The organism is Gillisella vitis, assembly GCF_021559775.1.
In the GTDB taxonomy this organism is placed as follows: Bacteria; Pseudomonadota; Alphaproteobacteria; order Rhizobiales; family Rhizobiaceae; genus Allorhizobium; species Allorhizobium ampelinum.
Genome location: NZ_CP056051.1, coordinates 173,014 through 230,684, shown reverse-complemented (window position 1 = coordinate 230,684; position 57,671 = coordinate 173,014). Strand labels below are relative to the sequence as shown.

41 protein-coding genes, 17 pseudogenes and 1 other annotated feature (2 of these 59 only partly in view) are annotated in these 57,671 nt (G+C 54.0%); of the genes and pseudogenes, 41 read left to right on the top strand and 17 right to left on the bottom strand.

Going from position 1 to position 57,671, the window contains the following annotated elements:
* The 9 genes from AVCG78_RS27055 to AVCG78_RS27015 all read left to right on the top strand — a co-directional run.
* Positions 1-165 carry the 3' portion of an ABC transporter ATP-binding protein gene (locus tag AVCG78_RS27055; protein ID WP_012649078.1) on the top strand. It extends 879 nt beyond the left edge of the window, so 165 of the gene's 1,044 nt are visible here — the last part of the coding sequence; the start codon falls outside the window, past its left edge; it ends in the stop codon at positions 163-165.
* Complete coding sequence (locus AVCG78_RS27050) at positions 162-1,019, top strand: ABC transporter permease (protein ID WP_012649077.1); 858 nt, start codon at positions 162-164, stop codon at positions 1,017-1,019. The genes AVCG78_RS27055 and AVCG78_RS27050 overlap by 4 nt, the downstream gene beginning before the upstream one ends.
* Positions 1,016-1,813 carry an ABC transporter permease gene (locus AVCG78_RS27045; protein WP_012649076.1) on the top strand — a complete coding sequence of 266 codons (798 nt, stop codon included), beginning with the start codon at positions 1,016-1,018 and terminating at the stop codon, positions 1,811-1,813. The genes AVCG78_RS27050 and AVCG78_RS27045 overlap by 4 nt, the downstream gene beginning before the upstream one ends.
* Positions 1,814-1,824: 11 nt before the next feature.
* Positions 1,825-2,952, top strand: a complete 1,128-nt coding sequence (locus AVCG78_RS27040; protein WP_041699620.1) for an NAD(P)/FAD-dependent oxidoreductase — start codon at positions 1,825-1,827, stop codon at positions 2,950-2,952.
* A complete protein-coding gene (locus AVCG78_RS27035) occupies positions 2,933-3,238 on the top strand; it encodes a (2Fe-2S)-binding protein (protein ID WP_041699529.1) in 306 nt (101 codons plus the stop codon). Before AVCG78_RS27040 ends, AVCG78_RS27035 begins: the two co-directional genes overlap by 20 nt.
* Positions 3,235-4,629: an NAD(P)/FAD-dependent oxidoreductase gene (locus AVCG78_RS27030; protein ID WP_012649074.1), complete on the top strand. Its 1,395-nt coding sequence runs from the start codon at positions 3,235-3,237 to the stop codon at positions 4,627-4,629. Before AVCG78_RS27035 ends, AVCG78_RS27030 begins: the two co-directional genes overlap by 4 nt.
* Positions 4,630-4,852: 223 nt before the next feature.
* Positions 4,853-5,545, top strand: coding sequence for an autoinducer-binding transcriptional regulator TraR (traR, locus tag AVCG78_RS27025; RefSeq protein WP_012649073.1), 693 nt, complete (start codon positions 4,853-4,855; stop codon positions 5,543-5,545).
* 1,152 nt (positions 5,546-6,697) lie between these two features.
* On the top strand, positions 6,698-6,871 hold the full coding sequence (locus tag AVCG78_RS27020) for a hypothetical protein (protein WP_156583134.1): 174 nt from the start codon (positions 6,698-6,700) through the stop codon (positions 6,869-6,871).
* Between the two features lie 818 nt (positions 6,872-7,689).
* On the top strand, positions 7,690-7,950 hold the full coding sequence (locus AVCG78_RS27015; RefSeq protein ID WP_234665194.1) for an NAD/NADP octopine/nopaline dehydrogenase family protein: 261 nt from the start codon (positions 7,690-7,692) through the stop codon (positions 7,948-7,950).
* A 517-nt stretch (positions 7,951-8,467) separates the two neighbouring features.
* Here AVCG78_RS27015 and ipt read toward each other — a convergent pair.
* Complete coding sequence (gene ipt, locus AVCG78_RS27010; protein ID WP_012649069.1) at positions 8,468-9,178, bottom strand: adenylate dimethylallyltransferase Ipt; 711 nt, start codon at positions 9,176-9,178, stop codon at positions 8,468-8,470.
* Between the two features lie 1,166 nt (positions 9,179-10,344).
* On the opposite strand from ipt, the gene AVCG78_RS27005 reads away from it, so the two are divergent.
* Both AVCG78_RS27005 and AVCG78_RS27000 read left to right on the top strand, forming a co-directional pair.
* Entirely contained in the window at positions 10,345-10,956 is a 612-nt protein-coding gene (locus AVCG78_RS27005) for a transposase (RefSeq protein ID WP_012649068.1), read from the top strand.
* Positions 10,922-11,985, top strand: a protein-coding gene (locus tag AVCG78_RS27000) for an IS630 family transposase (RefSeq protein WP_174083776.1) whose coding sequence is annotated in 2 segments (ribosomal slippage) — positions 10,922-11,413 and positions 11,416-11,985 — 1,062 coding nt in all. Because the reading frame shifts where the segments join, the coding sequence is not laid out codon by codon here. The genes AVCG78_RS27005 and AVCG78_RS27000 overlap by 35 nt, the downstream gene beginning before the upstream one ends.
* Before the next feature lie 16 nt (positions 11,986-12,001).
* Here the strand turns inward: AVCG78_RS27000 and AVCG78_RS26995 are convergent.
* Positions 12,002-12,247 (bottom strand): hypothetical protein, encoded by a 246-nt coding sequence (locus AVCG78_RS26995; protein WP_139191521.1) that lies wholly within the window; start codon positions 12,245-12,247, stop codon positions 12,002-12,004.
* Between the two features lie 1,054 nt (positions 12,248-13,301).
* Positions 13,302-15,296 carry an FAD-dependent oxidoreductase gene (locus AVCG78_RS26990; protein ID WP_324611384.1) on the bottom strand — a complete coding sequence of 665 codons (1,995 nt, stop codon included), beginning with the start codon at positions 15,294-15,296 and terminating at the stop codon, positions 13,302-13,304.
* 507 nt (positions 15,297-15,803) lie between these two features.
* On the opposite strand from AVCG78_RS26990, the gene iaaH reads away from it, so the two are divergent.
* Both iaaH and AVCG78_RS26980 read left to right on the top strand, forming a co-directional pair.
* Complete coding sequence (gene iaaH, locus AVCG78_RS26985; RefSeq protein ID WP_012649066.1) at positions 15,804-17,192, top strand: indoleacetamide hydrolase; 1,389 nt, start codon at positions 15,804-15,806, stop codon at positions 17,190-17,192.
* 831 nt (positions 17,193-18,023) lie between these two features.
* Positions 18,024-18,616, top strand: a pseudogene (locus AVCG78_RS26980) (transposase); the annotation flags it as partial.
* Here AVCG78_RS26980 and AVCG78_RS26975 read toward each other — a convergent pair.
* A pseudogene (locus tag AVCG78_RS26975) lies at positions 18,614-19,177 on the bottom strand (IS5 family transposase); the annotation flags it as partial. The pseudogenes AVCG78_RS26980 and AVCG78_RS26975 sit on opposite strands and share 3 nt — an antisense overlap.
* Before the next feature lie 53 nt (positions 19,178-19,230).
* Between AVCG78_RS26975 and AVCG78_RS26970 the strand changes: the two are divergent.
* Together AVCG78_RS26970 and AVCG78_RS26965 are read left to right on the top strand one after the other, a co-directional pair.
* Positions 19,231-19,373, top strand: a pseudogene (locus AVCG78_RS26970) (IS5/IS1182 family transposase); the annotation flags it as partial.
* Positions 19,374-19,429: 56 nt separating this feature from the next.
* Positions 19,430-20,650: an IS256 family transposase gene (locus AVCG78_RS26965; RefSeq protein ID WP_012649065.1), complete on the top strand. Its 1,221-nt coding sequence runs from the start codon at positions 19,430-19,432 to the stop codon at positions 20,648-20,650.
* Between the two features lie 49 nt (positions 20,651-20,699).
* On the opposite strand, the pseudogene AVCG78_RS26960 reads toward AVCG78_RS26965, so the two are convergent.
* Positions 20,700-20,963: pseudogene (locus AVCG78_RS26960) on the bottom strand (transposase); the annotation flags it as partial.
* A gap of 254 nt (positions 20,964-21,217) precedes the next feature.
* Between AVCG78_RS26960 and AVCG78_RS26955 the strand changes: the two are divergent.
* Positions 21,218-22,660 (top strand): IS4 family transposase, encoded by a 1,443-nt coding sequence (locus tag AVCG78_RS26955; RefSeq protein ID WP_234618232.1) that lies wholly within the window; start codon positions 21,218-21,220, stop codon positions 22,658-22,660.
* Positions 22,661-22,860: 200 nt separating this feature from the next.
* On the opposite strand, the gene AVCG78_RS26950 is transcribed toward AVCG78_RS26955, so the two are convergent.
* The 3 genes and pseudogenes from AVCG78_RS26950 to AVCG78_RS26940 form a co-directional block, all read right to left on the bottom strand.
* Positions 22,861-23,484 carry an HAD family hydrolase gene (locus tag AVCG78_RS26950; RefSeq protein WP_012649062.1) on the bottom strand — a complete coding sequence of 208 codons (624 nt, stop codon included), beginning with the start codon at positions 23,482-23,484 and terminating at the stop codon, positions 22,861-22,863.
* 323 nt (positions 23,485-23,807) lie between these two features.
* Positions 23,808-24,125: pseudogene (locus AVCG78_RS26945) on the bottom strand (IS630 family transposase); the annotation flags it as partial.
* Between the two features lie 51 nt (positions 24,126-24,176).
* Positions 24,177-24,317 (bottom strand): annotated as a pseudogene (locus tag AVCG78_RS26940) (IS6 family transposase); the annotation flags it as partial.
* Between the two features lie 3 nt (positions 24,318-24,320).
* On the opposite strand from AVCG78_RS26940, the pseudogene AVCG78_RS26935 reads away from it, so the two are divergent.
* Positions 24,321-24,548, top strand: a pseudogene (locus AVCG78_RS26935) (hypothetical protein); the annotation flags it as partial.
* Between the two features lie 63 nt (positions 24,549-24,611).
* Here the strand turns inward: AVCG78_RS26935 and ligD are convergent.
* From ligD to AVCG78_RS26920, 3 pseudogenes are all read right to left on the bottom strand, one after another.
* Positions 24,612-25,709, bottom strand: a pseudogene (gene ligD / locus AVCG78_RS26930) (DNA ligase D); the annotation flags it as partial.
* Positions 25,710-25,771: 62 nt separating this feature from the next.
* Positions 25,772-26,955: pseudogene (locus AVCG78_RS26925) on the bottom strand (IS110 family RNA-guided transposase).
* Positions 26,956-27,277: 322 nt separating this feature from the next.
* Positions 27,278-27,799: pseudogene (locus AVCG78_RS26920) on the bottom strand (recombinase family protein); the annotation flags it as partial.
* Between the two features lie 400 nt (positions 27,800-28,199).
* Here AVCG78_RS26920 and vis point away from each other — a divergent pair.
* Positions 28,200-29,282 (top strand): vitopine synthase, encoded by a 1,083-nt coding sequence (gene vis, locus AVCG78_RS26915; RefSeq protein ID WP_012649057.1) that lies wholly within the window; start codon positions 28,200-28,202, stop codon positions 29,280-29,282.
* Positions 29,283-29,821: 539 nt separating this feature from the next.
* Here vis and AVCG78_RS26910 read toward each other — a convergent pair.
* Positions 29,822-30,442 carry a RolB family protein gene (locus tag AVCG78_RS26910; protein ID WP_012649056.1) on the bottom strand — a complete coding sequence of 207 codons (621 nt, stop codon included), beginning with the start codon at positions 30,440-30,442 and terminating at the stop codon, positions 29,822-29,824.
* Between the two features lie 1,135 nt (positions 30,443-31,577).
* Here AVCG78_RS26910 and AVCG78_RS26905 point away from each other — a divergent pair.
* The 10 genes and pseudogenes from AVCG78_RS26905 to AVCG78_RS26860 form a co-directional block, all read left to right on the top strand.
* A pseudogene (locus AVCG78_RS26905) lies at positions 31,578-32,329 on the top strand (IS3 family transposase); the annotation flags it as partial.
* Positions 31,862-31,978 (top strand) — a sequence feature (AL1L pseudoknot). It overlaps the preceding pseudogene by 117 nt.
* Positions 32,330-32,965: 636 nt before the next feature.
* Positions 32,966-33,640 (top strand): annotated as a pseudogene (locus AVCG78_RS26900) (reverse transcriptase domain-containing protein); the annotation flags it as partial.
* A gap of 161 nt (positions 33,641-33,801) precedes the next feature.
* Positions 33,802-34,098 (top strand): hypothetical protein, encoded by a 297-nt coding sequence (locus tag AVCG78_RS26895; protein WP_049777436.1) that lies wholly within the window; start codon positions 33,802-33,804, stop codon positions 34,096-34,098.
* Entirely contained in the window at positions 34,067-35,029 is a 963-nt protein-coding gene (locus tag AVCG78_RS26890) for a site-specific integrase (protein WP_234665195.1), read from the top strand. Before AVCG78_RS26895 ends, AVCG78_RS26890 begins: the two co-directional genes overlap by 32 nt.
* Complete coding sequence (locus AVCG78_RS26885; protein ID WP_012649051.1) at positions 35,029-36,006, top strand: tyrosine-type recombinase/integrase; 978 nt, start codon at positions 35,029-35,031, stop codon at positions 36,004-36,006. The genes AVCG78_RS26890 and AVCG78_RS26885 overlap by 1 nt, the downstream gene beginning before the upstream one ends.
* Positions 35,996-36,736, top strand: a complete 741-nt coding sequence (locus AVCG78_RS26880; RefSeq protein ID WP_012649050.1) for a tyrosine-type recombinase/integrase — start codon at positions 35,996-35,998, stop codon at positions 36,734-36,736. The genes AVCG78_RS26885 and AVCG78_RS26880 overlap by 11 nt, the downstream gene beginning before the upstream one ends.
* A gap of 41 nt (positions 36,737-36,777) precedes the next feature.
* Positions 36,778-37,841 (top strand): IS630 family transposase gene (locus tag AVCG78_RS26875; RefSeq protein WP_174083776.1). Its coding sequence is split into 2 segments (ribosomal slippage): positions 36,778-37,269 and positions 37,272-37,841, totalling 1,062 coding nucleotides; the frame shifts between segments, so codons are not numbered across the junction.
* A gap of 3 nt (positions 37,842-37,844) precedes the next feature.
* Positions 37,845-38,174 (top strand): tyrosine-type recombinase/integrase, encoded by a 330-nt coding sequence (locus AVCG78_RS26870; protein WP_012649049.1) that lies wholly within the window; start codon positions 37,845-37,847, stop codon positions 38,172-38,174.
* 89 nt (positions 38,175-38,263) lie between these two features.
* A pseudogene (locus AVCG78_RS26865) lies at positions 38,264-39,133 on the top strand (group II intron maturase-specific domain-containing protein); the annotation flags it as partial.
* 72 nt (positions 39,134-39,205) lie between these two features.
* Positions 39,206-39,688, top strand: a pseudogene (locus AVCG78_RS26860) (DDE-type integrase/transposase/recombinase); the annotation flags it as partial.
* Positions 39,689-40,013: 325 nt separating this feature from the next.
* On the opposite strand, the gene AVCG78_RS27435 reads toward AVCG78_RS26860, so the two are convergent.
* Both AVCG78_RS27435 and AVCG78_RS26850 read right to left on the bottom strand, forming a co-directional pair.
* Entirely contained in the window at positions 40,014-41,036 is a 1,023-nt protein-coding gene (locus AVCG78_RS27435) for an IS110 family transposase (protein ID WP_012649046.1), read from the bottom strand.
* The gene (locus AVCG78_RS26850) at positions 41,033-42,262 is read right to left on the bottom strand and encodes a site-specific integrase (RefSeq protein ID WP_012649045.1); all 1,230 of its coding nucleotides are present in this window, start codon (positions 42,260-42,262) and stop codon (positions 41,033-41,035) included. Before AVCG78_RS26850 ends, AVCG78_RS27435 begins: the two co-directional genes overlap by 4 nt.
* A 335-nt stretch (positions 42,263-42,597) precedes the next feature.
* Here AVCG78_RS26850 and AVCG78_RS26845 point away from each other — a divergent pair, with 335 nt between their 5' ends.
* Entirely contained in the window at positions 42,598-43,806 is a 1,209-nt protein-coding gene (locus tag AVCG78_RS26845; RefSeq protein WP_012649044.1) for a cytochrome P450, read from the top strand.
* A gap of 191 nt (positions 43,807-43,997) precedes the next feature.
* Entirely contained in the window at positions 43,998-46,541 is a 2,544-nt protein-coding gene (locus tag AVCG78_RS26840; RefSeq protein ID WP_012649043.1) for a two-component system VirA-like sensor kinase, read from the top strand.
* A gap of 268 nt (positions 46,542-46,809) precedes the next feature.
* Here AVCG78_RS26840 and tnpC read toward each other — a convergent pair whose 3' ends face one another.
* The 3 genes from tnpC to tnpA (AVCG78_RS26825) all read right to left on the bottom strand — a co-directional run bounded on the left by tnpC (position 46,810) and on the right by tnpA (AVCG78_RS26825) (position 49,272).
* A complete protein-coding gene (tnpC, locus tag AVCG78_RS26835; protein WP_012649036.1) occupies positions 46,810-48,471 on the bottom strand; it encodes an IS66 family transposase in 1,662 nt (553 codons plus the stop codon).
* 61 nt (positions 48,472-48,532) lie between these two features.
* Positions 48,533-48,886 (bottom strand): IS66 family insertion sequence element accessory protein TnpB, encoded by a 354-nt coding sequence (gene tnpB / locus AVCG78_RS26830; RefSeq protein WP_012649035.1) that lies wholly within the window; start codon positions 48,884-48,886, stop codon positions 48,533-48,535.
* Positions 48,883-49,272: an IS66-like element accessory protein TnpA gene (tnpA, locus tag AVCG78_RS26825; protein ID WP_234618200.1), complete on the bottom strand. Its 390-nt coding sequence runs from the start codon at positions 49,270-49,272 to the stop codon at positions 48,883-48,885. Before tnpA (AVCG78_RS26825) ends, tnpB (AVCG78_RS26830) begins: the two co-directional genes overlap by 4 nt.
* On the opposite strand from tnpA (AVCG78_RS26825), the pseudogene AVCG78_RS26820 reads away from it, so the two are divergent.
* The 11 genes and pseudogenes from AVCG78_RS26820 to AVCG78_RS27275 all read left to right on the top strand — a co-directional run.
* Positions 49,246-49,892: pseudogene (locus AVCG78_RS26820) on the top strand (IS630 family transposase); the annotation flags it as partial. The gene tnpA (AVCG78_RS26825) and the pseudogene AVCG78_RS26820 overlap by 27 nt on opposite strands.
* A 392-nt stretch (positions 49,893-50,284) precedes the next feature.
* Entirely contained in the window at positions 50,285-50,674 is a 390-nt protein-coding gene (locus AVCG78_RS26815; protein WP_041699590.1) for an IS5/IS1182 family transposase, read from the top strand.
* Positions 50,653-51,066, top strand: a pseudogene (locus AVCG78_RS26810) (transposase); the annotation flags it as partial. The gene AVCG78_RS26815 and the pseudogene AVCG78_RS26810, both read left to right, overlap by 22 nt.
* Positions 51,067-51,580: 514 nt before the next feature.
* Positions 51,581-51,772: a type IV secretion system effector chaperone VirE1 gene (gene virE1, locus AVCG78_RS26805; protein ID WP_012649042.1), complete on the top strand. Its 192-nt coding sequence runs from the start codon at positions 51,581-51,583 to the stop codon at positions 51,770-51,772.
* Between the two features lie 10 nt (positions 51,773-51,782).
* Positions 51,783-53,456 (top strand): type IV secretion system single-stranded DNA binding effector VirE2, encoded by a 1,674-nt coding sequence (locus AVCG78_RS26800; RefSeq protein WP_234665192.1) that lies wholly within the window; start codon positions 51,783-51,785, stop codon positions 53,454-53,456.
* A 66-nt stretch (positions 53,457-53,522) separates the two neighbouring features.
* Complete coding sequence (locus AVCG78_RS26795; RefSeq protein ID WP_012649040.1) at positions 53,523-55,544, top strand: virA/G regulated protein; 2,022 nt, start codon at positions 53,523-53,525, stop codon at positions 55,542-55,544.
* Positions 55,545-55,745: 201 nt separating this feature from the next.
* Positions 55,746-55,946: a transposase gene (locus AVCG78_RS27430; RefSeq protein WP_080517075.1), complete on the top strand. Its 201-nt coding sequence runs from the start codon at positions 55,746-55,748 to the stop codon at positions 55,944-55,946.
* Between the two features lie 89 nt (positions 55,947-56,035).
* Positions 56,036-56,398, top strand: coding sequence for an IS66-like element accessory protein TnpA (gene tnpA, locus AVCG78_RS26790; protein WP_012649039.1), 363 nt, complete (start codon positions 56,036-56,038; stop codon positions 56,396-56,398).
* Entirely contained in the window at positions 56,395-56,742 is a 348-nt protein-coding gene (gene tnpB / locus AVCG78_RS26785) for an IS66 family insertion sequence element accessory protein TnpB (protein WP_041699516.1), read from the top strand. Before tnpA (AVCG78_RS26790) ends, tnpB (AVCG78_RS26785) begins: the two co-directional genes overlap by 4 nt.
* A 70-nt stretch (positions 56,743-56,812) precedes the next feature.
* Positions 56,813-57,517, top strand: a pseudogene (locus AVCG78_RS26780) (IS66 family transposase); the annotation flags it as partial.
* 89 nt (positions 57,518-57,606) lie between these two features.
* Positions 57,607-57,671 carry the start of a hypothetical protein gene (locus tag AVCG78_RS27275; protein ID WP_012649037.1) on the top strand. Its footprint extends 241 nt past the window's final position, so the window shows 65 of its 306 coding nt (coding positions 1-65); its start codon is at positions 57,607-57,609; its stop codon lies off the right edge, out of view.

Sequence of the window (57,671 nt, the reverse complement as noted above, 5' to 3'; positions counted from 1 at the left end):
TTCCAGGGCGACCACTGGCTCCTCCAGATCGATACGGCCGCAGGTCGCGCGATTGTCGTCAGTCCAAATAATGGCACTTTCATTCCTCTCGAAAACGCCGAGGTCTGTCTCACCGTCAAGCCGGAAGACCTGATCGTCAGTAAAGCGGCGGGGGAGCGGATATGAGCGTCCGCCGCGAAGCTTACATTTTAACGACGCCGGCAGCGCTACTTTTTCTTGGTATCGTTGCCGTACCTCTCGTCATGACGGTCATCCTTTCCCTCAATGAATGGAGCTCGACCGAGGGCATCATTCCGGTTCTGGTGACCAAAAACTACAGGGAAATATTCTCCGACAGCTACTTTGCGGAGATTTTCTTCCGAACTCTCCGGATATCCCTCCTGGTGACGTTGACCAGCATTCTCATCGGTGTGCCGGAGGCGTACATTCTCCGACGCATGCGTGAACCCTGGCGCTCCATGATGATTCTGGTCGTCATCGGGCCGCTGTTGGTTTCCGTCGTGGCTCGAACGCTTGGCTGGGCGCTGATCCTAGCTGGTAACGGTATCCTTTCACAAAGTCTGCAAAAGCTGGGGCTCGTCAACGCGCCTGTCTCGCTGATGTTCACGGAAACGGGGGTCGTCATAGCGCTGACACACGTTCTCGTGCCGTTTATGGTCCTCGCCGTATGGGCCTCGCTCGGGCGCATGGATCCGTCGACCGAGCGGGCGGCCTCGTCACTTGGGGCCGGACCGGCGACTATTTTCAGGCGTATTGTTCTACCCCAAGCAATGCCCGGTATTTTATCAGGCAGTATCGTCGTCTTCACGCTTTCCGCCAGCGCCTTTGCAACGCCTGCGATTATCGGGGGCAGGCGGCTCAAGGTGGCTGCAACGCTCGCCTATGACGAGTTCCTGAATACGCTGAACTGGCCGCTTGGTGCCGCGATCGCCGTCCTATTGCTGATCGGCATCGTGTTCCTTGTCATCGGATGGAATCGTCTCGTGGAACGTCGCTACTCACAGGTATTTTCGTCATGAAAAATGGGCCCATCGCACTTCTGTTCAACACCCTCTTTGTAATTTTCCTTCTGGCACCGATGGTGCTCGTTTGCCTGATCGCGTTTACGCCGGAGAACTATCTCGCATTGCCAACCAACGGTTTCTCATTGCGTTGGTTTCAACGGCTAACCGAACGACCGGAGTTCTTCGAGTCGTTTAAAACGAGCGTCGGAATTGCACTTGCATCAACTGTCATAGCACTGCTGTTCGCTGTCCCGGCTGGCCTCGCGATCGCCCGCTATCGTTTCCTCGGTCGCGCAGCCTTGAATGCGCTGTTTCTGTCACCGTTGATGCTCCCGCATGTGGTTCTTGGTATTGCCTTTCTTCGCTTCCTGACCGAAATCGGCATTTCCGGTACCACGACAGGCCTAATCATCGGGCACATCGTGATCGTGTTCCCGTTCGCAATGCGTATGATCCTTGCAAGCGCCTCGGGGATGGATATGCGGATCGAAGACGCGGCCGCTTCCCTCGGCGCCGGTCGACTGACGATATACAAGCGGATCATTCTGCCGCTGATCGTACCGGGAATTGCAAGTGGCTTTGCATTATCGTTCATTCAAAGTTTTGACGAAACCACGATGACCATCTTCGTCGCATCGCCGACGACAACCACGTTGCCGGTCCAGATGTTCAACTACATTCAGGATAATATCGACCCACTCATCTGCGCCGTCTCCGCGCTGCTTATTCTTTTCACCGTTATCCTCATGGTGATCTTGGATCGGTTGTACGGACTTGAGCGCCTCTTCGTTGGTGAGGGTCAGGCGTGATATCTGCAGCCATGAATTCTAATCGCGACGAGAGTGACGTCGTCGTCATCGGCGGGGGCGTCGTAGGGATGACCCTCGCTTATGGTCTGAGCCAGCGAAACCAGTCCGTCATAGTTCTTGATGAGGGCGATGATGCCTTTCGGGCCTCGCGCGGCAACTTTGCCTTAATTTGGGTTCATGGCAAAGGTCTGGAGAACCCCGCTTATGCCCGATGGAGCGCAACGTCTGCAAACCTTTGGGAGAGCTTTGCAAGTGAGCTTTCGGACGAGGCAGAGATGCCTCTTTTTTACTCCCGGCCTGGCGGTTTCATCGTGTGTCTTAGCGAAGACGAGCTTGAGCAACGGGCCTTTGCTCTTCGGAGGTTGCACAATATCGCTCCTGATACCGCTAGCTTCGAAATCCTCGACCATGCTCAGATGAAAAAGATGATGCCGGGCATCGGCCCGGACGTGGTAGGTGGCACTTACAGCGCCGCAGACGGACACATCAATGCGCTCCGGCTGCTCGGAGCGCTTCACAAGGTAGCGAACCAGCGTGGTGTCTCGTACCGGGCTGGTGAGCATGTCGCGACAATCACGCCCTCGAGCAGTGGATTCCGTGTCCGTAGCGCAAGCGGCGAGGTCTCGTGCAACAAGATTGTCCTCGCCGCGGGGCTTGGCAATAAAGATCTTGCGCCGATGGTCGGACTTACCGCCCCGGTCGCACCTGAACGGGGACAGATCATCGTCACCGAAAAGCTCGAACATTTTCTCGACTATCCGACCGGGTCCGTCCGTCAGACGAACGAAGGGGGAGTTTTGATTGGAGACTCGAAGGAAGATGCAGGATTCGACAAGAGCACTGACAGCAGAACGCTGGCAACGATCGCCAAACGCGCTGTTCAAACGTTTCCGCGGTTGGCATCGGCTCAGATCGTTCGAACCTGGGGTGCTTTGCGAGTGATGAGTCCTGATGGATATCCGATCTACGATGAGTCGATAACCTGTCCAGGCGCTTACGTCGTCACCTGTCATAGCGGCATAACATTGGCGGCCGCTCACACCCGAATTATAGCCGAAGCGATTGCCGCTGGCGATTGGCCGGCGGTTCTCGACCCCTTTAGCGCACGGAGACTTGCCCATGTTCCGGCATCTGAGTGAAGCAAAGGTGACCGTCTGCCTCACCGTCGACGGCCATTTGGTTGCCGCCTCACCTGACGATACAGTCGCCACGGCGCTGCTTATTGCAGGCGTAACCCCTTTTCGGAAGACCCCGGTAAGCGGCGCGCCCAGGGCGCCTTACTGCGGCATGGGCGTGTGTTTCGACTGTCTCGTTACGATCGATGGTGAAGCAAACCGACAGGCATGTCTGACGCCTGTTCGCGAAGGAATGACGGTTACGACCGGCGTTCCCGGCCCAAGCCACAAACGGAATACGCGCGCATGACCCGGGAACTCATTGATATTGTCATCATCGGTGCTGGCCCGGCCGGTATGTCTGCCGCAGTCGAGGCTCGCAATGCCGGACTATCCGTAACTTTGATCGACGAAGGCATTGGAGCCGGTGGCCAGATATATCGATCTGTCTTGAACGAGCGTCCGGACCTGGGGACCATCCTGGGCCCTGATTACCTAGCTGGCCGGCAACTGGCCGAAGATTTCCACGCATGCGGGGCAACCTATTTGCCCCGCACAACAGCATTCATGATCGAGCAAACAAGCGAGCAACTTTCTATTGGCATATCCGCCGCCGGTCGAGCACGCTTCATCGGAGCGCGGTTCGTAATTATCGCAACTGGTGCGCTGGAGCGCCCATTTCCAATCAAGGGATGGACACTGCCTGGCGTCATGACCGCAGGCGCTGCTCAGACGATGTTGAAGGCAAGCGGGACTGTCCCTGGCGGCAGCACGTGCCTCGCAGGCTGCGGCCCGCTCCTGTATCTGCTCGCGGCACAATATATTCGGGCTGGCGTGAATGTCTCAGCTGTTCTGGATACGACGCCATGGTCAAATGCTATCAGGGCTTTGCCATTTGCCCCAGCGTTCCTTGCCACTCCTTACTTCCGGAAGGGCATCAAGCTGATGCGCGAAGTCCAAGCGAAGGTGAGGGTAGTCCGCGGCGTCTCAACGCTCGAGGCGGTAGGCGAAAATGATCTTACCAGTGTAAAATATACGCTGCGTGGCAAGAGCCACACGGTAGAGGCTGAAACACTTCTTCTACACCAGGGTGTCGTACCGCAAGTTAATCTCGCGATGTCGGTCGGTGTCAGGCACGACTGGAACGACGAGCGATTGGCTTTTGAACCTGTCCTCGATGACTGCGGTCAGACTTCGGTGCGAAACCTTTTCATTGCCGGGGATAGTGCCAGCATCAGCGGGGCCGAGGCAGCATCTTGCAGGGGTCAACTTGTGGTGGCGGGCATTCTCAAGATGCTCGACAACAAGTCGCGAGATGCCAGTAAAAGCGAAGCTGCGGCACGGAAACAGCTCCGTAAAGCCAGCCGCGGACGCCTGTTTCTCGAAAAGCTCTATCGGCCCGCGCCTCAGTTCCGAATGCCGGCAGACGACGTGATCGTTTGTCGGTGTGAGGAGGTACGGGCGGGGGAGATCCGCGCAATTGCAGCTCGCGGCGCGAAGGGCCCGAACCAGGCAAAGGCTTTCAGTCGCGCTGGAATGGGGCCGTGCCAGGGTCGATCGTGCGGCCTAACAGTATGTGAGTTGATAGGAGATGCGACCGCTCAACCGCCCGGCCAAGTGGGATACATGAATATTCGAGCACCTGTTAAACCTGTTACCTTGGGTGAAATGGCCCGCAGCCAAGACTATCCGTCTGATTGACCGATGTATCTGGTGCATATCCATAAAGAAAGGATTGTATCGCAAAGGACTTTTTTGTCGTTGTGGAAGAATTGGTAGCCTTCTCTTCCTATCTCCATGCCTTAACTTGCAACGGTTTGCTTAACCGTCCTCTATTTATTTCATTCTGTATATCGCCCTAAGGGAGGGACAATGCTCAACTGTTCCATCTGACAAAATACGGAGATGAATAATGCAGCACTAGCTGGACAAGCTGACTGATCTTGCCGCGATCGAAGGCGATGAGTGCATCCTGAAGACCGGGTTGGCGGACATCGCCGATCATTTCGGCTTCACCGGCTATGCCTACCTCCATATCCAGCACAGGCACATCACCGCCGTCACCAACTATCATCCCGAGTGGCAGTCGGTCTATTTCGACAAGAAGTTCGACGCTCTCGACCCGGTCGTCAAGCGCGCAAGATCCCGGAAGCACATCTTCACCTGGTCTGGCGAGCACGAGCGACCGACACTGTCGAAGGACGAGCGTGCCTTCTATGCCCACGCAGCCGATTTCGGCATCCGCTCCGGCATCACCATACCCATCAAGACTGCCAACGGCTCGATGTCGATGTTCACGCTGGCATCAGAGAAGCCGGTGATTGATCTCGATCGGGAAATCGATGCAGTGGCAGCCGCGGGAACCATCGGGCAGATCCATGCCCGTATCTCATTCCTCCGCACCACCCCTACCGCGGAAGATGCCGCATGGCTCGATCCGAAGGAGGCCACCTATCTGAGATGGATTGCCGTCGGCAAGACGATGGAGGAGATCGCCGACGTCGAAGGGGTCAAGTACAACAGCGTCCGCGTCAAGCTTCGCGAAGCCATGAAGCGCTTCGACGTCCGCTCCAAGGCTCACCTAACCGCGCTGGCAATCCGACGAAGACTCATTTGAGGGGGGTTAACCATCCAAGTTTTGCGAAGCGCCGATCCGAGCGCTTCCATCGCATGGATGGTACGCTCGCTCCTCTCGTTTTCCAAACCCGAGTTCACCTTCTATTTGCACGTGGTCGAAATAGCTTACAAGGCCAAACCGATCGAGCTTTCATCGCTGAATATCGGCGGCTCCATTTGTCACCAATCCGAAACGTATCCCCATTTGTTGAAACGCCAGCATGGTCGTCACTGCCTCGTCTACGAGTTGGATGCTCGCGCTTCTCGCTCTTGTAAAGAGGTCGCTGAACGTAGTCCCCTCGTGCTGCGATCCGAGAGCGGCTATGCTAGCCCGAGCCTCCGTTGTCATAATTTCACGGGCCTGGTTGATCCCGCCGAACGATCCAAGGCGAACTTCTTTCGCTTGCTCGGATGACGTCCAAAATTCGTGCAGCGCGGTTTCGACGCGGAACGCAGCACCAACTAACTTGTGTAGCTGAGATGTTCCAACTCGGTGGCCACACCGAGAATGATTGCCCTCCGATTCCTGCCAGGATAGTATCATCCAGATCAAAAAGGATCGTTTCAGGTCTACGGAGGGTCATAACAACAGACCATGCTTCAGACGTATCCGGAAGAGCCAAAACGCTATTTCGATCGTATGACTGCAACTCTCGGCCGGCTGCAGGAGGGGGAGATCTTCTGCGTTGTCGGTACGAGGCTCAATGCCAAGCGCATACACACCTGATTGGTAGGGCTCGCCGTATCGCCAGCTTGTTGAGGTGCCTGCGGCAGAAGAACAACCCTACCGATATGTCGAGCAACGGGTTTGACAGTAGGATGGGATCGGACTTCGGGATACCACGGTTATCAATGGCATCCACACGTCCGCCGTACCTTTTATGGGGCACAGGTGGATGAACCAGCAGCTTCGCCGCCAGGAGTTTAGGTAAACCTGTTAACTCCGGAGGCCTGAGGCTGTCCGAAACAACGTGCGCCTTCACCTCGTCCGGCCAGTGCCGGGGAACCTCGTGTCCTGGCTTCCTAGGGGTGAGAATCTCCAATGGACTCTCCATGGAGAAACTCCTGTTGCGCGTCCTTTGGAAAAGCGATCACAGATTTGGATGGGGAGGACGACGTTGGGGCAGAACATCGGTTATAGAGTCTTGAAATTATGAACGAATTTACCAATGCACAAACTAATAAAGATGACTTAGCAATAAATCCTGCCAACAAAAGACGTCAGGGCTTACGTGAACCACGAATTCTGCTTGCAATAATTGGTCATTTGAATGTGCTGCTTTTTCTGCTTCTCCCGACCCCACATAAAGATGATTTAGGCCAATAAAGTCATGCGTCTGACGTATGCAGTGATCTATTTTACCGCTAAGTCGCGAAAGTTGGGCCGGCAAATTGGACTTTCCCGCCCCGATCCTTCTATTTAATGGCCAACTTACCGGGGGTCCATACCACAAAATCCTTCCAATTTTACAATGACCAAGATAGCTATTCTCGGCGCAGGGAACCTTGCTCTCACCCTTGCCGGCGATATCGCTCTGAGGCTCAGCGGTCGAGTCCATGCCGTTATCTGGGCACCACCTTCCAACCGAAGCAATTACACTCAAGTCAGAAGCATAGTCACGCTGCAACTGGTAGGCCCGACCTATGGAGGCAGCTTCGAGCCGCAGTTGGAGGATGATCTCCAAGCCATAATCTCGGACGCAGAGTTCGTCTTTCTGACAGTTCCAACGTTGGGACATGAGGGTATTCTACGGCAGTTGCTGAATCCGACCTGAGTCACTCTGTGCTCGTAGCTTTGCCGGGCAGTGCAACGTCTTTGACTTGCAAGAAAATCCTATCCCCCAGTTTGTCGCCTGCTGCAATCATTGAGTCAACCACATCCCCATATGCCTGCCGCCGTGTGGGTAAACGCGTTAATATGCTTGGCGTGAAAACCTGTTTCGAGGTTGCGGCAACACGGCCTCTCAGCGAGGATCTCACAAGTCGCTTTGAGGCGCTTTTCCCAAACCGACTGCAGTGGTACAAAAATACTGCCTCCATATTTTTATCGAATACCAACCCGGTTGCACATCCTCCTGGCATACTAGCGGCAAGAGTCGCGATGAATGCGGGTTGAGCCCTCTCCCGAAATTCTACCGGGGGTTTGTGCCGCAAGCGATCGAGCGTGTTCTCGCATTAGACAATGAACGCCTTGAGATTGTTCGCGCGCTCGGTCAACACTCTGAAACAGATTTCGAATACTCGAAAAAATGGTATGGAGGGCAGGCCCCAGCAATGAACTCTGTTATCGAGGAGGCCGGCCTTGTTCTCGAGGAGAACCTCTTTGAAACTGGCCGAACTCTTGCTTCGCTGGGGTTAGCTCGCGCGCCCCTGAATCGCATCGTTGAGGCACTCAATGGAAACTGAAATCCGTCTCTCAGCTTGATCTGATGTAATATATTGTGATGCATAGAAGCATCCAGGGTGTGTTTTAATTTTCTGTTTTGCGAGAGGTTTGAATAATGTCTGGCACGTTCGATACAATTGGCCAGCACTACTGTATAATATATTATATTGTGAAATATTACGCATTTTCTTATTATAGATTCACAAATAAATTTAGTTTTAAACAAATAATCTACAAACAAAACGAAAACACAATATAATAACAAACTATATCGACAATTCCGATATTTAACATTGCGAATAAACACCAAAAACGCAAATAGGAACATAAAAGCGTTTATTCAAACATACATATTACATTAACGACAATAGAATGTCGCCCTTATACCGGGAAACTTAGCAACAAAGTCCCCGTCAGGTCGCATCATAATAAACACACTGCGTACAATTTTATTAGCTATATAACAGTAGTATTGTACGCCTTAGAAGTAGGGAGCAACGGTATTTTGGAGAATTGCGCAGATAGGCAAGCCTACTGCTACTGAAATGGAGGTCCCTCCCCACCAGCAAGCGAGGGCAAGGGAAGTTCTTGTTCCTGTTGACGGGCGTAGCAGAGATATTCATGCGCCATACCGTGCACCAACTGCTCAAGTTGACGACGGTTCAGGCTTGTAAGTGCATCCATCTCCAGACCCTGCTTCCCAGCAAATTCTATAGCATAACGATAGCCACATATTCCCTCAAGTGTGGCTCTCAGCGCAGTTGTCTTCCAGACAGAGACCAGTTCTCCCAAAAATGAATTTCCCTGCTCATCCGGTTGCATCATCTGATTGATCCTCTTCTTCGCCGCTGCCAGAAAAATCTCTTCACCGCCGAGGTGAAGTCGGGTGACATGCCATGTAAAGCCACAATTCCAATAGCTGCTTTGAGCCATACGTTTGAACAGTGAGATTGAGCCCCCCTCAAGTATCACCCCACCCTCGGGCTTGTGAGCTTCGACTGCTGCGACGAGACATTCATGAGCTCGTTCAGCGCTGATTACACCTTCATCAAGCGATCCTTCAATCAGGTAAATACGCCTGGTTCCTTGAAATTCTGCAGCAGAAGGTCGCCCACCTCCAACAGAAAGCTGGGAGTAGCATTGGATTCGGTCCAGTACTATCACAGGAAAACCAGTTCTTTTAGCAAGAGCTATTGCAACTGAAGTTTTTCCCGTAGATGTCGGCCCGAAGATCAAGTGTGCTTCCATATTTTGTCTGCTCAATATCTTGTAGTTTTGAGCGCTTGGGTTTGGATTTGCAAAATGGCCAATTTATAGAGCGATATCTCATATGGTAACATTCAGTATAACTGATTGACGGTCAAATCGATTAGCTCTCTCAACAACTGGTGGGGACACCATTCGACTTTTGGTAAGGCGCGCCGCATTTGTTGAAATCTCAAAGGTGAACTGAGCAAGTGGCCCAGACAATGAACTGCTGACCTTTATAGTCTGTACAGCGACGATCTGTAAGAAGCAACAATAGTGAAGCGATGACGGAAGTGCTTACGTCTTCCCTACAACGACAAACTTTTTCCAATTAAGTCTTCGGAGGTGGCCCACCCTTCGCATACAGCCGCCCCGCACTAAGAAGGAATATTGACTAATTGCTCCAGAGCGCCAGCAAGCGGGGTCAATCATTCTGTCGTTTTGCAATCACCTACAGACAAAGGCGAGGCATTTGATGTTTCGGCAGGTGGGAAGCACTCGATTGACACTTACACTTTGATATATCCTGCCATCAGCCACTCGATCATATAGGAGGCGAGCAATGATGGTTCTGGCTCAACGATGAACCAGTTGGAAAACGGCGAAGCTGTTCGTCGGATACGCAGTCACCACGACGGGCGAGCCAGGAAAAGCTTCAAGCGCGACGAGAGGAGATGAAAGCTTTCGGAATAATGTTTCACCTCCTTATGTCGATGGCGGATGACGCTTTTTTTCCAATAGAATCAACTACGTGGACTTGGTAGGCACACTTGGCAATATCGAGATCAACAACACTAACTTGAGCATCATGAACCTCCGGGTTGACACGTCTCCATCATTTCTCGCGGCTGCCTCCGGCGGAAGGGGGCCATACCATCATACAAGACGACCGTTCTTCTCCCTGGCGGATCTGGAAGCCAACGCGCCGAAAGGCGGGGCAAAAGCGGCGCCGCGATCTCACCGGCTGCCATCGAGATAGCACGGCGGTTCGATGCACCGTTTACGATCGAGCGTATTAATGTGTCGGCCACGGTAGCGGCGGAATAGTCCAGCCGCGGGTGAAGTAAAAATCGGCGACCTATTTCCTTCTGCAATGAGCGCAGGAGGAACAAGGGATCTACAACTTGGAAATATATCTCAAGGTTCGTCTGGCGGTCTGAGAAGGGATGACGCAGCGTCAGGCAGCGAAGCGTTTCAACGTACCGCCCGACAGCGTGGCTAAGATGGTAGCCTATTCGACGCCCCCTGACTATCAGGGGCGTTCACCGATCCTGCGTCCGAAGCTGGATGCGTTTGTTTCGACGATCGAGCATTGGCCTGATGAGGATCTGAAGGTTCCGCGCAAGCAGCAATGTACGACCAAGTTGGTGTTTGACCGGCTGTATGAGAAGTGCGGGTTAACCGACGGCGCCACGATCATCAAGGATTACATGCGCGAGCGGGATCAGCGCCGTCACGAGGTGTTCGCGCCGCTGTCGCATCCGCCCCGCCATCCGCAGGCCGACTTCGGTGAGGCGACTGGGGACATGCTTCAGCCTGATGTGCTGGTGGCGATGTTGCGGCTAAATGATCTTGGCCGGAGCGCCAAACGCCTTTCGAAGGAGTTCGGATGCGGTCATCAGGACCTCTGGCTCAGAGGATATGTCGACTTATACCAGCCTGCGTTGAGGCTGACTCAGGTTGTGGATTCCCAAAGCGATGAAAGTGTGAATCAATGGCGTCCTGCATCGAAAGGACGTGGCGATGGGACAAGCGATCGGCTTGCGGGAAGATTTTGACGGAGCGTCGCTCCGGCGACTGGCGCGATTATCAAAGAGCGCGCCGCAGGCCCGGCGACTGCTGGCCCTGGCGCAGATCTACGAGGGGAGCAGCAGGAGCGAGGCCGCAAGGATTGGCGGGGTGACCCTTCAGATCGTGCGGGACTGGGTGATCCGGTTCAATGCCCGTGGCCCCGACGGTCTTCTGGACGGCAAGGCGCCGGGCAAGCCGTCGATCCTCAACGATGCCCAGCGTCGTGCGCTGGTCGAGGCGGTCGAGCGCGGGCCGATCCCGGCGATCCATGGTGTCGTGCGTTGGCGGTTGATCGACCTTGTGTATTTGCTGCACGAGGAGTTCGCGGTGTCGCTCGACGAAACCACCGTGAGCCGCGAGTTGAAAAAGCTGGGCTATGTGAAGCTGACCGCGCGACCACGTCATCATGCGCAGAACGAGCTGGCCATGGAGACATTCAAAAAGGGGGCTTTGCTGCCGAAGTGGCAAAGGTCCGGACAAGCCTCCCGAAGGGCACGTCCATAGAAGTCTGGTTCCAAGACGAGGCCCGCGTCGGTCAGAAGAACACCATCACACGGCGCTGGGCCAGACGCGGAACACGACCCTCGGCGCCCAAGGACCAGCGCACGAAATCGGCCTACATCTTCGGAGCCATCTGCCCCGAACAGGGCAAGGGTGCCGGGCTGATCCTGCCCTTTTGCAACACAGAAACGATGTCGCTACATCTCGCTGAGATCGCGCTCGCCGTAGCGCCGGGCGCGCACGCCGTGGTGTTGATGGACCAGGCCGGATGGCACATGACCGACAAGCTCGAGGTCCCCGACAACATCAGCATCATCGCGCTACCCGCCAAGTGTCCCGAGCTGAACCCGGTCGAGAACGTTTGGCAATTCATGCGCGATAACTGGCTTTCCAATCGCGTTTTTACCTCCCACGACAATATTCTCGACCACTGCTGCGAGGCTTGGAACAAGCTGGTCGATCAGCCTTGGCGCATCATGACCATCGGCCGCCGAAAATGGGCTCGTCAGTTCTGATCAATGCAGGTTGGTATTAGTCGTGATCGACTGCCGCGGCGAGATCATTACCCGCCATCCGCACTTCTGAGGAAAATTCGCGGCGTTGACATACCTGCCGCTGGTCGAGCAGAAAATCTCGGCTGAAATGCGCGATTTTAAAACTGTCGATCCAAGTTCTGCCGCCTGTCGGCAAGAAGAAGCGATATCCTGCCTTGGACCTTACCGTCATCCACGCGGTGGAGCCTAACCCTCCAGCCAGCCGCAAGCGTATAAATTGCAAGCTACTGACCGATCTTGAGGTGAATAGCTGCGAGGACATAGTCGGAAAAATAAAATGGTACGCGATGCGCTGGAAGATTGAGGTCTTCTATAAGATCCTCAAGTTCGGTTGCCGGGCCGAAGACGCGAGACTACGAACGACCGACAGATTGGCAAACCTCTTTGCCGTATTTTGCATCATGAGCTGGTCAGTGCTCTGGTTGACGATGCTCGCGCGCACTTGCGCCAGAAACACCACCAACCGCGCCTCTCATCGAATAGGAAATCGATATCCTCGATCAAATGGTCAGCAACGCAGGCAACAGGCAGGCGACGCTGAGATCGTTAAACTTCTATCTCATCAAACTCGCTCGTTTGGGCGGTTACCTTGCAAGAACATCAGATCCGCATCCGGGAAATACGGTTGTCTGGCGCGGCCTCAGTCGGCTGACAGATATTCGCCTTGGAACCGAAATGCGGCGACACTCAAATGTGGGTAATTGCAAGCAACGCCGGAGGGGTGCGACGGATGCACGGATGCACGGATGCACGGATGCACGGATGCACGGATGCACGGATGCACGGATGCACGGATGCACGGATGCACGGATGCACGTGACATCACCATATATCCTGTCAAGACTTACACAATAAGGGCGCCGTTGTCTTCCAGGAGAATTCAACGTTGTAATTGTTTGCTATTGCCCTGTTTCAACATTTGACTTTGGAGCAGGTAGACAGGCGACCTTTGACCAAATTCTTTCTCGCTAAATAGCTGACGCTAGCATTAATCAACCCAAATTTTAAAAAAAATTCCATAATATAAATACATTTCGAAGTATTGCTAGAAGATGTATTAATGCTTTAATAAGCATTCCATTATCGCTCTGAAATACTTTTGCAATTAAATTTGCGTTTGGTACCATCCATTATAATACTTACTACTCTAATTTGCAATTATTTTCGCTATTTTTCACATATACACATAACTAGAATATTTTATTACATTATACGAAATAAAAAACGTAACGTTATGCGTTATAGCATCCTTTTTATGTCTACAGGTAGACACTACTCTAGTAATGATAGTTAACGAACTCGTTTGTCAGGGGGTTATCGCCGCTAATTAAGCCGCCAGCATCTCTAATCGTTGCCATCGCAGCGTTACATGCAGTCTGGATAGCGCCCTCCACCCATCCGCCAGAAAAGGAACAACTGCACCCGGCCAAACAGACACGTCCATCAGGCTCTCCGTTCAGTCGAAGCGGCTGAAAGAAAAGCCTTTTTGAATAGACGTCTTCGCATCGGCGATTTAACTTGAAAGCACCGCCTGCATATGGGTCCAGAATCCAGTCGTGCTGGATGATGTTGTTATCGTAATCCCCATCAGCCGGCTCAAGCAAATCCGCAAATCTAGGATATGATTTTGCGAGATCGCGCTTCAAGATTTGAAATCTTTCTCCTTTATCGAATGTCAGGAGTTTATGGGAATCGTCTTCCCAAGTGTAGCTCAAAAGTACAAGGCCTTTTCCGCTCGGTTTATCAGGCTCGTAATCCAGACAGTAAACTGCTTTGGCAACACCGGTTGTCAGTATGCAGGAAGGGAGTTCTTCAGCTTTCCAGAACTTATTCTGCGTGAGAACAAACAGCTTTGATGAGCCTGTCATGTGGCTGTTCTCGATCGCTTGGTTAACGTCGTAAGAAAAAAAGCTGTCATCATTGGTTAAGAGATGCCTCAACTGAATATTCGTAAAGCCAGATGTTACGATCACGCGATCAAAGGTTGCATGCATTCCTTCGCCAATAGCTAGCGAGATTCCTGACTCGGTCCTAATTATCTCCTTCACCTCTTTGTGGATTATCCGATCCCGGATTGAATATGACCCAACTTTCTGCTGAGATAGCCTTCGTGGGATTTCCTCTATTCCATCAAGCAGCAACATTACATTGTCTTCATAGCCATTCACTATCAACCGCAATATCTCGATGAAGCCGCACCCAAATACCGGACCGAATCCGCCCGACCCCACTCCGAGCTCTTTGAATAGCTCCATGTCGACATCTCTGGTCCATTTCTCCCCACCTGGTGGGTGAGCACCCCTAAAGATTCTCTCTATTCCGGACGAAAATGTTTCGCTGCTGAAGGCATCCAGCCACTTCTGCCAAAGCGAGGAAGCGAACTCATAGTTACGAAGCCGGAGACACTCAGTTAGTGTAAACGGGGACGCGAATGCTGCAACACCATCTACAAAACCCGCGTGCAAGAATGTACGCCAGCCTTTATGAACTCGATTGAAAATTGCTGGGGGGAGGCTATGAGCTTTCCAGTTGTAGCTTCTCCCGCGGTAGTACAAGCCGGTATCAACCGTTCCTGGATTTGGAAATTTAGTCATTGCATTGATTCCTAGATATTCCAGCAGGTAGAACAAGCAAGCTTGGCTGCGAGGAAACCTCATTGCACCAAGTTCCGCGCAGACCGACGGTTCGCCTTTGAAGAAGTGTGTGTGGGCTCTACCTCCCACCACGTTTTTGGCTTCGAATATGGTAACGTCGTCGATACCGTTTCGCAGCAAAAGTGTTGCGGAAACCAATCCTGAAATACCGGCTCCAATGACGGCAACTTTTGGTTTTTTAGTTTCTTTAGGGAAAGAGGTGACCCCTTCGCTAAAAGCTCCTCCCTCGAGAAATCCGCGATAGTCGTAGAGAACATCGATTTGAGGAAACTCACAACTGACGCCCCTAGGCATCAAATTTCTTCCAAACGCGACAGGAGAGTGCACACTGTCTTTTGTGATCGAATAACCAGAAATTACCGGAAAATCCTTCCCAAGACTTGGAGACTTTTGCATTAGAGCCATCTGCAGCGGTAGGACCAAGAAATATGCTAAATCTTCAAAGGAATATTCGTAGCTTGTGACTAGTGCTGCAGCTTGCATCAGCAGGACTTGAGGGACTTGCTCATCATAGGGCGGCAAATCCGTTACGAAGATTTTCCCAAGCGGGGCGTCATCATGAGGCATTGTCGAAAGTAAACCTTCCAGCACGGTTTTGCTTGTGTAAGCGAACCCCATCAATATTTGTCGACAGACGCTTGCTCTGTGCCCCCTAGGATGCAAGCAAATCTCGCAAATGTTGGTTTGCCGCGTCTTCTCGAGCTCATCTTTCAAGCGACCTTTATCTTCAATGTTGAGCAAGTTCTTGGTGGAGTAGCTTCTGTTTGTGATTCTAGAATAGAAAAAATTAGCCATTGAAAATAAGAAATATTTCGATGCTGTTTCTGCTCTGTGCTTAAAGCATCTTTTATAGAAGTAACTTTTAACCGAAAAATCATTTTGATTAATAGTGTAGGTCCCACGAAGACAATTTGCAGAGCTGGTCTGGAGGGTTGTGCGGAAGAAAAGTCTTCAATCTGCAACAGTATCCTTGCACGCCTATTCAAAATTGAAGGGACCCACTGTCGGGCAAAGTCAACTCATTGAATTTAACCCCGTAATTGGCGGTGTAATTGTATTACAAAATTATAATTAAGGGTACTCGTCATATAATATCAAAAAAATAGAGCCGGTCTTGCTAGTAAAATGGTTGAAATATCATCAATTTCGCAGACGTTGAGAGCTCTAAGGAGGAAACAGTATTCATGTCGGGACCTAGTTGAGTCTTTGGTCTCCCGTTCGGAATCTGCAACCCACTTGAACGCCTTCGCTGCAACTGACTGGCTTCATCTAAGAAATGAGGCAGATCGTGTGGATAGGAACGGATCCGGCGGGGTGGGCCTTATGGGTATCCCCCTTTGTTTCAAAGCAAACATAGCGACTGGAATATTCCCGACGTCCGCTGGCACACAGGGACTGCTTCGGCACAAGCCAGCTATTCCGGCAAAGATAGTAGAGCGACTTCATTCAGCCGGTGCACTGATTGGGGCGTCTGGAAATATGCACGAGTTATCTTTTGGTATAACAAATGACAACAAGACGTTTGGTCCCGCACGAAACCCTTGGAACCAGGCTCTGATCTCTGGTGGATCGAGTGGGGGCGTTGCTGTCTCGGTAGCAGCCAATTTGATGTTGGGCGGCATAGGAACTGACACCGGCGCTTCTGTTAGGCTTCCGGCGGCACTATGTGGGGTTGTTGGTTTTCGTCCAACATTTGGCAACTATCCAACCGATGGCATTGTGCCGGTGAGTCCGTCGAGAGACACTCCTGGCCTCATTGTCCGCTCGGTTGAAGATGCGGTTCTATTGGATCGGATCATTCGCAACAAGTGTCCTACTCAAAATATGTCACTCAAGGGGCTTCGGTTGGGTCTGCCTCGATCCCACTTCTTTGATAATCTCGAACCGCATGTTGCGGCAGCCTCGGAACGAGCAATTCGACGTCTGGCTACCAACCAAATGACGTTCGTGGAAGCGGACATTCCGAATGTTGCGGAGCTAACCCGCAAAGTGAGCTTGCCAGTTGCTATTTATGAGTTTCCCCGAGCGCTCATGGCCTATCTCTCGTTTCACGGGATTGGAAACACGTTTGATGAGTTGATACAGAATATTCAGGATCCACAGGTCTATGACCTCGTGCAATCTCAACTATCAAAAGGACTTATTTCAGAGTCGGTCTACCGGAGGGCGCTTCGGTGCTACAAGCCCAGGCTAAAAGCAACATATGAGAATTATTACTCCTCCAACGGCCTTGACGCTGTTTTATTTCCTTCAGTTCCCCTAACCGCCAAACCAGTAGGGCTGCAGACTACGCTTGTACACAACGGCGTCGAGACTGATACCTTTGGAATTTTCGTTCGAAACCTAGATCCTAGCAGTAACATCGGGCTGCCAAGCTTGAGCGTCCCAGTGTCGTTGACACCCGACAGGCTACCGGTTGGAATACAGATCGAGGGCCCGTTTGGGTCGGACGATATGGTGTTAGCGATCGGGCGTGCTGTAGAGGAAATGGTCAAATTCGGTCAAGAATATTAGTAATATTTAATTTCAGTAAGTTTCCTTTGCCCATTAGTGGGGTATGTAGCAAACATATATTATTTATTTTTATGTTTTTGCAATTCATTTTCTATATTATATAAATACCGCTCCAATTAAACCTCGCAGAACCCTAACTAAATATTAGCATCATTAACATCCATCGCATTTTCAATAACGGGAATTCTCAATATATTGTAAAAATCGTGATTTTAATTAATAAAGTATAACGCGTCATACTTACGTTTGTATTATTAGAAATATTGAACAAACAATTATATTAAAGACGGACACCGAAACTTACGACATTTGACGGCTTGGGGTCCAATCTTGCTTCTCAATGAACTACGGAATCAATTATTTTATCACAATTTTTTCTTCTTATGACGACGAGCTTAATTGAACAATAAGAATGCTACGGCTAGGATTATTTGATTGCGGGTACTCATCACAAATTACAGCATTTTGTTTACATGACAATACATCCTGCCACCAGCCACTTGGTCGTGTAGGGGGGCGATGCTGTTTATGGCTCAACGATGCACCGTAAGCGGCAAGGCGACCCCGTCTGGCGAAGAGGGTTAGCGGTCGGATATCGGTAGCGGACGTTGTCAGCCGAAGTGAGCTTCTATGTCTGCGCCTAGGCTGTGGTGACGATTTACGTTTTTGGGATTCCCGCGGGGCGTCAAATCAGGTTCAACACTGGCTTTTGGAGTTCGGTGATGGATTGCGATGCACTGCGGGATGATGATCAGTGGGAGCGGATCAAGGGTTGGACTTGCCCGGAAGAAGTGGAGAGCGAATCCCTAACCTTTGATAGGATTTCGCCCTATGACGAACACGAAGAAGAATTCACCCGGCCGCCACGCCAAGTTCACAGATGCTTTCAAAGCTGAGGCTGTCCGACTTGCGCGCACCAGCGGCAGGCCGTTGCGTGCAATATCCGATGATCTTGGCGTTGGGCTCTCGACGCTTGGGAAATGGGTGAGCGCCCACAAGGAAGCCGACCTGCTTTCTGGACCACACGAAGATACTGCCAAGGAACTGGCGCGTCTTCGCAAGGAAAATGAAATTCTGCGTCAGGAGCGCGATTTATTAAAAAAAGCAGCCGCCTTCTTTGCAAAGGAAACCATGAAATGAAATTCAAGGTCATTGCGGCAGAGAAGGCCAATGTTCCTGTTCAGCGTGCCTGCACGCTTCTGGGTGTCAGTGAAAGCGGATATTACGCTTGGGACATACGCAAACCAAGCCTGCGGCAAAGGACGGACATGGTTCTTTTGGCTCATATCCGGGCTCAGTTCACCACCTCACATGAAACCTATGAAAGCCCACGCATGACGGTGGAACTGAAGGAAGACGGGGTTTGCGTCGGTCGCCACAGGGTTGCTCGCATCATGCATGACAATGGTTTGAAGGCATTGCAGATGCTTGAGCCAGGGCCAGCGCTTGCTCACGCTATCGAGCATCAACTGCGCCCCGGCGCTGTCGGAGATGTCGGCGGGTGTGAGATTGACCATCAGCAAGCGGCCATCGGTATCGACCGCGATGTGGCGCTTGCGTCCAACGATCTTCTTGCCGGCGTCGTAACCTCTTTTCTTTGCTGCTGGAGCCTTGACCGACTGGCTATCGATAACCCCGCCCGTCGGGCTCGCTTCGCGTCCCGAGCGCTGGCGGTCGAGCATCAGCGCGACATCATGGATCGTCTGGAACATGAAACGCCGGACGAAGCGACGAAACCACCAATAGACGGTCTGCCATGGCGGGAAATCCTTGGGCAGCATCCGCCAACCGCCGCCCGAGCGCGCCAAATAACGGATCGCGTTCAAAACCTCGCGCAAATTCGTCTCAACTGGACGACCGTTCCTACGCGCGCCGGGTAGGAAAGGCTGTATGCAGGCCCATTCCTCATCGGTCAGATCCGTCGGGTAGCGTTTCGTCTTCTTGGCAATGTCGGCCATTCGGCCACGCGTCGTTGAGGTCCACATCCCAAGCTTGAATCACATGACACAAAGCCGTTCAAGGGGTTCTCAAACAGTCTCTCACCGAGATGCTCGCCGTTCTTGCCCGTGAGTCCGATCTGGAATGGCTGATGATCGACAGTACCATTGTGCGGGCGCATCACCATGCCGCCGGTGCACGACAGTCAAAAGGGGGGCGGATGCCCAAGGCATGGGTCGGTCGGGAGTGTCAGGAATTTCGTGTACGGGCGTGCATAATGGGTACAAAGGAGATCACCCATGGCACGACGGAAAGAGCCTATTATCCCGGATAGTATTTTGGACCAGCTTCTGGCGGGTTCGGACGCGAAGACAGCTTTCGAGAGCAATGGACTGCTCGATCAACTGAAGAAGGCGCTGGCAGAGCGGGCTTTGAATGCAGAGATGGATCATCACCTCTCTGGCGAAACGACCCCCGGCAACAGCCGGAATGGCTACGGCCGCAAGACGGTGCTGACGGATAGCGGCTCGCTTGAGCTTTCCATCCCGCGCGACCGGCAGTCGAGTTTCGATCCTCAATTGCTTGCCAAATATCAGCGCCGCTTCCCAGGCTTCGATGAGAAGATCGTATCGATGTACGCGCGAGGCATGAGCACGCGCGAGATCGTCGGGCATGTCCAGGAGCTTTACGGCATCGACGTGTCGCCAGACTTGATCTCGGCCGTCACCGACGCGGTGCTGGACGAGGTGGCGATATGGCAAGCGCGGCCACTAGAGCCGGTCTATCCGCTGGTATTCTTCGATGCGCTGCGGGTCAAGATCAGGGATGAAGGCCACGTTCGCAACAAGGCGGTGCATATTGCGCTCGGCGTACGAGGCGATGGCACGAAAGAAATTCTCGGCCTCTGGATCGAAACCAACGAGGGCGCGAAATTCTGGCTGCGGGTGATGAACGAGCTAAAGAACCGTGGCGTCGAGGACATCTTGATCGCCGTCGTTGACGGCCTGAAGGGCTTTCCCGAGGCCATCAATGCAGTCTTCGCAGAAACGACGGTGCAAACTTGCATCGTACACCTGCTACGAAACTCGCTGGATTTTGCCTCTTGGAAAGACCGCAAGGACCTGGCCCGAGAGCTGAAATCCATCTACGGCGCTATCGACGACAAGGCGGCGGAGGCGGCCCTGACGACGTTCGAGGGTGGCTTCTGGGGCCGAAAATTCCCCGCCGTCGCCCAGATTTGGCGGCGAGCCTGGCAGGAGGTCATCCCCTTCTTTGCCTTTCCCAAGGACGTGCGCCGGATCATTTACACCACGAACGCCATCGAAGCGCTGAACTCCAAGCTGCGCCGCGCTGTCCGGGCAAGAGGCCATTTCCCAAATGACGACGGTGCGACCAAACTTCTCTATCTGGTCTTGAACAGATCGGAGAAAGAGTGGAAGATGCCACCCAGGGAATGGGCGATGGCAAAATCGCAGTTCTCAATTCTCTTTGCGGACCGCTTTCAGGCCGCAAGGGCGTAGACGCGAATGTTCAACCGCACGCCCGTACACGAAATTCCTGACACTCCCCGTTGGCCTGACGAAGCTCGCGGTTCTCCCGCTCAAGAGCCTTCATCTTCTCAACCACATCGCTCCGCAATCCAGCCCGCTTACCAGTATCCACCTCAGCCTTTTTGACCCACTCATGGAGTGTATGCGGCGCACAGCCTATTTTGGCCGCTATCGATGAGATCGCGGCCCAACGGGACGGATGTTCGGCTTCATGGTCCAAAACAAGCCGCACCGCTCGGGCCCGAACTTCAGATGAAAATTTGTTTGTTGTCTTGCTTGTCATGGCTCCACTTTCTCACGAGTTGGAGCCTCCGGTAAACACGGGGCGGTTCACACGGGCAAAATCAGTCGACATTTACTCGCGTGTGACATATGACTTCAAAATCCTCAGTGGTCGCTTCGACGTAAGCCTCCGTTGAATCTTGCAATTACCCATAAGTAGCTGACTCCTTTGGGAAAACTTTCGTTGAAATCTTGAATTGAAAGAATCACTTGTGATTCTGTGTCGAGCACCTGATTCTTTTGAGGCGGTGCTTTATGTCGGTTCGTGACGATGTGATGGCTGATAGTGACGGCCATTGGAGCAAGCAGGAAATAGACGCGGGGTGTTTCAAGGATGTTCGCCTTGGCCGACGCTGCACAGAACTTTTACGACAGCTCGGGGAGCACATGGGCGGCTCTATTCCTTTCGCCTGCCAGGATTGGGCCAACACGAAAGCGGCTTATCGGTTTTTCTCCAACCCGAATGTTGAGGAAGGCGATATCCTCAACGGTCATTTCGCCGCGACCGCTCAGCGCTACGATGCTTCCCAAGGTCCGATCCTGGTGCTGCGGGACACAACTGAGTTCACCTATCAGCGCCGTAATCCGCATGCCGTTGGCTTTACCAAGAGCGTCAACAGTGGCCGAGACAAACAGGAGCGGCTGCGCCACCACACGGTCTGCGGAATATTGATGCATTCGAGCCTTGCTGTAACTTTGGATGGGCTACCCTTGGGGTTGGCGGCCGTCAAATTCTGGAGCCGCGACAAGTTCAAGGGCACGGCCCAGCTCAAGCGCAAGATTAATCCGACGCGTGTTCCGATCGAAACCAAGGAAAGCATCCGTTGGCTTGAAAATCTGCGGCAATCCGTCGGCCTGCTTGGCCAACCTGACCGATGCATTCATGTAGGCGATCGCGAAAGTGATATCTACGAACTCTACTGCCTGACCAAGGAGCTTGGCACGCACTTCGTCGTGCGCACGGTCGTCGACAGGTTGGCTGGCAACGGGGATCACACGATATCGGCTGAAATGCGCGATGTTGAAACTGCCGGACGGCACCTTATCGAAGTTCGCGCCGATACCGACGAGGTCACTAAAGTCCACCTGGATATCCGATTCAAACGGATCCGGGTGTTGCCGCCCATCGGCAAGATGAAACGATATCCTGCTTTAGACCTGACCGTCATCCACGCGGTGGAGCCCAACCCTCCGCCCGGCAGCAAGCGCATCGAGTGGAAGCTACTGACCGATCTTGAGGTACATAGCTGCGAGGATGCCGTCGAAAAAATCAAATGGTACGCGATGCGCTGGAAGATTGAGGTCTTCCATAAGATCCTGAAGTCGGGTTGCCGGGCTGAAGATGCAAGATTACGAACGGCCGATCGACTGGCAAACCTCGTCGCCATGTTCTGCATTATGAGCTGGAGGGTGCTCTGGTTGACAATGCTCGCGCGCAGTGCGCCCGAAATACCGCCAACTGCGGCCCTCACCGAACAGGAAATTGAAATTCTTGATCAAATGGTCAGCAACGCAGGTAACCGGCAGGCGACGCCGGGATCGCTAAACTTCTATCTCACCAAACTCGCTCGTTTAGGTGGTTACCTCGCAAGAACATCAGATCCGCCACCAGGAAATACGGTCGTCTGGCGCGGTCTCAGCCGGCTGACGGACATTCGCCTCGGAACCGAAATCGCAGCGACACTCAGATGTGGGTAATTGCAAGCCGTTGAATGCCGCAGTTCAGACCCTTACCGTCCATGTATGCTTCTGGCGTAAAACCGGGGGCGTTCATCGACTACTGGCAAATCTGACGACATCCGCTTTCAGCCCTAATCCTCTCTGCATGCGCAGTAATTTCAATGTAATTGTAAATGTGAATTTAGTATTATCAGCACATCAGGCGCAGTTCTTCTTCTCTATATAGGTTTCAAGTCTATTAATTCCTCAATATCGTCGAGAATGTGAGTGGGATTGCTGTACGCCAAAGCTTCTCTTTTGGCATAACCCCACGTTACTGCTGCGGAGGCAATATTTTGGCTCGTCGCCGCCTCAATATCACGTACCTCATCTCCGACAAGAAGGACTTCATTCCGAGACTTATTACACCGACGAAGTATCTTATTGATCCTTTTGCCCTTCCCAAATATCGGCGAGCTACCCTCTATATGAGCAAAGTATCCCTCCAATGGCCCGAGCACGCGCTGAATATTTTCAATGCTGTTCGAACTTAAGATTGCAAGCTCCACCCCTTGATCTTGGAGGAGAAATAAGACCTTTTCTGTCCTAGGGAATATATGGAACGTGGCCTCGCGAGCCAGTTCACGCAAATCTTTCACGATCAGAGGAATGCGCCAAATCGGAACTCTCAGCCATTTCAAAACCTGGCAGACTGAAAGGCCACGCAGATATTCAATCTGAGTGTCGTTGGGCGTTATAAATCGGTGACGTTCGGACATTTCCCTCAGAGCGCTTATCATCCAGCCGCCGCTGTCGGCCAATGTACCATCAAAATCAAATATTATTAGCTTATAGGCGTCCATTTTTCAGCCCTTCCATATTTCGTATATCTTCCCAATCATCATCATAAATAACGTTCTAATATTGTAGATATATTTATATATCGCACATTAATACATAGTTATAATGGACGCCTCTTAGGATTACCGCTTTTTGTATCAATATTTTCATAGATATATCGAGTTTTCATTTTTGACCGCGATCTTACTTGACGACTATCATTCCCTGACAGCTCGTTAAACAGAAACTGTGTTTCAATAGTAACGTCCGCGATCGGTTTGCTGCCGAGGCATGCTGGGGAGCCCCGTCAGTCGTTATTCAGCGCTACCGAATTCAATCAAAACGGCTAGTCACCGGAATCTGAAGTTCGGCTCATTGTTTTTTGGCAGAATCGCTTGACGGAGGCGAGGATTTGGCCGGCGGATTTCACCCATCTGTATGGCTTGGGATTCTCGTTGTGCGTTGCGATAAACGCGTCGATGTCGGCTTCCAGTTCGGCGGTGGAACGATGACACCGCGTTGCAATTGCTTGCGCGTCAGCTCTGCAAACCACCGCTCGACTTGATTGATCCAGGAGGCTGACTGACGTTGGCGTGAAGTGAACATGCCAATGCGGGCGGCGTGCGAGCCAGGCCTTGATCCTCGGCGTCTTGTGGGTCGCATGGCAATGTAAACTTAGCGCTTCGCAGTCATGATTTGGGGTTGAGGTTCTGGTTTAGGCGGCTTGAATGCCAGCGATTTGGTACCATGTTTGCATGGCTGTTTCTCGCAATTCGCGATGATGGGTGGATGGAATGTCGTGGCGGGGAACGTGAAAGAGGTTGGCAATCGGATCGTGGATGGAAACGAACCGTTGGCAGTTATCAAAAAGCGCATGCAGGACTGGTCACCGGAGATGGTGTCCGATCCTATTCAAGAAAGCTTGCTGAAGCTCATCGCCGATAAGAAGAAGGCAAAGAAACCGAGCAAAGCGAAGGCTTCGAAATCCACAAAGGGCGACGACGAGGAAAAGAGCAACGTCGTCAACATCATGGATGCCTTGAAAAAGTCGGTTGCCAAAGAACTCAAATCCCGCAAAGCCGGATGATCTCTGCCTATCTTGAGCGGCGGCGACGCCACCTAATGGCTTCTTGAAGCGGGCAATGTATGGTCACGCAGCCCGCCTCATAAGTTTCTCCAAGCGCTTGATCGCCTGCTCTAGCGGCCTTTGACCATCGCAATAGTCCTGCCACGCCGTATTATCCTTCAGAAGTCCAGGCACCGTGCGAATTGTGAACCGCTTCGGATCGAGACCTTTTTTTACTTGAGCCCAGTTCAAGGGCATCGAGACGGTTGCTCCCGGCCGGGCACGGGGCGACAGGGGAGCCACCGCCGTCGAGGTGCGGTCGTTTCTCAGATAATCCAGGAAGATACGGCCTTCACGCTGCGCCTTGGACATCTTGGTCAGGTAAAGCTCGGGATTGTCGCGGGCCATCTGCAGACACACGTCGTGCGCGAAAGCCTTGCCTTCGTCCCAGCTCAGCTTCTTGCCCTTCGGAACAGCGAGCGGCGTTACAACATGGAGCCCTTTGCCGCCCGTCGTCTTGCAGAAGCTGACCAGACCCAGCTCTTCAAGCCGATCCCTGATTTCTCGTGCACCTTCTACCACTGTCGCGAAGTCGACATCCGGGCCTGGGTCCAGATCGAAGACGAGACGACCGGGGACTTCAGGCTGATAGGGTTCGCAGTTCCACGGATGTAGCTCGGCGCCGCCGATCTGTGCGATCGCGGCCAAACCCTCGACGCGGCCGATCTGGAGGTACGGCTGCTTGTCGCCTGAGACTTTCACCTGTTCGATCAGGTTTGATGTCCCCTGCATCGCATGCCTTTGGAAGAACTGCTCCCCGCCAATACCGTCAGGCGTGCGAATGATTGAGCACGGCCGGCCCTTGATATGATCGATGAGCCAAGGCCCGACTGCCTCATAATAGTGAGCGAGGTCCACTTTCGTTACGGGTTCGCCATCAAGTGCGTCAGGCCACAACTCCTTGTCCGGGCTGGAGACCAGGACGCCCATGACGTCGACCTTTGCACCCTTGCGAAGACGGGAAGATGTCGTCGGCGTCGGGGCCGGCTTGCGAGCAGTTTCCGGGTCGGGCGTATCGACTTCGGCAGGTTCTGCCGGCTTCTCGGCCTCGACTTCTTTTGCGGGCTTATCCTCTCGCAGCCCCTTGAACGCAGCCTGGCGCACTTGCCCATCAGCCGTTTGAGCGTCTACATCGACGATGGCCGGGTCGAAATCGACACGGATGTTGTTGAACAGCCCCTTTATCAGCCCTTTTGTGGTTTAGGTGGCCTATCTCTCCAGGCTTCGACCATGGCCGCGTAGGCTGCCTCCGCCTGTGCAACAAGCTCCATCTCTCGATGGCGGATTTCCTTGATCCAGTAATCGCGGGCGGGACCAGCTGGCCCATGTGCTTTGGCTGCGCCGGCACGCAGCTCAAGCTTGCGCATCTTCATAGCAACAAAGGCGGGCCGAGCCCATCTGTAGGGGGCCTTCTTGGTCAGCAACTGCCAGATCAGATTTGCGATCTTGCGCGCCGTAGCGACCGCCGCGACGTTGAGGCCTTTGCGGTCCTTGATCCGGAGAAAGAAGGCACGCAGCGGCCCCGGAACCGACGCGGCCGACCAGGCAGCTTCAATCAGCATCGTTCTGGCAATCGCGTTTCCCTGTTTCGAGATGCGGCCATGGACTGCCCCGCGGTCGCCGGACTGGCGCACCCGCGGGGTCAAGCCGAAGTAGCTCGCAAGCCGGTCGGGCGTCGGGAACCGGGAGATGTCGCCAATGGCGGCCATCACCGCCGTGGAAACCACGGAATTTATCCCGGCGATCGTCATCAGCTTGCGCGTGCGAGTGTCGTCGAGCGCAATTCGCGCCATGGCGCCATCCAGCTTTTCAAGCTTGCCCTTCAGCCAGTCCAGTTCATCGAGATGGCGAGGAGGTCGCGCTCTGCATTGGGCAACGGGGCCGTCGAGAGCCAGTCCCTGCCGCCTTTTCCGAACAGATGTCCCGAGTATTTCGGCACGAGATTGGCGTGGAGAACGGCCTGGACCCGGCTCTTCACCCGTCGCACTGATCGCACGAGCGCCGCGCGCTCCGACACGAGACGACGCAGGTTCAGGGTATCGTCATCCGCGGCCCAGACCTCTGGCAAAAAGCCGGCGGCATGAAGCTGCGCCAGAATCCTCGCGTCGACTTTGTCTGTCTTCACGCGCGCGTGGGCGATGGCCTTCACCTGAAGCGGGTTCGCGATAACGACCTTGGCCACGAAAGGCGTTAGCAACCTTACGATGGCCGAGGTGTTCCCGGTCGCTTCCAGTCTGACTTCGTCATCTTTTCGAAGCTTCTGCCCAAAGGCCACCACAGCGTCGTAATCCAGTTCCACCCGGAATTCTTCCATGACCTTGCCCCGGTCAAGAAACGCGACCTGCGCAAAACTTCGATGCACATCCATTCCGATCGACCGCATGTAAAATCCTCCATGTTGTTGATGGGGGAGTGCGCGGGCTGTGCGACATCTACGGATACGCGCTCGCAGCGCAGACGGGATAGTCGCAGGGGCGGCCAGATAACAACGCGAGCTCGCAGCTCAAAGTCAATTCGGCCTGCCCGCATCTTCGCACTCCGACGCCCCTGTCCCGACACGACAATTCTAACATGACAGGATCGAATCTGCCGAGCGTTCGTGGGGCGCCGATGGCAACATGCCCGATAACAACAGCGTCGAGCGGACCATCAGGCCCCTTGGCGGACCTGAGTCATTGTGCAATCCTTCTCTAGGTATCTGTAAACATTGGAAGCGTCTCCGCATCAGCAATGCGACACGGGCGACCCTTTCGCACTATCGCGGCTCGGACGTTCGCAGAATTGAGGTCACTGGCCCGGATTTGATACGGTGCGCCGGGAACCACCTGCTCGGCAGACAACACCCTCGTCTTGATCAAGTGTCGTATCCGGTGGTTGGTCACGCCCAAAGCCGCCGCAGCCTCGGTCATGGCCAGCCAGTCGCCGTCTTTGTCGGCTGATTTGTATGCGTGGATGGCGCGTACGCGCCTCACCGAAGCGACACGGTGCGCGGTCCAGGTTTTTCCTTGCCCGGTCGGCATGCCCATTCGATTGAGCGACGCGGCGATATGTTCATCGGACCAGCGTCCAGCCATGCTCCGCATCACTGCCAAGGCGTCTTCCGTTGTGGCGCACCCGTGTTCACCGCTCTGAGGCTTGCGAACTCTCAGCTCCGAGTGCTGACCGCCCTTCCAATGGATCGTGAGCACCACGTCGCGCACCGCATCGTCAACAGCTTAGATACATGCAAACTATTATATGAATGCACGAATTAACGAACATGACATAACGATAAATCCTGTCATACGTCACTGCTTACAGCCAAATAACGTAACGGTAAACGTGCGTAGGCGCTTACGTACATCTAAGCACCTAACCCGTAATGATAGGTAGTTAAGGACGCCGCGTGTCCAACATCGCTTTCTCGGGTCCATTTTTTCATCAACTGCGCTCAGCAGATAAATAATTGAAGGCATGAAATTCAAGCTTCCTACGTACGCAGTGACCTATCTATCCGAGAAATTCAACACAGCTGTGCTGGCAACTTGAAGGGACCCACCCCCCTTCTCCCTATTTAAGGGCCAAAGAACGAGGGAACCCTCACCTCAAAACTTCTTCAAAACCAATCTCACAATGTCCAAAGTAGCAATTCTCGGTGCGGGGAACCTTGCTCTAACGTTTGCTGGAGACATCGCTCGAAGGCTCAACGAGGAAGTCACAGCTGTTATCTGGGCACCAACCACCAACCGAAGAAATTTCAATGAAGTCAGGGGTATCGGAACCTTGGAGCTGGTCGGCCCCGACTATGAAGGCGCTTTTACTCCCCAGTTGGAGGATGATCTTGAAGCGGCAATCTTGGACGCTGAGTTCATTTTTCTAACGGTACCGACTCTGGCGCAGGAGGGAATTCTGCGCGAGTTGGTGAAGTTCGATCTGAGCGAAACTGTGCTCATCGCGTTGCCAGGTAGTGCAACTTCCCTGACTTGTAAGAATATCTTGTTCCCAAGCCATTCACCCGTTGCTGTTATTGAATCAACAACGTCGCCCTACGCCTGCCGCCGTATCGGCGAACGCGTTCATATGCTTGGCGTGAAAGCCTGCTTCGAGGTTGCCGCAACAAGCCTTCTGAGCAACGATCTCACAAGTCGTTTTGAGGCCCTTTTCCCAAACCGACTGCAGTGGTACAAGGATGCTGCCTCCATATTTTTCTCAAATACCAATCCGGTTGTGCATCCTCCAGGGATCCTGGTGGCGAAAGATGCGATTGAAAATGGTATGAGCCCTCTACCTAAATTCTACAGGGAGTTTGTTCCGGCAGCCATCGAGCGTGTTCAGGAATTAGACAATGAACGCCTCGAGATTATTGCGGCGCTCGGCCTCGAGTCCGAAACAGGTTTCACATATTCTAAAAAGTGGTATGGCGGCCAGGCCACCGAGTGGAAGGAATTCTTTGAGACCTACGAAGGTTATGCTGAAGTCGGGACACCCACAACAATGCATCACCGCTACTTAACTGAAGATGTCAAACACATCATGGTGCTCTGGGTTCAGATAGCAGAAGTGGCCGGAGTGCAGGTTCCAGCGATGAAGTCTGTCATAAAGGAGGCCGGGAACGTTCTCTACGAGGACCTCTTTATGACTGGCAGGACTCTTGCCTCAATGAACTTAGGTGGCGCTAACCCATATCGTATTGTCGACGCGCTCAATGGAAACTGAAACCCGTCTTCCAGCTTGATCTGATGTAATATATTATGATGCACTGAAGCATCCAGCGTGTGTTTTTATTTCTTGTCTTGTGAGAGGCTTGAATAAGGTCTGGCATGCCCGGCGCCACTGTATAATATGTGATATTGTAAAATATGCTGTATTTCCTTAGTTGAAATTCACGGAAAAATTTGTTTTTAAATAACTTAAAAAATAAATAAACGAAAAAATACACCAACAATCGATATTAATGCTTCTAAATTTCACTTAGCGCGAATAAATATCAGATACGCCAACAAGAACATAATAACGTTTATAAAACATGCATATTAAATTACTGGCAACAATAATATGTCGCACTTACACCAGAAAACTACATGACACAACCAACCGAAATCACAATTGACACACTGCGTACAAGTTTTATTTAACTATATAAAAGTGATGTTGTACGCTTTAATAGTAGAGAGCAGTAAATATTCTTGGCAAATTTTGCAGATAGGCAGGCCTACGGCAACTGAAATGGAGGCCCATCCCCACCAAGCGAGAGGTTAAGCAGAATTAGGACATGAGCCCCAAGCGATGATCGGATAGCTGACTAGATTGCCCAACTGAAACTCTCGGTCTAGCACTTCTTCCTCTTCCTCTTCCTCTTCCTCTTCCTCTTCCTCTTCTGCTTGTTCGGTGTAGTTGCCACTTCTTGCAAAGAAGTCGTAAGATACACCATTGATCTCATCAGCGCCAGGACGTACGAATATGCAGCTTCGCATGATAGCGAGAAAGAATGCGTTTTTATGTGGGCCCTCATAGTAATTGACTAGGCCCCCTTCGTCAGTTCCCTCTCGAAGGAGGCGGTTCAACCGCGGCGGATCCAACAGCCACGGGGGGATGGCTGTTGCCGCAGCGCCGAAATTACTTGAACTGGAGGGTAGAAGGCGGTTCATAGCGCAGCTTTGGGCAGTCACTCCATCAGCATAAACGTAAGTCAAAGATTGATCGGTCATTATATATTCATCGTCAAATTGACCAGGAGTACGCGCCGAAGCGTTGAAGTAACAGATTGATCCTACCGTGGCCCGGAAATCGTTGCGGGCCTGCTCCAAGCGAAGTGAGAGTTCCCGAGCACTCGATATTTGAGTTAGGTCACGAACAGCCCATCTCGGTACCGCCATAGCAATGTCGAAATGCCTTGAGATAGCACCACGGTTCATCCGACGTATTTATAGAAGTGTGCCAACGCAAGAGTTGGGCATTTCGCAAGAAGACTACGGAGCAGTGTGACTTTCCATGATACTAGCTCAATCATCGCCCTGATTTCATGCATCGCCGTCCTAGTTGACAATGTCTCAGCGCACTTTTGATTCTTTTGGATACGCCCTTACCCAAAGACTTTGACGGCGTCAGTTGAGAAAGCGACGTGTTGCTCAAGACAATTCTTCGGGGGCCACGCGGTTCGAATGTCAGTGACAGCGTCAGCACCGCCCTTTGGCAAAAGGCTCAAATCAAGCACGCCGCAGTGTGAACAGATTCGGCCGCCCGCTAGTAAAGTCAAAAATGTGCAGCAATTAGGTCCAAGGGACACCCAATCAATCAGCGGAAATCATGGAGTGATCAGAATTCTTCAGAGAACTGACAAGCAATTTCAAAAATTGCGTGCTTGATCTTGGAAAATTGCGCAAGTCGATTGTAATATACACTGACATTGGGCATCATTCAGTAAGTGATAATCTTAGAAGCAGGTATGTTTTTTCAAAATCAAATTTCTGAGGGCGGTAGCAACTACTGAAAGTACGTCTGATTTTTTTACAACTAAATATATCCTGCCGCCGCCGTTGTCACCGCGGCAATGACGATCGCTCGCGTGCCAATCGCGTCGGCGCGAGAGTGCCGGATAAAAGCGCTCGCCTATTCTCCGGCATTGAGTGTCACATCGGGCTGAGCGTTTAAAGTAAGCGTCCGGTCAGGCCATTTCTAACGGATCTTGCACGTTCCACGTTAAGAGCCCGTCAATCCGGTTGATGTTATGATCGGCGAGCGGTTGAGGACCTCCTGCAGGTAGGCTTCCGGATCAAGGCCCTTGAGCTTTTCGGCCTCGATCCACAACAGGATTACACCGTATGCGGCGTCTGCGCCCCATTGATTTTTCAGTTGCAGCGGCTTGATAGTTTTGCCTTTGGGGCCTCACGATGAGCTCACCGACGAGTATCTGACGAGCTCATTGTGAGGCCTTTATGCGGGCGGCATAGGCCCAAGGCATTGAACCGCCCCGTGTTTACCGGAGGCTCCAACTCGTGAGAAAGTGGAGCCATGACAAGCAAGACAACAAACAAATTTTCATCTGAAGTTCGGGCCCGAGCGGTGCGGCTTGTTTTGGACCATGAAGCCGAACATCCGTCCCGTTGGGCCGCGATCTCATCGATAGCGGCCAAAATAGGCTGTGCGCCGCATACACTCCATGAGTGGGTCAAAAAGGCTGAGGTGGATACTGGTAAGCGGGCTGGATTGCGGAGCGATGTGGTTGAGAAGATGAAGGCTCTTGAGCGGGAGAACCGCGAGCTTCGTCAGGCCAACGAGATTTTGCGCAAGGCATCTGCTTATTTCGCCCAGGCGGAGCTCGACCGCCCACTGAAGCGATGATTTCCTTCATCGATGAACATCGTTCGGTGCTCGGGGTCGAGCCGATCTGCAAACTGCTGCCGATTGCCCCATCCACCTATTACGACACCGTCGCCAAGCGCACAAACGTGGATCGCCTGCCGGTCCGCGTTCGCAGCGACATGAGCATGAAGATCGAGATACACCGCGTGTTTGACGAGAACTTCAGGGTATATGGTGTGCGGAAAATCTGGCGGCAGTTACAGCGAGAAGGCTTCGATGTCGCTCGATGCACCGTCGCTCGGCTGATGAGAACGATGGGCTTGCAAGGCATCATTCGCGGCAAGCCTGTCAAAACCACCGTGTCCGACAAGGGCGCTCCATGCCCGCTCGATCACGTCAACCGTCAGTTCAAGGCTCCCGCGCCAAACAGGCTGTGGCTTTCCGATTTTACGTATGGTGCGCCTCGCCCCAATCGGGGAGGCATATGACTGGAATGCAAAGAGAAAGGAGGTTTCGAAGATTTGCCTGCTGTATGGGGGCATGAGCCCAAGCGGCGGTGACCTGCTGTCAACTGGCAGGGTGACGTAGCCCGCAGGTAAAGGGGATTGAGGCGAAGTCGTTACGCCGAGATGGTTCCCGAGGCTATAGTATTGGAAGGTTGAGGAACACGAACCGGTAACCCGCATCTGAGGGCTGAAATGTCGCCTCCGCCTACACGGCTTAACAGGTGGAATGCTGATGAAGCTGCCTGACACGTAAGTCGGCGGCATCCGAATACGGTCGTATATGTAGGTCGCCCGTATGGGGTCATGGGGAGAATGCAGCCAGACCATGACATCGGCATCGACTTGCGGAACGCAAGGGAAAAGACTGCGACCGGCAGCCTCACCAATACGCTGACGTCCAGCATATGAACGAGGGAAGGCATGATGGAATGACAACGAAAGTATTGCGTCGCAAGGGAGTTGACCCTGATGTCCATCATGTTGGCGGAGTTCTCGTAGTAGTCCGTGGCAGGGAAAGCCTGCCACGTGGCGAAGGGGAACAGTTCAAACTGCTTGAAGTGCAAACCATCTGACCAAGCGAGGTGAAGACCTTTGATAATCAGCGAAATGCAGCACAAGCTCGCAACATGGGCCGAGAGCGATCCGAACCGGAGGTTTGATCGGCTTCTTCGGTTGATTGCCAATCGGGAATGGCTTGCCGAGACCGCTCGGATGGTTCTTGCGTCGAGTGGCGCACGAACGCCGGGTATCGACGGAATGGATAAGCAACGACTGCAGGTCAAACTGGACCAGCATCTGGACGACCTGCGGACAAGCCTGCTGGAGGAGAGTTATCGCCCCCAGCCGGTCAAGCGCATCTATATCCCGAAACCAAACGGCAAGCTACGACCACTGGATATTCCGACCCTGACGGATCGCATCGTTCAACGCGCCATGTTGATGGCCATGGGGCCGATCTGGGAGAGCGATTTCCATCGCTTATCCTACGGCTTCCGGTCGGAACGGAACGTGCATCATGCCGTCCGCACCGTAAGGATACAGCTTCAGGATGGAGCCGACACGACGAGGGGCCGCTGGATCATCGAAGGTGATCTGGCCAGCTACTTCGACACGGTCCATCATCGGCTGCTTCTGAGATGTGTGCGGCGACGGGTGCAAGACGGGCGGTTCGTCGATCTTCTCTGGCGGTTCCTGAAGGCAGGGCACATTGATCGTGGCCTGTTCACGGCCTCCAGCGAGGGTGTTCCGCAAGGGGGTTTATGGTCCGCTGACCATAAACCCCCTTATGACCAGCGCTGTAAAATGCACAGTGCTTGGTTGCAGGGGCGGTTTTGTTGGGCTCCTGCACGTAAACACTGCGCATAATCACCGATAAATTGATCACCTGGCCTGGCACGGTGTCGGGCCTGTGATTGGAGATATTGGTGATGGTGGCTTTATCTGCATTGGTTGTTGACCTGGATCGCGAGTTGCTGCGTCTTGGGTATAAAGACTCGACGATGATCTGGTATCGCCAGTGTTGGCGTCGCTTGGAAACATTTTTCGCGGATCTGGGAGTCGAGGAGTTCAGCCTGGAGATCGCGATGGCGTGGGTCGACGCCGCATGCGATTTTTTTGCGAAGGAGCAATCAGGCACGCTCCCGGCAGACGGACGTCTATTTGTTTCGGGTCGCTCAGATGCTGGGAGACTTTGTGGCTCACGGCGCTGTGTTGCGTCGCTATGATCGCCGGGGCGATAAGCTCGCAGCCCATCAGGCTGAGCTGATCGGTAAATTCCAGGCCGCGTTACGTGCCGAGGGTTGTGCAGTTTCGACGGTGCGCACGTATGGGACGCTGGCCGGAGAGTTTCTTTCGTTTGTGGACACGCGCGGCCGACTTACTGAATGCGATGCCAGAACAGTCGAGGCGTTTGTTGCCACCTTGTCCGGATACCAAGCAAAGACGGTCGAACAAAAGCTGTGCGCGGTCCGCTCTTTTCTCAGATACGCGGAGCGCCAGGGGCAGGTCAATGCCGACGTATTGAAGGCTGTCCCGGCGGTGAAGTCCAGCAAGCATGCCAGAGTTCCATCGGTGTGGGATCCCGCCGATGTGGCCAGGATTTTGGATGCCATCGATCAAGGCAATCCCAGCGGCAAAAGGGACTACGCGATTATTACGTTGGTCACGCGGCTCGGTCTGCGGAGCATCGACGTCAAGCGTCTGGAATTGGATGATTTCGACTGGCCGGGCAATCGGCTCTGGGTGAGGCAGACCAAGACCGGGCACCGCATACAACTGCCGCTATTGAAAGACGTTGGCTGGGCGATAATCAACTACATCCGTCATGGCCGACCGTCTACCGATTGTCGGCAGGTGTTCTTGCGCCATACCACGCCGGTTGGGCCGTTTTCTGACCAGGATCATCTGCACCAGATCCTGTGCAAACACGCACGAGTGGCGCGTGTGACACTAAGCGACCACCGTCGCCACGGCATGCATTCGCTGCGGCACACGTTGGCGACCCGATTGATGGAAGGTGGAACGCCGATCGAAGAGATCGCCGACATTCTTGGACATCAGTCGGTGGGCACGACGGGCGTTTATTTGAAGACATCACTGGGGCTGCTGCGTCAGTGCGCACTCAACCCTGACGCCACTTCCGAGGAGGTTCTGTGATGAGCGCGCCTCTGACAATGATCGATGCCGTCGAGGCGATGGTCGCCCAGAAGCGTACGGTCGGTTATAAATACGAAGTCGAGGAGGCTGTTCTCTACCGGTTTGTTGCGTTCACACGCAACCAGTTTCCCGGATTGGAGACCATCACCGAAGTTTCTGCCAATGCTTGGATCGAGGCGGCGCAAAAGCGAGCAGTCACGCCAGCAACCCTGCAGGGGCTGACTTCGCCGGTGAGGCATTTAGCTCGATGGCTGATACTCCACGACGTTGCAGCCTATGTGCTTCCGACAGGCGTGTTACGTCGGCCTGCGGCCTACATTCCGCACATTTATTCCGACGAGGAACTGGCCGCCTTCTTCGCCCAGACGGATCGCTGCCATTACTGCAGCGATGTGCCGCTGCGGCACCTGGTAATGCCGGTCCTGTTCAGGACGATCTACGCCTGCGGTCTGCGCTGCTCCGAAGCCCGCTTGTTGCGCGTCGAGGATGTTGATCTGGCGACAGGGGTTTTGCTGATCCGCGACGCCAAGGGCGGCAAAGACCGTCAGATTCCTGTGTCCGAGCCGATTCGTGTTCGGTTGGCGCACTATCATGCCCAGTTCGACTGGATGGGGCATGAGTGGTTCTTCCCTGGCAGACGCGGTCAGCGCCTGAGGCTTTCAAACGTTTACAATAATTTCCGCCGGTTTCTATGGCAGGCACGCATCAGTCACGGTGGTCGCGGCCACGGACCGCGCGTCCACGATTTTAGGCACTCATTTGCGGTCCATAACCTGCGGAATTGGTTCGCTACCGGCAAGGACGTCGGCGCGATGTTGCCGATCCTGCAGACCTACATGGGGCACTACTCCATCGCAGACACCGCCTACTATTTGAGGCTGACCGCCGAGTCGTATCCGCACATTGTCAGGCGACTGGATGAGGCGATCGGTCACGTCGTTCCCTGCCTGAAGGGAGACCTGCACCATGGCAACTGATTTTGCGCTGCTATTGCAGCGGTTCCTTACAAGCCACCTGGCAGGACTACGTGGCGCTTCGCCCAACACGGTCGCCTCCTATCGCGACACGTTCAAGCTTCTGGTCATCTATTTGCGCGATCAGAAAGCGATACCGCCTGAGAAGCTTACCCTAAACCGCATCGACGTCGAGATGATTACAGGGTTCCTGAACTGGCTTGAGAGCCGCCGCCAGAACAGTGTCTCGACACGGAACCAGCGCCTGGCGGCGATCAGTTCGTTTTACAACTGGATGCAATCGCAGGAGCCCGCACTGATGGCGCGTTGCCAGGACATCATGGCAATCCCGGTCAAAAAGGGAGCTCAAGCCTGCGTGCATCATCTGACAGTTGAGCAGACGCGATGCTTGCTAAACGCACCGGATCGCACCACGCGCAGCGGCAGGCGCGATGCGACAATACTGGCCACTCTTTACGATACCGGTGCCAGAGTCCAGGAACTGGTTGACCTGACCGTTCGGGATGTCCGTCTGCAAAAGCCGGCAGTCATCACGTTGACGGGCAAGGGTCGCAAGACCCGTCATGTCCCTCTTGGCGCCAACACGGCAGCGCTCCTGGCCAGCTACTTGACCGAGTTTCGCCTCGATATGCCTGGTCGCGATGGCTATCCGGTATTCTTCAACCAACAACACGCAAAGCTTATACCAGCCTGCGTTGAGGCTGACTCAGGTTGTGGATTCCCAAAGCGATGAAAGTGTGAATCAATGGCGTCCTGCATCGAAAGGACGTGGCGATGGGACAAGCGATCGGCTTGCGGGAAGATTTTGACGGAGCGTCGCTCCGGCGACTGGCGCGATTATCAAAGAGCGCGCCGCAGGCCCGGCGACTGCTGGCCCTGGCGCAGATCTACGAGGGGAGCAGCAGGAGCGAGGCCGCAAGGATTGGCGGGGTGACCCTTCAGATCGTGCGGGACTGGGTGATCCGGTTCAATGCCCGTGGCCCCGACGGTCTTCTGGACGGCAAGGCGCCGGGCAAGCCGTCGATCCTCAACGATGCCCAGCGTCGTGCGCTGGTCGAGGCGGTCGAGCGCGGGCCGATCCCGGCGATCCATGGTGTCGTGCGTTGGCGGTTGATCGACCTTGTGTATTTGCTGCACGAGGAGTTCGCGGTGTCGCTCGACGAAACCACCGTGAGCCGCGAGTTGAAAAAGCTGGGCTATGTGAAGCTGACCGCGCGACCACGTCATCATGCGCAGAACGAGCTGGCCATGGAGACATTCAAAAAGGGGGCTTTGCTGCCGAAGTGGCAAAGGTCCGGACAAGCCTCCCGAAGGGCACGTCCATAGAAGTCTGGTTCCAAGACGAGGCCCGCGTCGGTCAGAAGAACACCATCACACGGCGCTGGGCCAGACGCGGAACACGACCCTCGGCGCCCAAGGACCAGCGCACGAAATCGGCCTACATCTTCGGAGCCATCTGCCCCGAACAGGGCAAGGGTGCCGGGCTGATCCTGCCCTTTTGCAACACAGAAACGATGTCGCTACATCTCGCTGAGATCGCGCTCGCCGTAGCGCCGGGCGCGCACGCCGTGGTGTTGATGGACCAGGCCGGATGGCACATGACCGACAAGCTCGAGGTCCCCGACAACATCAGCATCATCGCGCTACCCGCCAAGTGTCCCGAGCTGAACCCGGTCGAGAACGTTTGGCAATTCATGCGCGATAACTGGCTTTCCAATCGCGTTTTTACCTCCCACGACAATATTCTCGACCACTGCTGCGAGGCTTGGAACAAGCTGGTCGATCAGCCTTGGCGCATCATGACCATCGGCCGCCGAAAATGGGCTCGTCAGTTCTGATCAATGCAGGTTGGTATTAATCGTGGCGGAGTTGCGTGGATCATCGACAAGTACCGAGCACTCGCGGACACACAAGAGCTTGCCCGAGCCAGAATAAGCCCCCATATTCTGAGGCATAGCAAGGCCATGCATCTATATGAGGCTGGTATCCCGCTGCCCTACATCCGAGATATTCTGGGCCATGTGGATCTATCGACCACCGAGATCTACGCGCGTGCTTCCACCGAAGCCAAACGGAAGGCTCTGGAGGCCGCATATGTCGACGTCATCTCCGAGGACATGCCGGAGTGGAGTCAGGACGCGGGACTGCTTGCCTGGCTGACATCTTTATAGTCATCGATTATGCGCAGTGTTTACGTGCAGGAGCCCAGCAAAACCGCCCCTGCAACCAAGCACTGTGCATTTTACAGCGCTGGTCATAAGGTGGCGTTCTGTCACCGCTCCTGTCCAACATCATGCTCCACGAGTTTGATATGTGGCTGGAGGCGAAATACCTGAACAAGAAGGCCCGCAAGGATCGCTGGGCATGGAACTTCGGCATCCAGCAAGGCAGGCCCATTACGGTTCGAGAAAACCGGCAATGGAAACCGGCCGTTGCCTATTGCCGATACGCTGACGACTTTGTCGTGATCGTGAAAGGAACCAGGGCTCAGGCAGAGGAAATCCGTGAGGAATGCCGGACGTTTCTGGAAGGCGAGTTGAAGCTGACGCTGAACATGGAGAAGACCCATGTCACCCACGTTAATGACGGCTTTGTGTTTCTGGGACACCGGATCATTCGCAAGCGAGGGACGCATGGACGGATGTCCATCGTCACGACGATACCCAAGGAAAAGGCAAAGGGGTTTGTTCGCAGGCTCACCGAAACCTTATCCGGCAATCATAGTGTCAGTACGGTCGACATGATCGCCAGCCTGAATCGCCAGTTGGTGGGATGGGCGGCGTTCTACAAGTTCACCGACTTCACGGCGTACGTCTTCCGGCGCATCGACCATGTCGTGTTCTGGAAAATGGCGCATTGGCTGGGACACAAGTACCGATCCCGCATCAAACCCTTGATGCGGAAATGGTTCAGGGTCCCGGAACCGGGCAAGGCGAAAACCTGGCTCGTGTTTGGTCGCAATGAACGCGGTGACCCTGTCGGAAAAGCGCTACACCGGCTTGTCTCAAGCCCCAAAGCGCAATTCCGGTGGCGTAATCCGGAAGAAAACCCATACATCTTCCGGATCGAAAACCGCAGTACCGTCACGTCGCATTACCACGAAGTTGCTATGGCCATGGGCCAAGCTTGAATGGAGAGCCGTATGCGCTGAAAGGTGCACGTACGGTTCGGGGAGGAGAAGCGCATCTGCGCTTCTCCTCCACTGGCCACCTGGCAGGGCTTCGTTTACGTGGCTTTTGTGATCGATGCATTTGCTCGCCGCATCGTTGGCTGGAGAGCAAGTAGAACCACACACACACACCAGTTTTGTCCTTGATGCTCTGGAGCAGGCGCTTCATGATCGGCGGCCCGTCAAACGCGGCGGACTCGTCCACCACTCGGACAGGGGTGTTCAATACGTGTCGATCAAGTATTCCGAGCGGCTGGCGGAAGCCGGTATCGAGCCCTCCGTCGGCAGCGTTGGAGATAGTTACGACAACGCTCTCGCAGAAACGATAAACGGTCTTTACAAGGCTGAGGTCGACGAGGGCCGTGGCGAAACTTCGAAGCCGTTGAGTTCGCAACACTCGAATGGGTGGACTGGTTCAACCATCGAAGGCTTCTGGAGCCCATAGGAAATATCCCAACAGCCGAAGCCGAGGAACGATACTATGCCATGCTGGACGAACCAGCTATGGCAGCATAACTTAAACCAAACGGCCTCCGGTAAACACGGCGCGTGTATGGATGGCCCCGGTTTGGCAAGAAGATTTTTTGACGGCTGTCCGCGAACGAGGAATTCTATCGGTCGTGTGTCAGGCCTCTTGATGTGGCCTGATTAGCCACGGGCCGGGATGCAGTTCGAAGAACAGGTGCCACATCGGTTCAGAGAGCTTTTTGCTCGAGCGCCGGGACTGGTTTACCCCATTCTGAACATTGAAGTCCTTTCCGCATCGTTCCGTCAGTCGATCTTCTTACCGGGGCTGTTGGCCCCAGGCATCACCGCATTGCCTTTCGAGAAAGGCAGCGGATCACGCCATTCTGTAATTCTGCTCCCTGGTCATCATTGCCCAAATGATGCGCGCCATCTTATTGGCGAGCGCGACAGCAGCCACCATTCGAGGCTTTCGGTCCAGAATGCTTCCCAACCAGTTATCCGGTAACACGCCCTTGCGCACGATCCAGCGGATCATGCTCATGGCTCCGACAATGAGGAGCTTTCGAATATCGGTCTGCCCCATCTTGCTGACACCGCCCAGTCGTGTCTTGCCACCCGTTGAGTGCTGCCTGGGCACAAGGCCGAGCCAAGCAGCAAAGTTCCGGCCGCTCTTGAATGCACGAAGATCGGGAGCAAACGCGAGGATCGCGCCGGCGGTCACGGGGCCGACGCCGGGAACGGTGCAAAGTCGACGCATATCTTCATTCGCCTTGGTAGCTTCTCGAAGCTTCAGCATCAGGCCATCGATCTTCTCGGTCAGCAGCCTGACATGCGTTGCCGCCCATCGATCGATCATGGCGCTCAGCGGTTCGGCCTCCGGTCCCGGATGCAGCTGCAGGAACCGGTCGAACCGCAAGAGCAACAGAGGCTGCGAAGTGTATTTGTATCCCCTGCGCCGCATCATCCCGACATGCTCGGCCATCATTTCGCCCAGCACGCTGGCGAACGGCCTGGGCTGGCGCAGTTCGGCGAGAGCCTGTTCGGGATCCCGCGATGCCAATGCCCGCCAGATCGGCATGCACTGCTTGATATTGCACACATCGCGCAGAGCGGTGACGGGATTGTGTTCGATCGCGCCGATTTCCACCAGGCGTTCGAGGAAACGGTCAATGATACGGGTGCGGTGTAGCCGCGTCGTCGCTGCCCAGCATTCGGCCGATTTACGCAGCCACGCAATCAGCACTTCCTGACCAAGTGCATCGTAACGTTCGGCGACATCCTGGGAGTCATGCAGGACCTGCCGATAACAGGCTCGGCTTTTCATGCTGTGCAGATCAAGTATCGCAACATAGCGGTCAATGATCGCGCGGTCGGGATCGGGCCAGCGGGCGGTCATGCCAGCACCTCCATTCCCGGCACCTCAAGCGCAATGGCCCTGAGGTCCTCGGTGGCGAGCTTGAGATAGGGAGCCGTCGATCCTGTCGAACGGTGCCCCAGCACGTCGCCGATGACCTTTTGAGGTACCGCGACCCGCAACATCTCAACAGCGCGCGCATGGCGGAAGATATGGGGGCCACACTTACCAGGCGGTTGGACACCAGCGTCACGGAGCAACCGGCGAACCACGCTGTAAAGCTTGTCGAGCTTGCGATAGGGCGCGCGCGTGCGGAGGAAGATTTCCCTGGCATCCGTCACGGGCCGCCCGGAACGCAGATAAGCAAGCAACGCTTCGCCGACCGGCTCCATCAGGGGCAGCGATGTGCTGGCTCGCGTCTTGTGGTGGCGAACATGGATGGCTTCCGTCCGCCAGTCGATGTCCTCGATCCGCAGATTGCAAATCTCTCCAGACCGTAGCCCATATGTTGCAAGGAATTGCAGGATTGCATAGTCCCGCAGCCCCGCTGGCGTCTTGTCCGCCCTCGCGGTTTCCAGCACCGCGGCGATCTGGTCTCGCTCCAGGATTGAGGGCACTCCCTCATAGGCATAAAGCGTCGGAGCTATCACATGCCCTGACAGATCCGTTGTGACGCGACCCGTGATGTGGAGATATCGCAGCAGCGAGCGAAGCCGCTCCGCGACAGACTTCAGCGAGCAGCGCGTCAGTTTCGCCGCGCGCAGATCCATGTAACGGTCTACGGCAACGATGCTCAGCCCCGCCAAGCCGCCGCTTCCGCAATCGATCTGCCAGGCAAGAAAGTTCCGGGCTTCCCACATCAGCGCTGCGACGCTGGAGCGAGCCAACCCGCGTTCCTCACGCAGCCAGATTTCGTATTCGTCGCAAACTGCAAATCGGGCCACATCGGCCGCGCAGATAGGCTTGATTGCTGGCGGCCATTGACCGTGAGCAAGTCGCAACAGCGCATGAATCCCGGAACGCGGAACTTCGTGCCAGCGTGCGCTGGGACGTCGACCACGCTCCCTTTCGAACGTTACGATCGCGTGCCGCAGGTATTGCTCTACCTGCACGTCGATCACATCTGCGACCGGGATGCCCCGCTGTCCCAGATAATCGAGAAATCCAGATGCGTAGGTGCAGTAATTCCTCACCACGACCGGGCTGTATCGCTGACTGAGAAGCGAGGAAATGAGTGCGGCAATAAGTTGGTGACGGTTATCGAGCATTGGCGGGTCCTCTCTTGGTCGATTGACCCGCAGAGGTTCGGCACCGAATAATGCAAAGCAAGCCTATCCGAAAACGGCGAAAATCCGCCGATCAGGCTGCGCTCCTCCGCATTATGGGAACCTCGTGATTAGCTAAGGCGCGACATTTTGATTTCGTTTGTAACATGCGACTGTGCGTCGATTGAAATCGGTAGCGCGTTTAACATACAGATGGATGAAAGGCCTCATCTAAAGAAACACGCAATTTCTGCTCGTATTGCTCGCAAGAGCGAATCCTCCGGAGGTTATTTTATGATGGCAGAGTCACTCAACAATTGTCGGAAGGGTCGCAGCCTATGATATCGGAGCTCAATCCAGAAAACGTCAGTGTTGCGGCCTTGGATCGGTTCGGCCACGAGATTTTTAAAGAATGGCGACCAAAGCGGCCCTTTCTCCACAGGCAGGACGGTGTATACGTGGTCTTGAGGGCGGACGATGTTTTGGGCTTAAGTAGTGATCCGCGCACACGTCAGATAGAGACGGAGTTGATGCTCAATCGCGGCGTCAACGAGGGAGCGGTCTTCGACTTTGTTCGCTACAGCATGCTGTTTTCGAACAAGGAAACCCACCGCAGGCGTCGCTCTCCTTTCACTCGGACTTTCGCATTCCGGATGATTGAAAATCTACGGCCACAAATAAGACAATTGACGGAGATGCTTTTTCGAGATTTGAAGGAGCTTGGATCCTTTAATTTCGTGGCGGAATATTCTTCGAAGCTCCCAGCCGTCACGATAGCAAGCCTTTTAGGCCTCCCGTCAAGCGACATTCCCTATTTTACTCAACTCGTCTACCGCGTAGCTCGGTGCCTGAGCCCTTCATGGCGAGATGCTGACTTTCCGGACATCGAAAAATCAGCGGTCGAGTTTAAGAACTACGTGCAAGCAGTCATTAACGATCGCCGAACGGATCCGCGTGATAACTTCCTTTCATCCTACATAAATGCAACGCGAGAAGCGGAAGATCTCTCACCCGTTGAGGGCCTGACACAGCTGATGCTCATCATCTTGGCTGGAACTGACACGACCAAAACCGGCCTCACTGCATTGACGGGACAGCTTTTGCAACATCGACAGGCCTGGGATGCGCTACTGAAAGATGTTACTCTCGTGCCCGCCGCCGTCGAGGAGGGACTACGCTTTGAGCCTCCAGTCGGATCTTATCCCCGGTCAGCAAGGGTAGATATCGATCTTGACGGGTTCATATTACCAAAAGGTAGTCTTCTCGCACTTTGCACAATGTCGGCGCTAAGAGATGAAAAACATTATGCCCATCCCCAGCTCTTCGACATTCATCGCAAGCAAATGCGCTGGCATATGGTATTTGGCGCCGGTGAACATCGATGCCTTGGCGAAGCGTTGGCTCGTTTGGAAATGCAAGAAGGACTTGCTACGGTGCTTAGACATGCTCCCAATCTCTCGATTGAAGGCGAATGGCAAGGGATACAGGGTCATGGAGGTGTGCGCCGAATTGCAGAGATGAGGGTTGGTTTCATGCGAGAAAATTAAAAGCGCTATAGTTTTTCTAATTGGCTGAAAGAGCGCGCAAAGGAGTCGCCGCCATATTTTTGTCTGACCAGCTTGGCTTGTTTCGTCACCACCGAAATGCGGAGTAAACAGAAACTGCATCAAATCACCGGGCGTCGCCGGTTGCACGATGTCTGTGAGTTGGATTGGCTGTCAGAAGGCGAGGGGACCGCATGGTTTGGGATCATTTATCACCTTCCCGCAGGGTTCTGCTCGATATCAAATCATGGTCTGTATTGGTATTGGTAATGGCCGCGATATTTTTTGCGGTTCTGGCCATAGGATCTTGGCAAGACAACGAAAGCAACGAAGCAATCCTGACAGAGCTGCAATCGATCGAAGTGAATTGCGCAATGCTGCAGCGAAACGTGTTGCGTGCTCACGCCGGCCTTCTTCGAAATTACCATCCTCTCATCGTTCCTTTGGGACGAATGCGTACGAGCGTGGCGGATCTGCAGCAGCTTTTAAAGCAGGCGGGCCTTGGCGAGGCCGGCGAATTTTCTGAACTACTGGCGCGGATGAAGAGGTCAGTAGATGCGACCGGCGCAGCCGTTGCAGCGTTCGGTAGGCAAAATGTAATGTTTCAGGATTCGGTGGCGACCTTTAACCAGTCGATAGCTTCGCTGCAGAGTTCCTTGGATACGAGAGATTTGAATTCGCTAGAAGTCTCTGAACTGGGCTATCGGATGCTCCAGTTTTCGTCTCAGCCAAATTTCGAGCTTGCTCGGGAGATTAACCAACGTCTCGGCCGGCTTCAGGTTTCGGCGAGTCGGGATACGGCAGGCGTCCAAGAGATCGTCCGCAGCGCGAGGATTATTCTGACCCTACTGCCGCGATTGGAAGGCACCATTGGAGTGATCCAAGCTTCTGAAACAGTCGCTAACACGAAGAAATTGCAACGAGCATACTTGGAAGCTTACAGCTTGGCCAGTGCCGGTGAACAGCGGGTACGATTCTTCCTCGGCGCCGTTTCGGTTTTCTTTTGCTTTTGCATAATTTCCTTGGTCCGTAGGTTACATCTGCGAACCAAAGTGTTGACGAGGCGACTGGACTTCGAAGAAGTGATCAAAAGGATCGGGCTCTGCTTCGAAGATTCTGCAGCAGCAAAACCGTCGTTGGAATCCTCAACCAACGCCGCGCTGGGAATTATCCAATCATTCTTTGCAGCTCATCAATGTGTGCTGGGATTAGTAGACGTCAATGAGAATGATATTGCCGGCACCTTTTTTGGAAACAATCCTCCGCCAAAATGGAATGAACGACGGGTTCGCGATATTGCTTCCAAGGTAGAGTCTGAGGAGGGCGGGCGGGTCTTCCGAGACTATCCTCTACGAAAAACGAGCTGCTTTGGTGAGGATTCTCCTTGTCTGTGGGTGCAGCTTGCGTTCAAGGTATCCGATCGAATAGTCGCTATCTTCGGCCTAGGATTTGATCGAGAGTATCTACAGCCGCCGACCTCATGTGAAATGCAGCTTATGGAACTGGCGGCTGGGTGTGTTAGCCACTATACGGTCATTAGGCGCAAGCAATCCCAGCGAGATATTCTAGAACGTCGTTTAAAACATGCGGAACGGCTTGAAGCAGTTGGTACGCTCGCCGGCGGCATTGCCCATGAATTCAACAACATTTTAGGTGCAGTTCTCGGTTACGCTGAAATGGCGCACAACGTTCTGCGCCGCCGTACTCATGCTCGCGACTATATCGATCACATCATTTCCGAAGGCAATCGAGCGCGGTTAATCGTCAACCAGATCCTTGCCCTTAGTCGAAAGCGTGACCGAACAACAAAACCATTCGATCTTTCGGAATTGGTGACGGTAATCGCGCCGTCGTTACGGGTTGGGTTGCCTCCGGGCGTCGAGCTCGATTTTGAATTTCATGGCCATCCAATGGTTGTCGAAGCCAACCCACTTGAGATCGAGCAGATACTGATGAATTTGTGCAAAAATTCCGCTGAAGCATGCTTAGGATCAGGGCGTGTGGAGGTCAGCGCAAGAAGGTCTATCATAAGGAAGTACAAGGTGCTTGCGAGCGGAACCATTCCCACCGGTGAGTATGTCCTTCTTTCAGTCGAGGACAACGGCGCAGGCATAACAGAGGACGCACTACCGCACATTTTCGAGCCTTTCTTCACTACTCGCGCCCGCAGCGGTGGCACGGGCTTGGGATTATCCACGGTTCACGGTCACGTTAGCGCTATGGCTGGTTACATCGACGTGGTATCAATTGTCGGCAGGGGTACGCGCTTCGACCTCTACCTGCCACCTTCATCGAAGCAGCCTGTAAATTCACAGAGTTTTTTTGAGCCTGGAAGAATCCCGCTCGGGAACGGAGAGATTGTCGCGGTGGTCGAACCCGACATTGCGACGCTGGAAAGGTACGAGGAGATGATCGCGGCGCTCGGCTATGAACCAGTCGGCTTTAACACGTTGAATGGTCTAATCGACTGGGTGTTGGAAGGTAAAGAACCTGATCTTGTTCTAATTGACCAACCGTCTTTTCTGGATGAAGACGGTCCAGTGTCCTTACTCTCAAAGTTAGCAAAATCGCCTGTCATCATTGTTGGGGAGAACCCGAAAAATGTTCCCCTTTCGGCGGATCGGGAGGGATCTGCCCGTTTTTTGAAAAAGCCGATTTCAGCCAAGACGCTCGCCTACGTAGTTCGTGCGAATATCAGAACCCAACTACGGATAGCTCGAAAAGCACCGACATGGTGATCGCTTCGTAAGCCGTTATACCTTCTGACTGGCCGCGGTCTATCAGCCCGGCGCACGGTCTCGATCACCTTCCAATTGCGCGGGATCCATTCGAGCTCGGTAATGAGTTCGGGCTCTCCGTGGTATACCAAGCTCCAGTGTCGTAAAGTACCATGCCGTCATCCCGCCGTAAGCGGCGTCTGCGCCCCATTGATTTTTCATTTGCAGCGGCTTGATAGTTTTGCCTTTGGGGCCTCACGATGAGCTCACCGACGAGTATCTGACGAGCTCATTGTGAGGCCTTTATGCGGGCGGCATAGGCCCAAGGCATTAGGGCATCGATGTCTTTGGCGATGTGGCCGTTTGCGAGGCGGGTGAAGAGGTCGCACAGATAGGCGTAAGGCTCAATTCCATTCATTTTACATGTGCCGATCAAGCTGGCAAACCGAGCCCAATTTCGGCCCCCTTCATCGTGGCCCGCAAAGAGCGCATTGCGGCGGTTCATGGCCGGGCGGCGGATCGCGTTTTCCACCAGGTTGGAGTCAATATCGACATGGCTGTCGTCCAAGAACAGCCTGAAGCCGTCTTGCCGTGTCAGCATGTATGCCAAGGCTTTTCCAAGATCTGACTTGCGTGAGACACGTGCAGCCTGAGCCGCGATCCAGGTGAAGAACTTGTCCACCAACGGGAGCGACAGCTCCTGTCGGACTGCCCGACGATGTTCGGGCTCATTGCCTCGAATACTGTCTTCGATCTTGTAGAGCGCGGCGATGCGAATGAGCGCTTCATCAACGATGGGTGATCCGCTCTTTGGCGCAGCCTTGATCAGCTTTCTGCGCCCGTGTGCCCAACAGAAAGCCAGTTTCCAGGGATCGCCGCCCACACGGTCCGACGTGGCAAGGTGAGAGTAACCACCGTAGGCATTGACCTGGATCGTGCCGTTAAATCCTTCGAGGATTTCGGCGGCATAGTCGCCTTTACGCCCAGGCCGATAATGGAACACCACACCTGATGGCGCAGAACCGTTCCAGCCGCGGTCGTCACGCAGCACGGCCCGGAGATAGCCCGTCTTCGTCTTGCCTCGCCCCGGATCCAGCACCGGGGCGGTCGTCTCGTTGACATAGAGCCGCGTGCTTTCCCCCAGAAGCTGTTTAGCCATATGGTCAACCACCGACCGGATTTCGCTGCCCGTGCGCCCCATCCAATCGGCCAGGACCGGGCGGTCTATCGGCCCCCCGTGTCGCGCCATGACCTCAGCCTGCCGGTTGAGCGGCATATGTTCGGAATGCTTGGAGACGGCAATTTCCGCCAGAAGGGCTTCGGTCGGCCAGCTCCCTTCCAAAAGATGTGCCGGCGCTTTGGCCTGGACAACGCCCGTTCGCCCCTTGGGGCATGCGTATTTCGGGCGGATCGTGACGATCACCTCGTAGCGCGCCGGGACCCGGTCGAGCCGTTCCTCGCCGATCCGCACCATGTTGCCGCAACCGCAGGGGCAAACGATGCTCTCGGGCTCGATCACGCGCTCGACCCGCGGCAGGTGTTCAGGCAGTGCACGGGCCTTGCGCTCCTTGCGAGAAACGGCCTTGTCCGGATCGCCAACCTCTCCAGGATTGATTGCACTGGCTTCGATCTTTTTCTCAACGGCGGCAATCCGCGCCTGTGTTTCGGCAATCGCCGTTTCAAGCTCTTCCAACGCCAGTTCCATCTGCGCCGGATCGAGCTTTTCCGATTTCGGCCCGAACTTCGCGCGCCGATATTCATGAACCTGACCCTCAAGCGTCTCGATCAGCTCCTTCAACTCGGCGATGAACAAATCCTTTTCGGCCACCACAGCCTGCTCATGCTGACGTGCTGCACGCTCGACCGACAGCTCGAACTGCATCTCCGCGAAGGCTTTGGCGACCTCTGATGGAAGGTCCGGATACAAGCTGAGATCAATAGGTTGCGACATGCCGCTTTATAGCAAAATGGCATCAAAAATCCAAATAAAACAATGCGATAGCCGCCAGAATTTACCCCGCCGCAGACGGCGCAGTCACCCGTTGCGCCATCACCCGTCGCCAGTCCAGACCTTCGAACATGGCCTCATACTGACCCCTGGAAAGACGCATCGTTCCATCCTGAACCTTGGGCCAAGCAAAGCTGCCTTGTTCCAGAATTTTATAAATTAGCACCATTCCGCGGCCATCCCACACCAGGATTTTAAGGCGATCTCCGCGCTTCGACCGGAAGATGACCGTAATCCCGGAATGCGGATCGAGCTTCAACTCGGTCTGCACCATCAGAGCCAGCGCCTGATGCCCACAGCGGAAGTCCACCGGACGCGTTGCGATCAGGATCGGCAGTCGTTGGCCCGCGACAATCATGGCGCTCCTCGCACAGCGCGAACCAGAGCGGCGACCCGTTCAACGGATACATCGTTCGGAACCCGCATCACAACGTCTGAGCCAATCTCCAACGTCAAAACCTGCACCTTCGGCCTGTCGGAGGCCAGCTTCGGCAGCGGCAACCGATTGACAGGCTCAGGCGCATCCGCAGCGATTGCCAGAGGCACGAATGCCGGCTCGATACCATCGTGCTCCGACGGCGTCGTTGCCGCCGCAAACGGCAGAACCAGAATGCCGTCGCGCACCTGACGTCGCCAATCGGAAAGCTGGTTTGCTATAACGCCGTGACGGCGCGCGACATCAACAACGCGAACACCAGGCTCAAAGCTTTCCGCCACGATCCCCTGTTCGTTGATAAGGTGCAAGACATAGTCGGCCTTTACATGTCGCCACCTGATCGGGCAGTCGTGCTATGCGTGGATGAGAAATCGCAAATCCAGGCACTGGATCGCGAGCAGCCGGTTCTGCCCATGGCGCCGGGCATCGCCGAGCAGCGGCGCACCCATACCTATGTCCGCAACGGCACGACATCCCTGTTCGCCGCGCTCGACGTTGCGACTGGCGCGGTAATCGGCCAGTGCTACAAACGTCACAGGGCGACCGAATTTCTCGACTTCTTGAAGCGGATTGACGCCGAGATGCCCAAGGGGCCGGACGTGCATTTGGTGATGGACAACTATGCGACCCACAAGACGCCGAGGATCAAGGCCTGGCTCGCACGCCGCCCGCATTGGCATGTTCACTTCACGCCAACGTCAGCCTCCTGGATCAATCAAGTCGAGCGGTGGTTTGCAGAGCTGATGCGCAAGCAATTGCAACGCGGTGTCATCGTTCCACCGCCGAACTGGAAGCCGACATCGACGCGTTTATCGCAACGCACAACGAGAATCCCAAGCCATACAGATGGGTGAAATCCGCCGGCCAAATCCTCGCCTCCGTCAAGCGATTCTGCCAAAACAATGAGCCGAACTTCAGATTCCGGTGACTAGTCTACCGGTTACGCTGAAAATAAGCTGTAGTTACTGTCACATTACACGTATTTGTCCAAGCGACCGCTTCCAGGGTGCTCTTTGAATTACAGAATCAGTCAGACTGTAGTCTCAAGTCCCGGCACGCAGACAGACTGCATTCACAGGGGCACCGCTTATGATCGTGTTGCATGGAGTGGTGTAGCTGGATTTCATAGCCATGGCTGATCTCCAATAGGTTCGGGTTGCTTAGAGCTACCTTGCTGCCGGTCTTTACATGCGCCTGCGCGATCGCTTTTACCTGTAGGGGATTAGGCGGTGTGGACGGATTGCCGCAAGTTTAATTTCTGCGATTCCCAAATCAGTATTTGAATGATTCATGGGTTGCCGGTTTCAGAGGAGATCGGCGATGCTGACGAAGATGACAGAAGCGGACTGGGCGGTCGCACTTGAGGTTTTCCGCGCCTCGCTTCCGCGGCGGGGCGACAAGGGTCGAGATGACCGGCTGTTTTTGGAGGCCCTGCACTATTTCTCCGTCAACAATATCACCTGGCGCGGTCTGCCGGAGCGCTATGGACATTGGAACAGTGTCTGGAAGCGCTTTTCCCGATTGAGCAAGGCGGGTGTTTTTGAGATTTTCTTCGAGCACCTTGGCAGCCTGAGCACGTCGGCCGATCTGGTTCAGATGTTCGACAGCACCGTGGTGCGCGCGCATGTTTCGGCAGCAGGAGCAAAAGGGGGCAATATGGCCAAGCGCTTGGCCGCTCGCAAGGCGGCTTCTCGACCAAAATCCACCTGAAGACCGATTTCGACGGACATCCCATCGCCTTTGATCTGACCGGGGGCGAGAAAGGTGACGCTCCGCACTTTCCAATCCTGCTTGGCCTTGGCCCCGATGTAGATCCCCGCGCCGCCATGGGCGACAAGGGCTATGACAGCAAGGCTAACCGCCAGGCCGCAAGAAGGCGGGGTGCGGTTCCCGTCATTCCTTATCGTTCAACGGCAAAATCAAAGCCGACGTTCTTTCCCAAAGCGCTCTACAAAGGTCGCGCCCGCATCGAGCAAGCAGCCGGAAAACTCAAGCCCTTCAAGCGCGTTGCGCTACGATGCGAGAAGACCAAACAAAATTTCTCCTCCATCGTCGCAATCGCCGCAGGCTTCATCTTGATCAAATCCGTCCACACTGCCTAGCAATCACGCCCCGTCGCACTGATACAGTTTGAAGGGTTCGGATCAGATAGAGCCATATCAACTATGTGACTCATCAAGAATTACATATGAAACGCTATATGCGTTTAATGACGGAGGTTCGGATGATATACTTCCTAAATACTCAATTCTATTCGCAGCCCGGATTTTGCGCGAAATGTGGCCGCTGCAGAAGCCCGCAAATATCGTGCACGGTAATGAAGTTGATCGGACGGCTTGCGTCCCCGCGCAGGCTACCGGCTGAAGGCGCTTACCGTCGATAGTCAGGTTGACTTAGCGGGCAGTTTGGCAATTTCGGTGCTTTGAGCGATCTTTGTTTGTAGAAGCAAGTTGGACACCGTGCGCCAGGATAGCCTGCTCTGGGCTTTTCGGGCTGTAACGATGGAGGAGTACTCTAATGTGCACCGATAATTTCCATTCGATGTGTCTGGGGTGGATTTAGAATCAGAATAGCAGGAACCGAAAAAGTTGTAATTTCTGCAGGAGAAACAAAGAAATGGCGATCAGCGAACTAAATGTGAATAAAAATATGCCTGTCTTGTCAGGCGAGGAGCCGCAAAAATTTCACATGGAGGAGTTGAGCGACAATTATCAGCCAAATGGTTTTACGAGTTTGGATCTCGACATGATTGAACTGGAGAATTTCGTCCTCCAGTGCCCACTCCCCGAAGACAACCTAGCTGGCTAAAAGGAGTTATATGATGGATCCGAAGGCCTATGGCGATGGTAAATATATTAATGTGACAGACGGAAACGACGCCCAAAATGCTGGTGTCGACGATCCAAAACGCCAGAAGACGGAAGGCGCAAATTCGAACACGCTCTTCGATGTTCATATGACGGGTAGCCATGAAACTCTCGAACACAATATGCACGAGAGCCCTACGCATACAGAAGATCTCGAATCGCATTTCGATGAGGGAACGCTTGGTTATCAGTCAGGCCATGATTCAACCAGTGTCCACGGCTACCAGTCTGAGGGTGAAAATGATTTATCCAGCTTGTTCGCGAATATGGCATTACCAGGCCATGACCGACGGCCAGACGAGTATATTCTTGTACGGCAGACTGGGCAGGACAGGTTCGCAGGTACTATTAAAGGTAACCTCAATCATCTGCCCACCAAGGCGGAATTCAATGCGAGTTGCCGGCTATATAGGGACGGGGTCGGTAACTACTATCCCCCACCCCTCGCGTTCGACAAGATCGATCTCCCGGAGCAATTGGGTGCAAGCCTGCATAAACTGGAGCCAAAAGAACGGAGCAAGCCGCGCTTTCAATACAAGTTGGAAGTCTGGAATCGTGCTCACGCCGAGATGGGTATTACTGGCACCGCCATTTTTTATCAAACTAACAAGAATATCAAGCTCGACCGCAATAATAAATTGAGGCCTGAGGATAGATATATACAAACAGAAAAATACGGGCGCAGAGAAATTCAAAAACGCTATGAGCACGAGTTTCAAGCTGGTTCACTGCTGCCGGATATTCTAATCAAGACTCCGCAAAATGACATACATTTTGCTTACAGGTTTGCCGGCGACGCCTACGCTAATAAGCGATTTGAGGAATTCGAACGCGCCATCAAAAATAAGTACGGCAGCAATACCGAGATCAAGCTGAAATCCAGGTCTGGCATTATGCATGACTCAAAATATTTGGAATCATGGGAGCGAGGCAGTGCGGATATCCGTTTCGCTGAGTTCGCAGGCGAGAATCGAGCTCACAACAGACAGTTCCCCGCTGCGACTGTGAATATGGGAAGGCAGCCGGACGGGCAGGAAGGGACGACCAGTGATCGTCACGTGAGCGTTGACTACCTATTTCAAAATGCGCCCAATTCCCCTTGGACGCAAGCCTTGAAAGAGGGAAAGTTGTGGGATCGCGTTCAGGTCCTGGCTCGCGACGGCAACGGTTACATGTCACCTGCAAGACTGGAATATTCTGACCCCGAACACTTCACCCAGCTGATGAACCGAGTCGGTCTGCCTGTTTCGATGGGTCGGCAAAGCCACGCGAATAGTGTCAAGTTTGAGCAGTTTGACCTACAGGCGTCGGTTATTGTTGCGGATGGCCCGAACTTACGTGATGTTCGAGATCTGTCCCAGGAAAAGCGGCAACAACTGACTCAAAAAGATGTCCTGATATCGGATCGCAATGAAAAGGGTCAGAGAACTGGCACTTACACCAGTGTTGCGGAATATGAGCGCCTGATGATGAAATTGCCCGACGACGCAGCGCAGCTTCTCGCTGTACCAACCGATAAATATTCGCGTGAGTTTGTCCGGCCAGAGGCAGCATTGCCGCCGATTAGTGACAGTCGGCGCGGTTACGAAAGCCGACCTCGTGGCACGACCGTAAACAGTCTGTAGAATTCCCGCTACCGCGTCGGTGACAAAGCCCATTAGCTCGAGACATGCCAATGAAAGGGTTCAACAATGGTCGACACGACGAAAAAAAGTGTCGCGAAGTCGCTTACGGCCGACATGCGACGTTCTGCTAGGCGGCTTTATGAGCAAATGCGTAAAGCGTTGCTTACAGAGGAAGAGGCTTCAAGGAAACGAGCCCGGTTCGAAACCCTTGAACAGAAGCAAAAATATGCCGCCGATATGCAGATAGTCGACAAGCTGGGCGCCGACTTCCGAGGCGAAATAAGCTATAAAAGGCTTGGAAATAAACGGGTTCGCGTCGGCAACTCAAAAGAATTAACACGGGAGCATGGTATCCTAAGAAAGACAAGGAAGGTTCTGAAACGTAGCGCAGAAACCGGCGATGTTTACCTTGGTTTACACGAAAAAAGGACTTGGAGGAGCGTTAGTAGCCATTTCTATGCCGAGGACGGGACACTTCGCGCGAAACATGTGAAATACAAAGACGGGCGCTTTGAGGAAAAATGGGAGCGAGACGAAAATGGCCTACTGATTCGGACGCAGTACGTCAACCGAAATAGGCTTTTTCAATCAATTTCCGAGAGGCTGAGCGCGCCCTATCGGAGTGGCGCAGAAAACCGGCTTTTTCGAGAACTAACCCGCCAAAAAGGTTCCACGCAGGAAACATTTGAGCGGGACGACAAAGGCAATCTAGAGCTGATCGGCAGGAAACGGCTCGGATTTTCCAAGACATTGACGAAAACCGCAGACCGTCAAACCTCTCGGACAACGATACGAAAACTTGGTGGCGCATTTAGCAAATCTTATAGCTCCCTCCTAGATAAGGAGGGGAACGAACTCGGCCGGGATATATCTAGTCACCGCCGGCTGTTAAACAAGCGATCGGCCGTCTACGATGATGCTAGCGGGCAATTGAAGAGCACGAAGCATACCTTCGGTAAGATCTACAAGAGTGAAACAGCCTATCTGAACTCCGATGTCAAAAAAGTCTCAAAAAAGATACTGGGCGTGACAGTTCGTCGGAAACTGACGGCGCTAACTGGACAAGAACGTGAGGCTCAGAAGCTGCGCAATTTGGAATCCACTGAGCATAGGAAGGCTTGGCAAGAGCGCTCAATTATCCCCATATCACTTCTACCGACGACGCGGTCGCATTCGGTCAGTTTTGTTGGAGACGGCCGTCGTAACGAGGCCGAAAGTAAGGTTGTGCCTGCAAAAGACCAACGAACTGATGCCGTTGTACCAACGTCATCCTTGTTTCGCCAACCGCACTCCGAGCGACAGGCCGTTTCCCAAACACTACCTCCGTCGTCGAATGGGCATCTCTCATATCCAGCTTTTAAAGCCGAAGAGGCTAAGCCGTACAAAAGGCCGGTCGCGATCAATCTCCAGCGCGATAATGAAAGGAAAACGCAAGAAGAGAAAAACCTCGGTGAGTGGCGAGGACATCTCTTTCGACCAACCGGGTCAACAAAAGGGGTGTTTTTTACCGCATCGCCGGAAAGAACAACAGTGTTTGGTTCGCCGGAGCCCTCACTAAACCGATCTGCCGATCCGCAATTGTCGGTGGACAGAACGGTTTCCCAAGGGCCGTCGGTGCCATTATCTCCGATCAATAATCACCAGTCAGATCCAAACGAACAAGAGCTCTTGAGTTTTCTGCACAACGCGCCGGTCCCGCCGTCGTTGGGCGTGCATAGTGGACCGGTAGGGCGTGCTGAGGAAAGCCTCCAGGGAGCTTTTGAAGATAGCCCGGTGCGAAAGAGTTTAGTGTCGGAAAGTGTAGTAGAAGAACATTTGCAAGGGCCTTTGGAACGCGATCATTCGATCAATACAATAAGCGAGCGCTTTGATCCGCAGTCATTGTTTGGCGAATCGGGGTTGTCGCACGTCTCAGAAGGCCGGCAAGAACCTTCGATGCAAGGAGACCATCTTACGGATCCGGAACAGCAAGCGTTGCTGAATGAACTGCTTAGTGTTCCATTGCCGAAGGCGGATAACGAGCGATCGAGGGTTTTGGAAAGCTCACGGAACCGAGAGCGCTCCATGTCAGCAGGGCTTTCACTTTAGAATAGATATGCCGATCCACATACGTCTAGCATCCGCCCATTTGGCTTGATTGAAACAGACCATTCGTCGAAAGGCAGATTGCTGCTGATCAGGGCGGCACCTCGCTCATAACGTGAGCGTCCGGTGAGCCGGTTTTGGTCGGGCGCATAATTGGCGCACGTTACGTCACAGATGATTCATTTGTGACGTAACAGGGTATGAATGGCCAAGGTTGAGATCCTGACGGGTGCCGAGCGACAGCGGCGGTGGTCGACAGAAAAGAAGCTTTCAATATTGCGCGAAGCGTTCAGCGCGGATGGCAGCGTTTCGGATGTAGCACGTCGGCACGACGTTCTTCCGCAGCAGATTTACGCCCGGCGAAGGAAGCTCTTGCCACCCGAATTGAAAGTGAGCGTCCGGTGAGCGGATTTTGCTGATTAGGCAAAACGGGCGATGTTCTGGCATTAGAAGCAGCATTAGTGCTGACATTAATACCAGAACGAAGAGGTTGCATGGCTCGCATGGAGATCATGTCCGGCAGTGAGCGTCGGCGACGCTGGTCTGACGCGGCGAAACTGAAGATATTGGCGGAAGCTGATCAACCTGGTGTTCGCATTGGTGATGTGGCTCGCCGGCATGATATTTACCCATCCCAGATCCGTTTGTGGCGGCAGTCCTTCAGCTATGTCGGTCGACCGGCGATGTTCCTTCCGGTGGAAATCACCGAGGAGGTGAGCGCTACACCGGGACCTGACACGCCACCGACGCCAGCGGTTATTGAGATCTCGCTACGAAACGGTCGATGCTTGAGGGTTCCGGCTGACATAGAGCTGAGGATGCTCGGGTCGTTGATCGCGTGCGTGGAGGCGGCATGATCGAGCCTTCTGGGAATGTGCGGGTCTATCTAGCCTGCGGAGTGACCGACATGCGGCGTGGCATTGATGGGCTTTCGGCGCTGGTTGAGACGGTCGTAAAGGAGGCACCGGGCTCGGGTGCGATCTTCGGCTTCCGCGGAAAACGCGCCGATCGGATCAAGCTTCTCTGGTGGGATGGCCAAGGGTTTTGCCTATTTTACAAGGTTCTTGAACGCGGATACTTTCCCTGGCCGAGGGCGAAAGAAGGCGTTGCGCCCCTGACGCAGGCGCAGCTCTCGATGCTTGTGGAAGGGATCGACTGGCGCCGGCCAGCGTGGACTTCGGCTCCGGCGAGAACGGGCTAAAGCGCTTATTTTGCAGCGAAATCCGCGCGAAGCACTGGCGTTTTGGCGCAAATCGGCTACGTTTACGGGCATGGAAACAGGACCGCTGGACGGTCAGGAAGAGCTCACTGCTTTGCGCCCACTCGTCGCCGAACAGGCGGCGAAACTTGAGAGCCAGGAAGCCGAGGTCATCAAGCGAGACTCCATAATCGGGCTTCTTCGCGCGCAACTGGAACTGCTCCGCCATCGACAGCATGGCGCCTCTTCGGAAAAGATTGACAGGAAGATAGAGCAGTTCGAGCTGATGCTGGAGGAGATCGAGGCCTCTCGTGCCGAGGCTGAGATGCGCTCCGGGAAAGCGCCTTTGCCGGAGTTGGGCGACGCATCCGAAAAGCCGAAGCGCAAGCCTCTGCCCGATGGTCTTGCCACCGAAGAACTGGTCTATGCGGCTCCCTGCAATTGCCCGACCTGCGGTGGCACCTCGTTCTTGAAGGCTGCCGACAAGGTGGTCCAGATTCTGGAGCACGTGCCCGCGTCGGTCAAGATTGTCCGCCATGTCGAAAAACGCATGATCTGCAGGGAGTGCGATACGATGGTGGCAGGAGAAATGCCGACCTTGCCGATCGAGCGCGGCAAACCAGGGCCGGGACTGCTCGCCCATATCATGATCGCAAAATTCGACGATCACATTCCCCTCTACCGCCTGTCCGAGATGTACGACCGGTTAGGGATAGACATCTCCCGATCCGTGATGGCCGACTGGGTCGGCCGCGTATCCGCTTTGCTGACACCACTCACCCGGATCCAGGATCACCCCAAAGACCGACTTGAAGACCTGTTGCCATGGAACTGGACGCCAGCAACCGCTCGATGCGAGGCCCCCTAATGGCACGCGCGAGGTTCATCTACACACTCAGGCAAGTCGCCAGCATGATCGGCGAAAATCTCGA

Coding starts and splice junctions, on each gene's coding strand:
- AVCG78_RS27050 (WP_012649077.1), top strand. CDS start 162: ATGAGCGTCCGCCGCGAAGCTTACATTTTAACGACGCCGGCAGCGCTA.
- AVCG78_RS27045 (WP_012649076.1), top strand. CDS start 1,016: ATGAAAAATGGGCCCATCGCACTTCTGTTCAACACCCTCTTTGTAATT.
- AVCG78_RS27040 (WP_041699620.1), top strand. CDS start 1,825: ATGAATTCTAATCGCGACGAGAGTGACGTCGTCGTCATCGGCGGGGGC.
- AVCG78_RS27035 (WP_041699529.1), top strand. CDS start 2,933: ATGTTCCGGCATCTGAGTGAAGCAAAGGTGACCGTCTGCCTCACCGTC.
- AVCG78_RS27030 (WP_012649074.1), top strand. CDS start 3,235: ATGACCCGGGAACTCATTGATATTGTCATCATCGGTGCTGGCCCGGCC.
- AVCG78_RS27020 (WP_156583134.1), top strand. CDS start 6,698: ATGAACGAATTTACCAATGCACAAACTAATAAAGATGACTTAGCAATA.
- ipt (WP_012649069.1), bottom strand. CDS start 9,178: ATGGAAGCACACTTGATCTTCGGGCCGACATCTACGGGAAAAACTTCA.
- AVCG78_RS27005 (WP_012649068.1), top strand. CDS start 10,345: ATGACGCAGCGTCAGGCAGCGAAGCGTTTCAACGTACCGCCCGACAGC.
- AVCG78_RS26990 (WP_324611384.1), bottom strand. CDS start 15,296: ATGGGGTTCGCTTACACAAGCAAAACCGTGCTGGAAGGTTTACTTTCG.
- iaaH (WP_012649066.1), top strand. CDS start 15,804: ATGGTTGAAATATCATCAATTTCGCAGACGTTGAGAGCTCTAAGGAGG.
- AVCG78_RS26965 (WP_012649065.1), top strand. CDS start 19,430: ATGGCACGACGGAAAGAGCCTATTATCCCGGATAGTATTTTGGACCAG.
- AVCG78_RS26955 (WP_234618232.1), top strand. CDS start 21,218: ATGTCGGTTCGTGACGATGTGATGGCTGATAGTGACGGCCATTGGAGC.
- AVCG78_RS26950 (WP_012649062.1), bottom strand. CDS start 23,484: ATGGACGCCTATAAGCTAATAATATTTGATTTTGATGGTACATTGGCC.
- vis (WP_012649057.1), top strand. CDS start 28,200: ATGTCCAAAGTAGCAATTCTCGGTGCGGGGAACCTTGCTCTAACGTTT.
- AVCG78_RS26910 (WP_012649056.1), bottom strand. CDS start 30,442: ATGGCGGTACCGAGATGGGCTGTTCGTGACCTAACTCAAATATCGAGT.
- AVCG78_RS26895 (WP_049777436.1), top strand. CDS start 33,802: ATGGTGGCTTTATCTGCATTGGTTGTTGACCTGGATCGCGAGTTGCTG.
- AVCG78_RS26885 (WP_012649051.1), top strand. CDS start 35,029: ATGAGCGCGCCTCTGACAATGATCGATGCCGTCGAGGCGATGGTCGCC.
- AVCG78_RS26880 (WP_012649050.1), top strand. CDS start 35,996: ATGGCAACTGATTTTGCGCTGCTATTGCAGCGGTTCCTTACAAGCCAC.
- AVCG78_RS26870 (WP_012649049.1), top strand. CDS start 37,845: ATGCAGGTTGGTATTAATCGTGGCGGAGTTGCGTGGATCATCGACAAG.
- AVCG78_RS27435 (WP_012649046.1), bottom strand. CDS start 41,036: ATGACCGCCCGCTGGCCCGATCCCGACCGCGCGATCATTGACCGCTAT.
- AVCG78_RS26850 (WP_012649045.1), bottom strand. CDS start 42,262: ATGCTCGATAACCGTCACCAACTTATTGCCGCACTCATTTCCTCGCTT.
- AVCG78_RS26845 (WP_012649044.1), top strand. CDS start 42,598: ATGATATCGGAGCTCAATCCAGAAAACGTCAGTGTTGCGGCCTTGGAT.
- AVCG78_RS26840 (WP_012649043.1), top strand. CDS start 43,998: ATGGTTTGGGATCATTTATCACCTTCCCGCAGGGTTCTGCTCGATATC.
- tnpC (WP_012649036.1), bottom strand. CDS start 48,471: ATGTCGCAACCTATTGATCTCAGCTTGTATCCGGACCTTCCATCAGAG.
- tnpB (WP_012649035.1), bottom strand. CDS start 48,886: ATGATTGTCGCGGGCCAACGACTGCCGATCCTGATCGCAACGCGTCCG.
- AVCG78_RS26815 (WP_041699590.1), top strand. CDS start 50,285: ATGCTGACGAAGATGACAGAAGCGGACTGGGCGGTCGCACTTGAGGTT.
- virE1 (WP_012649042.1), top strand. CDS start 51,581: ATGGCGATCAGCGAACTAAATGTGAATAAAAATATGCCTGTCTTGTCA.
- AVCG78_RS26800 (WP_234665192.1), top strand. CDS start 51,783: ATGATGGATCCGAAGGCCTATGGCGATGGTAAATATATTAATGTGACA.
- AVCG78_RS26795 (WP_012649040.1), top strand. CDS start 53,523: ATGGTCGACACGACGAAAAAAAGTGTCGCGAAGTCGCTTACGGCCGAC.
- AVCG78_RS27430 (WP_080517075.1), top strand. CDS start 55,746: ATGGCCAAGGTTGAGATCCTGACGGGTGCCGAGCGACAGCGGCGGTGG.
- tnpA (WP_012649039.1), top strand. CDS start 56,036: ATGGCTCGCATGGAGATCATGTCCGGCAGTGAGCGTCGGCGACGCTGG.
- tnpB (WP_041699516.1), top strand. CDS start 56,395: ATGATCGAGCCTTCTGGGAATGTGCGGGTCTATCTAGCCTGCGGAGTG.